This window comes from Beijerinckia indica subsp. indica ATCC 9039, assembly GCF_000019845.1.
GTDB classification, from domain to species: Bacteria; Pseudomonadota; Alphaproteobacteria; order Rhizobiales; family Beijerinckiaceae; genus Beijerinckia; species Beijerinckia indica.
This window is the reverse complement of sequence record NC_010581.1, coordinates 3,282,256-3,338,408: the sequence shown is the minus strand read 5'-3', so window position 1 is coordinate 3,338,408 and position 56,153 is coordinate 3,282,256. Positions and strand designations below refer to the sequence as shown.

Below are 56,153 nucleotides of genomic sequence, written 5' to 3'. Positions count from 1 at the left end.
CGCATAGACGAGGCTTTGCACATTCTGCCAGGTCTCGGTGCCGAGCCAGGCGATGATGCGGTCGGTCGAGGTTGCAGCCATGAGAGCCAGGCCACAAAGTGCGATAAAGCCGAGCGTCAGATAGGGGCGGGCTGTGATCTCGTTGAAGATCTTGCCGACATCGCCCTGCTGGTCGATGAGATAAAGCACGAAATGCAAGGCGGCATAGGCAAAGACCGAAACGCCGAGGATGCGTCGCACGGCACTGAGGCGCATCGAACCCATGGCTTGCGACAAGGGTGTGATCGCCAGACTGAGCACGAGAAAGCGGATCGACCACAGGCCGGATTCGTGCAGAGCCACGGTCAGTGGACGCGAACCGAGGTGATCGTTGAAGGTGGAAGCGAGAAGCCAGAGGGCTGGCATACATACACCGGCGAAGACGAGAGCCTTCAGCGGCGCGAAATGTCCGCGCCGATCCATCCAGGGCACGGGGACAAAAGCGCTGGATGTAATCATTCCCGCTCCTCGATCCATTTGGAAAAGAATCTGTTGCTGCGAGTCCGATCGGCTATCGGCTCGCGCCAAGAAATGTGGCTCATGTCTTTCTACGTGAGACGCAGCCCTTTTGTTACGAGACTCCACTCGACAATCACGCTGGGGCGGTCTCGCCTGTCCCCGCCTGCGGAGCGCGGCCTTTGGTGCGTCTTGCCGAGAGACGCTGATGCAGTTGATCGAGCATGAGATAGATGACCGGCGTCGTATAGAGAGTCAGAAGCTGGGAGACGATGAGGCCGCCGGCGATGGTGATGCCGAGCGGTCGCCGCATCTCGGACCCTGGGCCCGAGGCGATGATGAGAGGAATGGCGCCGAGAAAGGCCGCCATTGTGGTCATCAGGATCGGCCGGAACCGTTCGGCGCAGGCTTCCCGGATCGAGGCGACTGAATCGAGCCCATGTTTGCGTTCGCCCTCGAGCGCGAAATCGACGAGCATGATGCCGTTCTTCTTGACGATGCCGATCAGGAGAATGATGCCGATGAAGGCGATCACCGAAAGTTCCGTATGTGTCCAGTTCAGGGCGAGCAGCGCGCCGAGTCCCGCCGATGGCAGGGTCGAGATGATGGTCAAGGGATGCGCCAGGCTCTCGTAGAGAACGCCGAGGACGATATACACGGCGACGAAAGCCGCGATGACAAGCAACCCTTGAGCCTTGCCGGTTGCGGCCAAGGCCTTGGCGTCACCAGCAAATTCCGCATGCACTGTATCGGGCAGATGCAGTTCGGCCACTGCCGCAAGAATGGCATCATTGGCCGTTTGCAGGGTCGTGCCTGCCGCAAGATTATAGGTGACCGTCACCGCCGGGAATTGCCCTTGATGATTGGTGACGAGGGGGGCAAGCCCCTTGCTGACACGACTCACGGCGAGCAAAGGCACCTGGCTTCCCCCCGCGCCTGGGACATAGATTGAGGCGAGATCATTGGGGGAACTGGCCTGCGCCGGCGGCACCGCGAGGATGATGCGATATTGATTGCGGGGCGAGTAGAGAACCGAGATCTGCCGCTGCGCGAAGGCATTGTTCAAAATATTATCGACGTTCTGGATCGAGACTCCGAGCCTTGCGGCGGCAAGCCGATCCACCGCGACATTCAATTGCAGACCGTTCGGCTCGCGATCGGTCGAAACGTCGACGAGACCCGGGACCCCCTGCAATTTCTTGACAACCTGAGGCACGTATCGGCTGAGCTCTTCGTTATCTGGGTCCCAAAGGGTGAATTGGTAGGTGGATTTGCCGGTCCTGCCGCCCATGCGTATGTCCTGGACCGGCATGAGGAAGGTGGAAATGCCGGCGACCTTGGCCAAATTGCCGCGCAGCCTGTCGATGATCTGGTTTGAATTGACGCCACGCCGTTCCTCGAAAGGTTTCAGGCTGAAGAACAGGCGGCCCGTATTGAGGCCGCCATTGTTGCCGGGACCGCCCGAGCCGCCGACTGAGGAGGCGACTGCCGCAATCGCCGGATCGGCCTGGATCACGGCGGCCACCTGCTGTTGCAGGCGGCTCATGGCCTGGAAGGAAATATCGGTCGCGGCTTCGGTCGTGCCCTGAATCAGGCCCGTATCATCCTGCGGGAAAAAGCCTTTCGGTGTGTTGATGTAAAGCATGACGGTGGCGGTGATCGTCGCGACCATGACGACGAGCGTCAAAACGCGATGGTGCAGCACCTTGTCGAGACTCGCGACATAAGCGGCAGTCAAACGGCTGAAGAAGGATTCGAAGGCGTGGTCCAGCCAATTATGCTTGCGCTCCTGAGGGGGGCGCAGGAGATAGGCACAGATCATCGGCGTCAAGGTCAGCGAGACGACGGTCGAGATCAGAATGGTAAAGGCGAGCGTCAACGAGAATTCGCGGAAGAAACGGCCGACGAGGCCGCCCATCAGCAAAAGGGGGATGAAGGCGGCCATCAGCGAAATGGAAATCGAAATCACCGTGAAACCGATTTCCTTGGAACCTGTCAGTGCCGCCTGCATGGGGCTCATGCCGGCGTGAAGATTGCGCTCGATATTCTCGATCATGACGATGGCGTCGTCGACGACGAAACCAACCGCGACGGCCAGTGCCATCAGGGAGAGATTGTCGATCGAAAAATGCGCCAGCCACATCAAGGCGCAGGTGCCGGAAAGTGCCAGCGGCACGGTCACGCCAGCGGCGAGGGTGGCCTCCCAGCGGCGCAGGAAGATGAAGACCACGAGCATGACCAGACCGATCGTGATCAGCATGGTCATCTGCATGTCCGCGACGCTCGCCCGGATCGTGACCGTCCGATCGTTCAGGACGGAAATCTTGATATCGGCGGGAATCCAGCGCGCAATATTGGGGAGCGCGGCCATGACGCGGTCAACCGTGTCGATGACATTGGCATCGGCTTGTTTGGTGATGACCATGATCACCGCCGGTTTGCCATTGAGCCAGGCGGCTGACAATGTATTGCGGACGCCGGTCTCGATCTTCGCCACGGACGAGAGCAGGGCCGTGTTGCCGTTGGTATTCTGGACCACGAGATTGCCGTAGTCCTCGGGCTTGCGCAATTGTGTATTGGTGCCGATCGACTGTGCTTTGGTGTTGCCGTCCAAAGTGCCGGTCGGGCTCAGAGCATTGGCATTGACGATCGCGGTACGGATATTTTCCGTGCTCAAGCCCATGGCCGAGAGCTGGGTCGGATTGATGGTGACGCGGATCGCCGGCTGGTCGGCGCCGGTGACGACGACCTGTGACACTCCTTCGATCTGCGAGATACGCTGGGCGACGATCGTATCGGTCTGATCATAGATTGTGCTGGCTGGGATCGTGTCAGAGGTGAGGGCCAGGATGAGGATTGGTGCCGCCGCTGGATTGAACTTGCGGAAGCTCGGCAAATTCGGCAGATCACTCGGCAGATCGGTTTGGGCTGCGTTGAGAGCGGCCTGCACGTCACGCGCGGCCCCGTCGATATTCCGGCTGAGATCAAACTGGGCAACGATATTGGTTGATCCGAGCGCGCTGACCGACGTCAATTCGGTCAGGCCTGCAATTTCACCGAGCCGCCGTTCGATCGGCGCCGCGACGCTTTCCGCCATGATGACGGGATCAGCGCCAGGCCGGCTCGCGTTGATGTTGATCGTCGGCATTTCGACATTTGGCAGGCTCGCGACCGGCAATTGCGTATAGCCGAGCAGGCCCACGAGGAACAAACCGATCGAGAGCAGGATCGTGCCGATGGGGCGGCGGATGAAGGGCTCTGAAGGGTTCATCGCTCCGCTTCCCTACTCTGCGGCCTTGCTGTGCTGCGGCGCCTCAAAAGGAGCGACCAGGCTTGCGTCAAGCGATTGCTGTTTGTGCCGCCCCGTGAGGAAAAGCCGAATGCGTTCCATGGTGAGATAGATCACGGGCGTCGAATAAATAGTGATCAATTGGCTGAACAACAAACCGCCGATGATTGAAATGCCAAGCGGATTGCGCAGTTCAGAACCGGTGCCGGTGCTGAGTGCCAGGGGCAGGGCACCAAACAGAGCGGCGAGCGTCGTCATCATGATCGGACGAAAACGCAGCAGCGAGGCCTTGACGATGGAATCATAGGGACTGAGTCCCTCCACCCTTTCGGCCTCCAGCGCAAAATCGATCATCATGATCGCATTCTTTTTAACGATACCCATGAGCAGGATGATGCCGATCAGCCCGATCAGCGACAGATCCATGTGGAAGATCATCATGGCGACGAGCGCGCCGACGCCAGCCGACGGAAGGGTCGACATGATGGTGATCGGATGGATCGCGCTCTCATAGAGAACGCCGAGGACGATATAGATCGTCACCGCCGCGGCAAGGATGAGCCAGGGCTCGCCCGCGAGCGAGCTTTGGAATTCGGCGGCATCGCCCGTATAGGTCGCGCTGATCGAATCCGGCATGCCGATGGCGCTCCGGGCCGCCTCGACGACCGCGACCGCATCGCTGAGCGAGGCGTCACGCGTCAGGTTGAAGCTGACCGTCACGGCGGGAAATTGCGCGATATGACTGATCGACAAAGGCGCGGTCTTCCGCTCGAGGCTGGCAAAGGTGCTGAGCGGCACCTGGTTCGTGGTGGAAAAGCCTGAGGCTGTCGTGACTGTGCCGGTTGCGTTCGATGAGGCGTTCGTATTCGTATTCGAGGCGCCAGCCAGAACATAGAGCCTGTCGAGCACGCGCGGATCGTTCTGATATTGTGGCTTTGCCTCGATGATCACGCGATATTGGTTGGCCTGGGCGTAAATGGTCGAAACTTGTCTCTGACCGAAGGCGTCATAGAGCGTGTCATTGACATTTTGCATCGACACGCCGAGGCGTCCTGCCTTTTCGCGATTGACATTGACGAAGACCTGCAAGCCGCCTTCCTGGGCCTCGGAGCCGACCTCGCGCAGGATCGGGCTCTCGCGCAATTTCTGCACGAGCTTGTCGGTCCATTGCATGACGTCCGTCAGACTGGTGCCGGTGAGCGTATATTGATATTGCGCGCGGCTCGCCTGGGTGGTGATCTGGATGTCCTGCACATTCTGGAAATAGAGGACCGCATCGGAGTTTTGCGCAAATTTCGTGCGCAGCCTGTCGATGATTTCTGCCGCATTGGCGCGACCCGACTCGCGGGGGCGCAAGACGATGGTCAGATGGCCGGCATTGGGGGTCGCGTTGAGAATGCTGACGCCGGTGACGGAGACGACATCGGCGACATCGGGATCGGCGCGGATCGTCTCGACGATTTTGGATTGCAAGCGTCCCATTTCATCGAAGGAGACGGTCGGCGAGGCCTCGACGATAGCCGTGATGAGACCGGTATCCTCGGCGGGCAGGAAGCCTTTCGGGATAACGATATAGAGCCAGATGGTGGCGGCCATGATCACAGTGCTGAGGATCAGCATCAGGGTCTGGTGGCGCAGCACGACCAGCAGGCTTTTATGATAGCCACCGAGCACCCAATCGGTGAAGCGGTCGATCCGTCCCGTGAGGCCGGAGGCGGCATGGCCCGTTTCACCGATCTTCGCGGCGCGCAGGAGGTGGCCGCACATCATTGGTGTCAGGGTCAGGGAAACCAGTGCCGAGACGACGACGGCGACCGTCAGGGTCAGCGCGAATTCGCGGAACATGCGTCCGACGATGCCGGTCATGAACAGAAGCGGGATAAAGACCGCGATGAGGGAAATGGTCAGCGAAACGACGGTAAAACCGATTTCCTTAGCGCCTTTCAGCGCGGCGGCGAGGGGCGTCTCGCCATCCTCGATATAGCGGTGGATATTCTCGATCATCACGATGGCATCGTCGATGACGAAGCCGGTCCCGATGGTCAGGGCCATCAGCGAAAGATTGTCGAGGCTGAAGCCCGAGAGCCACATGACCGCGAATGTCGCGATGAGCGACAACGGCAGAGCGACGCCGGCCACGATCGTCGCCCTGACGGTGCGCAGGAAGAACAAAACCACGATCACGACGAGGACGATGGAAACCACCAGAGTGAATTGCACATCGGCGATCGAAGCGCGGATCGTCTCGGTGCCATCATGCACGATCGTCATGGAGACGCCGGAGGGCAGGATCTGCTGCAGCCGGGTGAGCTCGGCTTTGACCCTCGCGACCGTCTCGACGATATTGGCGCCAGGCTGGCGCTGCACGTCGATGACCACCGCGGGCTTGCCCTGATGCCAGCCGGCGACCTTGTCGTTTTCCAGGCCCTCGACGACATCGGCGACATCGGTGACGAAAACCGGCGCATTATTATGATAGGTGACGACGACTTCCTTATAGGTGTCAGCCGAGGTCAATTGATCGTTCGAGGCGAGTGTATAGGATTGCTGCGGCCCATCGAGCGAACCCTTGGCGCCAGCGACATTGGAATTACTGATCGCGGTGCGCAGATCCTCAAGGCCGAGACCATAATTGGCGAGCCGGGCGAAATCCGCCTGTATGCGGATCGCCGGGCGCATATTTCCTTGAATGCCGACATGGCCGACGCCGGTCAATTGGCTGAGCCTTTGCGCGATCAGCGTATCGCCGAGATCGGCGAGCTGACGGATCGACACCGTGTCGGAGGTCAACGCCAGGGTCACGATGGCGCTGGCGGCGGGATTGACCTTGGAATAGACCGGTGGATAGGGCAGGTTTTTCGGCAGGGTCGAATTGGCCGCGTTGATCGCCGCCTGGACATCCTGCGCGGCACCGTCAATGTCGCGGTCGAGGACGAATTGCAGGGTGATCTGCGACAGGCCGAAGCCGCTCGATGAACTCATCCGCTGCAGTGAGGGAATCTGGCCGAGCTGACGCTCGAGCGGCGCGGTCACCAGCATGGCCATTGTATCGGGATCGGCGCCCGGCAATTGGGTGGTGACCTGGATCGTCGGAAAATCGACCTGGGGCAAAGCCGATACGGGAAGAAAGAGATAGCCGAGGAGACCTGTCAGCAGGGCTGCTACGGCGAGGAGAGATGTCGCGACCGGCCTTTCGATGAAGAGGGCGGATATGTTCATTGGGTCGCGCTCTTGGGTTTGCCCTGTATCGCTGTTGGGGCTGTGCTCGCCGCTGTTTCTTCCGGCGCGCTGCCCGCGATGGCAGAACTAGCGGAAGGACTGGTGGACTCTCCAGAGACACGGGGGATACTGCTTCTCCCCTGATGCCCGCGCGGCGGCATGGCGGTGATTTGATGCAGGGCGGGGTCGGACGCGCTGATGGATGGATCCTCGGCTGCATTGACCTGGGCACCGTTGGTCAGCCGCGCGAAACCCGACGTCACGACGTGGTCGCCCGCTGCAAGTCCGGCTGTCACCACTGCTTGTTGATCATCCTGCTGTCCCACGGTGATGGGGCGGACCACGGCTTTATCGTCCTGAAGCAGATAGACGAAGGACCCAGTCGGTCCGCGTTGCAGCGCGGAGGCCGGCACAACGAGGGCTTGTTTCAGGGTTTCGACACGCAGCCTCACATTGATGAAGGCGCCGGGCCAGATTTGCAGATCCTTATTGGGGAAGCGTGCCTTGAGTTGCACCGTACCGGTCGTTTGATCGATGGTATTATTGACGACTGAAAGCACGCCGGTATCGATGACGCTCGTGCCGCTATTGTCGAGCGCTTCCACCAGGAGATCACCCGCCCCATGAGCAATGGCGGTGTTGATCCGCTCCAATTGCTGCTGCGGGACCGTGAAGATGATGGCGATCGGCTGAATCTGCGCGACCGTGACGATGCCGCTCGTATCCGAGGCATGGACGAGATTACCGGCATCGACGTTGCGCAGGCCGGTGCGTCCATCGATCGGCGAACGGATGTCGGTATAGTTCAAGGTGGTCCGGGCGCTGGCGATGGCCGCGGTGTCATATTGTACCAGGGCTTCATTTTGGGCCACCGTGGCGCGCTGCGTATCGAGTTGTTGCTTCGTCACGGCATTTGTGGTGGCCAGTCCCTGATAACGTTGTAGATCGAGCTTGGCATTGGCAAGTGTCGCTTCGTCCTGTCCCTTCTTGGCGACCACCTGATCATATTGCGCCTGATAAAGAGAGGGATCGATCTTCGCCAGCATGTCGCCGGCCTTGACCATTTGCCCTTCGTTGAAGAAGAGCTTGAGCATGACGCCATCGACCTGCGAACGGACAAGAACGGAATTCCAGGCACGGCCGGAGCCAACGCCGTCGATATAGACAGGCACGTCGCGTGTCAGGACCGGAGCGCTCAGGACGGGAATGCCGGTGCCGCTGCCATTGGCTCGACGAGAATGGCGTGAGGAGGATTGCTGTGTGCTATCGGGCGTGGCTTGCTGCTGAGTAAACCGATTGGTGACGACCGGCGAAAGCAAGACCAGGGCGCCGACGATGGCGGCCAACCAGAAAAGGCTACGCAAGAATTTTTTCATGGTTTCGCTCCCACCGTCTCGCGTGGCTCCGCCTGAGCGGTTTTCGTCTCATGCTCCGCCGCCTTCTTCTCCATTCCTCGGCCGTCGCGTTGACTGTTTTGGGCCGGCGCCTGGCTCTGCGGCCACCCTCCGCCCAAGGCTTGATAAAGGGCAACGCCGGCCTGTAAGAGAGCGAGACGAGTCTGGGATAAGGTATCCCGGGTCGTGAACAAGGTTTGTTGCGCTTGCAGCACGGTCGTATAATCAACGGTGCCGGCACGAAGCTGATCTTCCGCGAGATCAAGAGCGCGCTGCGAGGCCGCCAGGGATTCGCCGAGCAAAACTTCCTGGCGGCGAAGGTTGCGAATGCTGATCAAGGCCTTTTCCACATCGGTAAAGGCGGAAACGATGGACTTGCGATAATCCGCCAGCAATTCCTCCTGCCGCGCTTTCGCCTGATCGTAATCGCCTTGCAATAGACCTGCGTCGAAGATGGGTTGGGTGAGGCCCGCTGCCAAGGAATAGAGGCCAGCGGAAGGCTGGAACAGCGTTTTGAGCGCGAGACTCTGGAAGCCGCCCTCCCCAGTGAGCTGGATCTGCGGGAAAAAGGCGGCGCGCGCGGCGACCACGCTGGCATGAGCCGAGGCGAGCTGGGCCTCGGCCGCCTGCACGTCGGGACGCTGCGTGAGCACTTCCGAGGGCAGCCCCGGCGCGATCTTCGGCATGGTCACGTCGTGCAGACTATTGCCTTTGATGACGATGCTTTCGGGGACCCGGCCGACGAGCAGACCAAGCGCGACGAGATTCTGGTCGCCGGTCAATTGCAGCGGCGGGATCGCTGCGCGAATATTGGCGACCAGGGCTTCCTGCTGCGCCAGATTGAGCGCGTTGGCCGTGCCGAATTTCACCCGATCCTGGATGAGCTTCAAGATTCTTGATGCGGCCTTCAGATTGTCGTTTTGATTATTGATACGATCGCGCGCGCCGAGGACTGCGAGATAAGTCGTTCCCGTCGTGCCATACGCGGTCAGCGCGACGACATCGCGTTCCCAGCGGTTGTAATTGGAGGTTTCCTCGGCGGCCTGCAATTTCGCCCGGTTCATGCCCCACAGATCGAGAATGTAGCTTGCCTGCAGATTGGTGACGATGACGGTGCGCGCCGTATTCGAGGCGTTTGAAGTGACCGAGTTGACATTCGTATTGTTAAGATTAGCGAATTTCGAGCGCGTCACGGTATCGTTGGCGGTCATCGTCGGCAGCAGCGCCGTCCCGGCAATATGCGCTGCCGCATCCGCCTGCACGATCCGGGCGATCGCGGCGGCCACATCGAAATTGCCGGTCGGCACTTCGCTCATGAAGCCATTCAACTCCGAGGAACGAAAGTCACGCCACCATTCATCCGGTGGCAGATTTTTGCGCTCGCCCGGCCCATCTTGGCGATAGGTCGCGGGTATGCCCATCATGAGGTCGGGCATCTCCGAGGACGGGACGCAGCCGGACAAAATGATGGCGGACTGGATAAGGGCAAAGAGGCTGCAGCCCGATGGCCGCCGAAGGGCGACCTTGCATGCCGGGGAGACGCGAAGCTCCATCCGGCGCCATGCTATGGACATTCCCTCTATGCTCCCCAGTCAAAAGTGGCGCGACCATGCCGCGTTTGCGAAAGCTAGACAAATATCTATTTTTTAATGTTCTGGGCAGTGGCTAGAGCGGTGCGCTGTAAAATAGCGAGAGGCGCCGCTGTTAGGGGACGCCCGTCTGACAAGTGATTGATGAGTTTTTTTGAAGAAGCGTCTCATCAAAACAAATTGTTGACGTTAAAATCATCCTTCTGGGGTCGGCCCTGACCGATTAATTCTCTGATAAAACAATCATGTCTTTTGAAATGAGCGCACGCATTCGATGCGGCTTCGCACGCTGTGCCTTGGTCTGTCCTTTTGAATTCAACTATTCCTTTGGTAAACTGAAACACGATTCTAAGTCGAATGTATAGAACGTACGTTTTAGCAATATATCAATAAGTATAGGTGGGAGGCCTTGCATGATCAAGCTCCAAATCAATGGGCGGGAATGGTCCTATGACGGCGACCCGACGATCCCCTTGCTCTGGGTGCTGCGTGATGAATTGGGCCTGACCGGCACGAAATTCGGTTGTGGCGCGGGATTATGCGGTTCTTGCACCGTTCACATTGATGGTGAGGCGCAACGCGCCTGCACTCTGCAAGTGAGCGATGCGCAAGGTCACGAGGTCGTGACGATCGAAGGGCTCGATCCGCAGGGTAACCACCCCGTTCAAAGGGCCTGGCGCCAGCTCAATGTCCCGCAATGCGGTTATTGCCAAGCCGGTCAGATCATGCAGGCAGCGGCCTTTCTCGCCAAGACGCCGAATCCGACCCAAGAAGACATCCATGGCGCGATGTCCGGCAATATCTGCCGCTGTGGCTGTTATCAGCGCATTGAAGCGGCGGTCCACCTTGCCAGCACGGGGGTCTGATATGGGCTTTGTCGATAAAACTCTCGCCGATAAAAACTCCCCCCGTGGCGAGCAGCACGATCTCGGCCGCCGCGACTTTTTGCGGAGCATTTTGGCTGCTGGCGGTTTCGTTCTAGCGGCAAAAGTCCTGCCCGAACCCGCCTCCGCTGCCGTGCTGAAGACGGGCGCGGATGCCATGCCGCATGGCACGGTCAATGATCCTCATGTGTTCATTACCATTGATAGCTCCGGCAAGGTCACGATCATTGCCGCACGCGCCGAAATGGGAACGGGCGCGGCGCGCACCAGCCTGCCGATGATCATTGCCGACGAATTGGAGGCTGACTGGAACCGGGTCACTATCCAACAGGGCTATGGTGACGAAGCCCATTTCGGCAATCAGGATACTGATGGCTCGCGCAGTGTTCGGCATTTCCTGACGCCGATGCGCCAGGTGGGCGCCGCCATGCGCGCCATGCTGGTGGCCGCAGCCGCCAAGCGCTGGAACGTGCCGGTGAGCGAGGTCCGCGCGGAGAATCATCAAGTCCTGCATGTGTCGTCGTCACGCCGCCTGTCCTATGGCGACCTGGCCGATGATCTTGCCAAAATTCCGGTGCCGCCGGCGGAAAGCCTGACGCTCAAGACACAAGCCGAATTCCGCTATATCGGCAAAGGCCAGATCGGCATGGTCGATCTGCATAATATCACCACCGGCCACGCCTCTTATGGCATTGATACGCGCCTGCCGGGGATGAAATATGCCGTCATTACCCGGCCCCCTGTCGTCGGCGGTAAGCTTGTCTCCTTCGATGCGACGGAAACCCTGAAAGTGCCGGGTGTCGAAAAGGTTTTGGAAGTCCAGGGCTGGCCCTGGCCCTCAAAATTCCAACCGCTCGGCGGCGTCGCCGTGATCGCCCGCAATACCGGCTCGGCGATCAAGGGGCGCGAAGCCTTGAAAGTGACCTGGGACGACGGTCCAAACGCCTCTTACGATTCCGAACTCTATCAGAAGGAATTGACCGCCACGGCGCAAAAGCCTGGGCTTGTCGTGCGCAATGACGGCGATGTGGAGGCGGCTTTTAAAAGCGCCGCGAAAGTAGTCTCGGCCGATTATTATCTGCCGCATCTTGCCCATGTCACGATGGAGCCGCCCTGTGCCACGGCACTTGTCGCCAATGGCAAATGCGAGGTCTGGGCGCCGGTGCAGAGCCCCGGCAACACATTCGAGGAACTGGTGAAGACGTTAGGCCTGCCTCCGGAAGCGGTGAAGGTCAATGTCACGCTGCTCGGCGGTGGTTTTGGTCGTAAATCGAAATGCGATTATGCCTTGGAAGCGGCCTTGCTCTCGCGTGATCTCGGAGTGCCGGTCAAGGTTGTTTGGACGCGCGAGGATGATGTCCAGCACGATTTCTATCATACGGTCTCGGCTGAACATCTCGAAGCGGCGGTCGATGCGCAAGGCAAGGTCACGGCCTGGCGCCATCGCAGCGTCGCGCCTTCCATTGGCTCGACGTTCGGCCCTGGGCAAAAGCATGAAATTCCGATCGAACTTGGCATGGGCTTCACCGATCTGCCCTATGCCATTCCGAATATCCGTTGCGAGAATGGCGAGGCGGCGGCGCATACGCGGATCGGCTGGTTCCGCTCGGTTTCGAACATTCCGCATGGTTTCGCGGTGCAAAGCTTTACCGCCGAACTCGCCCATGCGCTCGGCCGCGATCCCAAGGACTTCTTGCTCGAACTGATCGGGCCGGCGCGGATCGTCGACCCGCGGGCGACAGCACAAGGGTTCTGGGATTATGGTGAGCCCTTCGAATCCTATCCGATTGACACCGGGCGCCTGCGTCATGTCGTCGAACTCGTGGCCGAAAAGGCTGGATGGGGACGCCCATTGCCAAAGGGCCACGGCCTTGGCATTGCCGTCCATCGCAGTTTCGTCAGTTATATTGCGACGGTGGTGGAAGTCGCGGTGGATGAGAAAGGCAATTTCACCGTGCCGCGTGTCGATACGGCTGTTGATTGCGGGGCTTTCGTCAATCCCGAGCGCATCCGCTCGCAGACGGAAGGCGCGGCTGTCATGGGCCTAAGCCTTGCCAAATATGGCGCTTTGACCTTCAAAAACGGCCGTGCGGAACAGGCCAATTTCGACGATTTCCGCGTGGTGCGAATCGACGAAGCGCCGGGCGTGACCCATACGCATATCGTTGACAAGGGATTCGATGTGCCGCCCGGTGGCGTCGGCGAACCGGGCGTGCCGCCCTTCGCGCCGGCTCTTTGCAATGCGATTTTTGCCGCGACCGGCAAACGCCTGCGCCAGATGCCGATCGGCGATCAATTGGCGATTTGAGCCGGTTTGATTGAGGAAGGAACCAAGGGTCGCTTTTTTGCAACCTTTAGTATATAGGATAAGGCGCCGGAGTCCGGCACCTTATCCTTATTCCTTGTTCTTTTCGTTGCTTGACATAGATCCATAAAATAACGAGGTTCCTCATTCCCGCCAAAAATCAGGTCCCATGCGAAGCTATCTCGATTTTGAAAAGCCGGTCGCCGAACTTGAAGCCAAGATCGACGAATTGCGCACCCTCAACGCGCAAGAGGATACGCCGGCTATTGGTGAGGAGCTCACAAAACTAGAGGCTAAGGCGCAAAAGGCTTTAGGCGATCTCTACGCAAGTCTGACACCCTGGCAGAAAACGCAGGTCGCGCGCCATCCGCAGAGGCCGCATTTCGTCGATTTCGTGCAGGGTTTCATCGACGATTTCACGCCGCTCTCGGGTGATCGCAAATTTGGCGACGATGCCGCGATCATCGGCGGTTTTGGCTGGTTCGAAGGACAATCGATCTGCGTGATCGGCCAGGAAAAAGGCGCCGATACCGAGAGCCGAATCAAGCATAATTTCGGTCTCGCCCGGCCGGAAGGCTATCGCAAGGCTGTCCGCCTGATGGAGCTCGCCGATCGTTTCGGCGTGCCGGTCCTCTCGTTGGTCGATACGGCTGGGGCTTTTCCGGGTGTTGATGCGGAAGAGCGCGGGCAAGCCGAGGCCATTGCGCGCGGAACCGATGCCTGTCTCTCGCTCGGCGTCCCCAATATAGCCGTCATTCTTGGGGAAGGTGGCTCGGGAGGCGCGATCGCCATTGCCGCCTGCAATACCGTCTTGATGCTGGAAAATGCCATTTATACGGTCGCTTCGCCCGAAGCCTCCGCCTCGATCCTCTGGCGTGACGCTACGCGCGCGCAAGACGCGGCAATGAGCATGAAGATCACTGCCCAGGATCTGCTTAAATTCGGCATTATTGATAAGATCGTGCCGGAACCGCTGGGCGGCGCGCATCGCGACAGTTCGACCACTATCGTCGCGGTCAAGGAAGCCGTTGTCGAAGCCCTTGGCGCATTGCGGGATCTCTCCCCCAGCGAAGTGCGCCGGGTTCGGCGGGAGAAGTTCCTCGGCATGGGCCGCAAATTATAAGTGCCGCTGAAGCTTGTTTAAGGTAACGTCTTTCTAAGAATGGAAGGGATAAGATTGCCGCCCTCGGATGGTCGTTCGATGCGTGTGGGCCGAAGCTGAAAACCAGCCCCCAAAGCATCGGCCAACATCGGAGCAAGGCGTCTTCCCGACAGCCGTTCGGGCCGCATGGAAGGCCGGTCAATGAGTGTATCGCCGATGCGTTTCAAAGCCGATTTCCTGTCCTGTTTCAATCTCTTCGCCAAATCTGTCCCGCCTTTCCCGCGCAAGGATGAGAGGCGGGCGAAGCTGCCAGTTTCGCTTCTGTCCCTTTCCTTGATCGGCCTTTCGGCTTCCTTGCTCGCCGGGTGTGATGAGGTCATGAGCCCGCCGGGACTGTCGAACGCGAGAGCCCATGCCCCCCTTTCACACAAAACTCTGACGCTCATGTCAGAACATGGCACGACCAGCGCGTCGCCTGTGCTGATTCGTACCTATAAGAAGGAAGCAGAGCTCGAAATCTGGAAAATGGGCGCGGATGGGCGTTACAAGCATCTCAAAACCTATCCGATGTGCCGCTGGTCGGGGCAACTCGGACCGAAGATGCGGGAGGGTGATCGCCAGGTGCCGGAAGGGTTCTATGCGATCACGCCGGCGCAGATGCATCCCAATTCGCATTATTATCTGTCCTTTGACGTAGGCTATCCCAATACGTTTGATCGCGCCTGGGGACGCAGCGGCGGCTCGATCATGGTGCATGGCGTATGTTCCTCGGCCGGCTGTTTCTCGATGACCGATGAGCAGATCGAGGAAATCTATGCCATCGTCCGGGAAGGCTTCGCCGGCGGTCAGCGCGCCATTCAGATGCAGTCCTATCCCTTCCGCATGACGGCGGAAAACCTGGCGAAATACAGGCTCGATCCGAATATCGCCTTCTGGCGGCAGCTGAAGGAAGGCGCCGATCATTTCGACCTCACCCGGCAGGAGGTGATCGTCGGCGTCTGCGACCGGCATTATATCTTCAATGCCTTGCCCGCTGGGGGATCTTTCGATCCGACAGGAGCGTGCCCGCCCGTGCACCGCAATGCCGAGGAAGCTGCCGAGGTTGCCGCCCGCACGAAACGGGATGAGGAGAAAATCGCGGAATTTGCCGCGCGCGGTGTCAAGCCGGTGCATACGGTCTACGCCGACGGCGGACAGCATCCGAGTTTCTCCACGCGGCAGGGTGAAGTCAGCCGGCCCGAGGCCCTGGCGCAGGCGCCGGTGGATTATGACATGGACGAGGGGAAACCGAATCCCAAGAACAAGAAGGATAAGTTCCAGCCTGCTGTCGCGGCCCCTGTGACCGGGCCGGCCGTTCCCACGCAAGCCATGGCGTCGGCCCAGCCGCAACCGGCAACGGCGGGAGGCTCAACCTCAGGTCCAGCTTCTCCTGCGGTGTCTGCGGGTTCCCAGGCTCCAGCTCAAGCTGCGCAGGCAACGGCGCCAACGCAGCAAGCCGAGGCAACGGGCAGTTCCTTCTTCAATATGGGACGTTTCTTCAACTGGAAATCAGCGGACAAGCCGACTGATACGCCTGCGGATACGGCGGTTGGCAGTATCCAGCCCGCGGTCGCGCCGGCGTCGCCCGTCAATGCCAAGGTCGAGCCACCAGCCGCCCCGGCTAAAACCGCGACCACGCAGCATCCGGCTCAGGCCGTGGTGCCTGCGCCGCGTCACAAGCCCGCGCCGGTTGCGCCGTCCCCCGCCGCCGAGGCTGTCAAGCCAAAGCCCGAAGAGAAGACGGTGAAGGCCGCTTCACCCGTCGCTCAGGCGACGGCAGAACTTGCGACCGTGGCGACTGTGACAGCGCACTAAATGGCCTGATGGGCTGACCCTTATAAACAAACAAAAGCGCGGCTCGAAGATCGAGCCGCGCTTTTGTTTTGAGAAGGACGCAAGAGTCGGTCGTGACTCTTGCTCTTATCCCAGATGCAATTCCTTGAAGAAATCATTGCCCTTGTCATCGATGACAATGAAAGCGGGGAAATTCTCGACCTCGATCTTCCAGATCGCTTCCATGCCGAGCTCCGGATATTCGAGGACCTCGACCTTTTTGATGCAATCCTTGGCGAGCCTTGCCGCTGGGCCGCCGATCGAGCCGAGATAGAAGCCGTGATGCTTGGCGCAGGCCTCGCGCACCTGGGCTGAGCGATTGCCCTTGGCGAGCATGACCATGGAGCCGCCCGCCGCCTGGAATTGATCGACATAGGAATCCATGCGACCGGCCGTGGTCGGCCCAAACGAGCCCGAGGCATAGCCTTCCGGTGTCTTGGCGGGACCCGCGTAATAGACCGGATGGTTCTTGAAATAATCCGGCATGGGCTCGCCGCGCTCCAGCCTTTCGCGGATCTTCGCATGGGCGAGATCGCGCGCGACGATCATCGGGCCGGTGAGAGATAGCCGCGTCTTGATCGGATATTTTGACAAAGTCGCGAGAATCTCGCTCATCGGCTTGGTCAGGTCGATATTGACGACCTCGCCGCCGAGCTTGGCTTCATCGACATGCGGCAGATATTTCGCCGGATCATGTTCCAGTTCTTCCAGGAACACGCCCTCGCGGGTGATCTTGCCGAGCGCCTGGCGATCGGCCGAGCAGGAGACACCAATACCGATCGGCAGCGAGGCGCCATGGCGCGGCAGACGGATGACGCGCACGTCATGGCAGAAATATTTGCCGCCGAATTGCGCGCCGACGCCGAGTTGCTGTGTCAGTTTGAAGATTTCCGCTTCCATGGCGAGATCGCGGAAGGCGTGGCCATCTTCGCCGCCCTCGATGGGCAGGCCGTCGAGATAATGGGTCGAAGCGAGTTTGACGGTCTTCAGATTATATTCCGCCGATGTCCCGCCGATGACGATGGCGAGATGATAGGGAGGGCAGGCGGCCGTGCCGAGTGTCAGGATCTTTTCGTGCAGGAAGGCGATAAGCCGATCATGCGTGAGAAGAGAGGGGGTCGCCTGGAACAGGAAGGTTTTATTGGCTGAACCGCCGCCTTTGGCGACGAACAGGAATTTGTAGGCGTCCTCACCCTCGGCATAGATTTCGATCTGCGCCGGGAGATTGTTCTTGGTGTTCTTTTCCTCGAACATGGAGATCGGCGCGAGCTGCGAATAACGCAGGTTCTTGCGCTCATAGGCGTCCTTGATCCCCTCGGCCAGCGCGCTTTCGTCCTCGCCATCGGTAAAGACGAGACGGCCTTTCTTGCCCATGACGATCGCGGTGCCCGTATCCTGGCACATGGGCAATATGCCGCCCGCGGCGATATTGGCGTTTTTCAAAAGATCATAGGCGACGAATTTATCGTTGGACGTCGCCTCGGGATCGTCGAGGATTTTGGTCAGTTGGGCGAGATGGGCAGGCCGGAGCAGATGGTTGATATCGGCCATTGCCTGATCGGCCAGGGTGCGGAGCGCCTCACGATCGACCATAAGAATTTCGTGATTGCCCAGTTTTTCGAGGCGGACACCATTCTGTGTCAGCTTGCGATAGGGCGTCGTATCCTTGGCGAGAGTGAAAAGCGGTTTGTAATGCAAGGTCATAAGCACAGCCTCCGGCCAGATTTCGGGGGGTTTTAAGCTCTTCTGCCCAGCTTTCCAATGCCACTTAACGCATACCCTTTGTCATTTGCCCTTACGACTTGCCCTTGTCACTCGCCCTTGTCACTTGGATGGCTGACCGGGAACATGTTCCGGTCCTTTCGAATTCGCAAGAAACAGTCAGATCGTGGAGCGTGGCATGCATTTTCCCTTTCCCCATCTCCTGGCTGATATTGGTGGAACCAATGTCCGTTTCGCCATAGTTGATCGGCCGGGCGGCGAATTACGGACGGGATTTGCCGGCAAGACGGGGGCTTTCTTCAATTTTGAGGCAGCCTTGGCCGTGGCTTTGGAGGATTTTGCCGTTCAACCACGCTCGCTTATCGCCTGCGCCGCCGGGCCGGTCCAGAACCGGTGTGTTCAGATGACCAATGCCCATTGGAGGATCGATGGGGCGGCGGTCGCGCCTCTCTTCGGCTTGGAGCAGGGGTTGCTCCTGAATGATTTCGAGGCGCAGGCCTATAGTCTGGCGGTTTTACGCCCAGACCTCATCCATCCGATCGGCGCGCAAGGAGAGAAGCTAGCAGGTGCTCAGGTGATCCTGGGACCGGGGACCGGGCTGGGCGTTGCGGCTTTGGTGATGGTCAAGGATGCTTATTATGCCTTGGTAAGCGAGGCGGGACATGTGGATTTCGGGCCGGCGAGCGACGAGGAAGCCGCGCTCTGGCCGTACATCGATCGGGAACCACTTGGGCGCATCAGCGCGGAAAGCCTTCTTTCTGGGCCTGGTCTCTTGCGTTTGCATCGGGCGCGGCTCACCATGGTGAAACATCCACCGGAGAAGGCGATACAGGATGTCGGGGTGCTGATCGAACAGGCTCATAAGAATGAGGTGGGAGAAGAAGCTGCGACGGTCCGCCTTTTCCTATCGCTGCTGGCGCGCTTCAGCAGCGATATGGCGGTGACTTTCGTCTCGCGGGGAGGAGTGACTTTCGCGGGTGGAATCTTGCCACGATTGATCGATTTTCTCGATGTCGCGACATTCAGGACCCATTTCGAGAACAAGCCCCCGCATAAAGCCTGGGTCAGTCAGATTCCCACGCGCCTGATCATGGACGAGGCGGCTTTGTTTCAGGGATTGGCGGCGATTGGGGCGAAGCCAGAACTCTATCTGATCAATTATGCAAAACGCGCCTGGTGCTGATTGCCTCTATGGCGGCGCGTTTTTGCGTCGCCGCGATCAGGCGGCGCGCGAGGTCTCTTCCTCCGTGAGGACGGAATAGAGCGCTGATCCGTCCCGGGCGGCGCGCAATTTTTCGATGACGCCGGGACCGCGAAAAAGGCGCGCAAGGCGCGCCAAAGCCTTGAGATGATCGGCGCCGGCCGATTCCGGCGTGATCAACAGGCAGATCAGATCGACCGGCACGCCATCGATCGCATCGAAATCGATCGGCCGAACGAGGCGGGCGAAAACGCCGAAAATCGTGGGGGCCTTATCCAATTTGGCATGCGGAATGGCGACGCCAGAGCCAATCCCCGTTGATCCAAGCCGTTCGCGTTGCAGGACGACATCGAAAATCTCACGCGCATCGAGACCGGAAATCTGGGCCGCTCGGTTGCTGAGATCAAGCAGCGCCTGTTTTTTTGTATTGGCCTTCAACGAGGGGATAACCGCCTCGGCGGCGATCAATTCAGTCAGGAGCATTGTGGAGCAATCCAAGCTGCGCTTGAGGGAGATAGGCATGTTGGAATCGAGGATCAAGGCGGATGGTTCGTCAAAGTTCGCTTTTGATTCCAATCGCTGCCAGCCTCTCCAGCCTAAAAGCAAAAAGCGGACATCGCTTTTTGGGTAATTTTGTGCGTTATCAAAGATCTGGAGCATTGGACGCGAATTGGTTCGACTGTCCAAGGCTCGAGAATGGAAAAGGGCAACCGGCGACGCCGCAATCGTCCCGGCCAAGGCTTTTCATCTTCAAACAAACGAGTGAAGCAAAATCATGTCCAGCGCAATGCGCCCGCCCAGTCCCCGGCGCAGGATTGGCGCGGGACGGCGGTGCCATGAATAAGGCCCCGGTGTTCCTCCTGAATTTTTTTTCAATATGTGCAAGCCGTAGAAAGATGACGGTGGAAAGTCAATGCAACGAAAGCCACCTTGCATCGGCCACGGCACGCCATATACCAAAGGTCGTGATGAACGACCTTTGGTTCCTTTCTTGAATTTTCGCTATCACTTTGAAAAAGCGAAAATTCAAGAGTGGTCCAACGGTCATTTACTATGACCGTTGCGGTTATGGCAGCGAACAGGATGCGGCGAAACCGATTGCTGGGAATTTCACATCTTTGTCAGCCGGCCGCGACATCCTGGATGTGGAAAACTCTTTCTATCGATCTGATATTATCGCTTTTCCGCCCGAGTGACATTGCAAGGCTCTTGTCTGCCTTGACCTATAGATAGTCATTATCCGCGTCGTCTTCCTCATCATCGACATCAATGCCTTGCTTGCCGTCGATGATGGCTTTGAACTGGTCTTCCAGATCGAGGCAGCGGTCGTAATAGGCTTCGTCCTCGTCTTCCGTGACGGTCTTGATCGTCTCGGGCGCGGCCACGAGTGTCGCGACATAGGTGTCACAGGCAACATTGCTCGTCAATTCCGGGACGTCCTCGATGATCGCCATGCGCCAGGTCTTGGTCTTGAGATCGAGAAGGCTGAGAACGGCGCTTTGCCCATCGCTCATGATTTCGGCGTGATAGCCATGCGCGGCGGCGAGATCCTTGCCGGTGGCCCCCTTGTAGATCTGAGTCATGGGTCGAAAAGTCCTTGTGATCCAGTTTTCGTGTTTTTTAAATTGCAAAATCCGGCCCGACTGGAAGGCCGAGGTTCAGTTGCTTGGTTTCCGCCAGCCGGCAGAAATCATCGATGGTCAGGCGCTCCAATTCACTGACAAAGGCTTTGCCGGCCTCTTCCACAAGAGGGCCGACCACATGTTCGACGAGCCCGCAAGGCTGAATAAGGCCGTTTTCGGAATCCTGTTCGTTCAGGATGGCGCGCAGAATATCGGCGGCGGTGATACGGCGGCGTTCGCGTGCCAGTTCATAGCCGCCGCGTGGACCCCGCACACCTTTGAGAATATTGGCCCTCACCAAGGCTTGGAGCAGGGTTTCAAGATGACGTGGCGGCAATTGCAGGCGGCTCGCAAGCGCCTTGGCGGCGACCGGCAGGGGCCGCGCATGCAAAGCGATATCGGTGACAGCGGCGAGTGCCAGGAGATTGCGGCGCGACAACAGGATCATTGGTGTGATCCATGCCCCGTCGAGCCGAAACCGTCCTCACCACGCTCGGTGTCGCTCAATGTATGCGTCTCGATCAATTCGGCCTGCACACAGGGCGCGACGACGAGCTGGGCAATGCGCGTGCCTCTGACGATCTCGAAAGGCTCATCCCCCATATTGATCAGAATGACGCCGATCTCGCCGCGATAATCAGCGTCGATCGTGCCCGGCGTATTCAGAACCGTCACTCCATGTTTGCGCGCGAGCCCTGAACGCGGGCGGACCTGGGCTTCATAGCCCTCCGGAATTTCGAGACAGAAGCCGGTCGGCAAGAGATGGCGTCCGCCGGGCTCCAGGACCAATGTGGTGCCATGCGGCAAAGCGGCGGCGAGATCGAGCCCCGCCGCGCCCGCCGTCTGATAGGCGGGCAACGCGAGACCTTCCGCATGCGCCAGGCGTTTGACGAGAATACGGGGAGGCCGGGGAGGCGGCATTGTCATTCGGCTTGTTCCGCGAGCAGATTGGCGCAGGTGGCGATCAGGCGGCGCGCCACATCTTCCTTGCGCAAGGGAGGCCAGCTTTCCTCGCCGGAGTGGGACAATAAGGTCACCTGATTGAAATCGCCGCCCATGACGTCCGACCCTCGGCCGACATGATTAGCGACGATCATGTCGCACTGTTTGCGCTCCAATTTTGAGCGTGCATGGTCAAGCAGGGCCTGAGTCTCGGCGGCAAAGCCAATCACCAGTTTTGGCCTGTGCGGGCCCGTTTTGGCGATGGTCGCCAGAATGTCGGGATTCTCGACCAGGGTCAAGGAAGGGGGCGCACCGCCATTCTTTTTGATTTTTTCGTCTGCATCGATGAGGGGACGCCAATCGGCGACGGCGGCCGCGCCGATGAAAAGATCCGCCGGTAGAGCCTCGGTGACGGCCGCCAGCATGTCGCGCGCCGTCTCGACATGCCGGGTTGTGACGCCTGGCGGGTCGGCAATCGCGACGGGACCACTCACGAGCACAACATCGGCACCTGCCGCCGCCGCTGCGGCGGCGATCGCATGGCCCTGTTTGCCGGACGAGCGATTGGCGAGATAGCGCACGGGATCGAGCGGCTCATGCGTTGGCCCCGAGGTCACGATGACTTTTTGACCGGCAAGCAGGGTGGAGGCTGGTGTCTCCGCCAGGGCGTCCTCGATAGCTTTGAGAAGGTCCTGCGGTTCGCTCATGCGGCCGGGGCCATATTCACCACAGGCCATGTCGCCTTCCTCCGGTCCGACACGGAGGATCCCATCGGCGAGGAGCGTCGCCATATTGCGCTGCATTGCCGGATGCAGCCACATGCGCACATTCATCGCGGGCGCGACGAGCACCCGTTTATCGGTCGCGAGCAGCAAGGTCGTGGCGAGATCATCGGCAAGCCCCTGCGCCATTCTGGCGAGAAGATCGGCGGTCGCTGGTGCGACGACGACGAGATCGGCATCACGCGAGAGAGCAATATGGCTCATCTTGGCTTCTTCGTCCGGCGAAAACAGGGTTTCGGGAACGCTCGCGCCGGAGAGGCTCGCAAAGGACAAAGGAGTGACGAATTGTCTGGCCGCGTCGGTCATAACGACGCGCACGAAATGGCCTCGGCGGCGCAAAAGACGCACGAGTTCGAGCGTCTTATAGGCCGCGATCCCGCCGCCGACGACGAGGAGAATGCGTTGACTTGAAGACGCTTCCATTCCGTTTCTTGCCCAGTTTCTTGCCCGTCTCCCGATTGTTCAGGAATAAGGGCCTTGTGGGAACCTGAAAAGACCATCGCGTTTGTATTATACCAAAGGTCGTAAAGAACGACCTTTGGTTCCTTTCTTGAATTTTCGCTATCGCTTTTTCAAAGCGATAGCGAAAATTCAAGAGCGGTCCAACGGTCATCTATTATGACCGTTGGTATTAAAGATAGAGTCCGCGATATCAAAGCGGGTATTGCCGGCAGGATCGAGAATCACAGATTCTCGATCCGTCACTTTTCAAACCGTATCCACTTGAGCAGATTATGATCCGGTAACATGGCGGGAATATCAGACTGACAAGTTTCAACTCAATGATGCGGGCGTAGACCTTCAAGGCTCGCTGATCGGTGATAAGGCCGCGACTATGATTGGAGCCCTCTTCAGCATCATCACTTTATCGTTTCTTGCATTGCTCCATGCCTATTGGGCGGCTGGCGGGCGTTTTGGCAAAGAGGCCGCCATTCCGGAACAAGACGGGAAACCCGTGTTCCAACCGAGGCCATTGGGCACGCTGGCCGTATCCCTGGCCTTGGCGCTTGCCGCCCTTCTCATCTCAATACAGGCAGGCTTCCTTTTGCCCGGGCGTTTGGGGTCCCTGCCAAAAATCGCGACAGGTTTGCTTGCTCTTGTTTTCGCGGCGCGGGCCATTGGTGATTTTCGGTATGTCGGCTTTTTCAAGCGCATCATCGGGACGCGCTTTGCGCGGCGCGACACATGGATCTATTCGCCGCTCTGCGGTCTTCTGGCGATGGCCATCGCCGATATCACCTTTTCAGCATAAATCAATTTTTTCAATAGTTTGTTGCATTTTCCGCTGAAACGGCTGGGGCTTGGGCCTCAGGAAAGGCGCCACAGAATCGCGAGAACCGCAAGAGCGAGAATCCACAGAGCGATATGGCTCGATCGTGAGCCACGGGAGGTTGCTTTGGCGATGGAATGCCAGGACGCTTCCGATAAATCGATGCCGCTTCCGGTCACGGTTTCGAGATTGGTGAGAAGCGCCTCGGTGCGTTGCAGGAAGGCCGGCAAATCACTGGCGAAACGACTGAATTGGGCGAGCGCGCGGCCGGCGTCCTGGATTTTGCCAAGTGGGCCTAGATTATCCTCGATCCAGCGGCGCACGACGGGCTCGGAGGTCGACCACATATCGAGCTTGGGATCGAGCTTACGCGCCACGCCTTCGACGACGACCATGGTTTTTTGCAGCATCACCAATTCGGTGCGGGTCTTCATCTCGAACAGGGCGGTCACCTCAAACAGCAAGGTCAGCAGCCTCGCCATGGAGATCTGATCGGCCGTGCGGGAATGGATTGGCTCGCCAATGGCGCGGATCGCCTGGGCGAAATCCTCGATGCGATAGGTGCGAGGGACATAGCCCGCCTCGAAATGCACCTCGGCGACGCGGCGGTAATCGCGCGTGATGAAGCCATAGATGATTTCCGCCAGAAAACGCCGTTCATTGAAATTGAGGCGGCCCATAATCCCGAAATCGACGGCGACAAGGCGCTGCTGGTCATCGATGAACAAATTGCCTTGATGCATATCGGCATGGAACAGGCCATCGCGCATGGCCTGGCGCAGGAAGGATTGGATCACCACGCGGCCGAGATCGGGAAGATCATAACCGCGCGCGGCGAGCGCCTCGACATCGGAAAGAGGGATGCCAGAGATCCATTCGAGGGTCAGCACATCCTTGGTGGTGCGGTCCCAATCGACGACGGGCACGCGGAAATCCAGGTCTTTGGCGGTATTTTCGGCAAATTCCGAGGCGGCCGATGCCTCCAGTCGGAAATCCATTTCCATCTTGACCGCCCGCGCCATCGTGTCGACGACCTCGACGAGTTTCAGGCGCCGCATGTCTGAGATGAAGCGTTCGGCGAGCCGGGCGACGGAGACCATGTCGCTGAGATCGCGTTTGAAACGCCGCTCGACGCCTGGCCGCATGATTTTGACCGCGACGTCGCGTTCGCCTGTGGCGTCCCGGACGACAGCGCGATGGACCTGCGCGATCGAGGCGGCGGCGAGTGGCTCGCCGAAATCCACGAAGATCTTATCGATCGGCTGGCCAAAGGCAGCCTCGATGGTCGCCACCGCGATCTCACGCGGGAAGGGCATCATCCGGTCTTGTAAATGTTCGAGCTCCCGCACGACGACGGGGCCGACGACATCAGGCCGTGTCGCCAGAAACTGACCCAATTTCACGTAGGAAGGACCGAGCCGGCTGAAGGCTTGCGAGAGATTGCCGCCGGGTTTGACGCCCTTGCGGGCAATTAGCTTGGACAGAGCGAGCGGCAAGCGCGCGGGCGGTGGCAGCAGCACTGGGTCGACCGCGATGAAGACGCCCTCGCGAGCCAGCACGAATCCGGCGCGCGCGAGACGCAAGAATGACCCGGGAGAAAAACTCACCATTGCACCTGCGGTTTGTCCTGGGATGGAGGGTTTACACCATCACATCTATCCGAAAAGCGGGCATCCTTTCCGGATAAATTTGATGCCTTTTCAGAACTCTAGAGTTTCCAGCCGCTGTGAATGGCGACGATCCCGCCTGACAGGCGGGTAAAGGAGGGACGTGCGAATCCCGCCTCTGCGATCATATCGGCAAACAGTTCCGCATCGGGAAAACGGCGGATCGATTCAACCAGATAGCGATAGGACTCGGCATCGCCCGTCACGAATTGGCCGATGAGGGGAATGGCCCGGAAGGAATAGGTTTCATAGAGCCGGTCGAGCCCCGGAATATCGACATGCGAAAATTCAAGGCAGAGAAAATGGCCGCCGCGTTTCAGCACCCGAAAGGCTTCGGAAAGCGCCTGGGGAATACGCGGCACATTGCGGATACCGAAGGCGATCGTATAGGCATCGAATGTATTGGACGGAAAGGGCAGGTCCTCGGCATTGGCCTCGACGAAGGTGAGCCTGTCTGCAAGACCGCGCTTTTTGGCGCGTTCCCGGCCGACCTCCAGCATGTCACCATTGATGTCGAGCACCGTGACCTCGGTTTTGGGCGTGCCGGCGCGCGCGACGCGGAAGGCAATATCGCCGGTGCCGCCAGCCACGTCGAGATGCCGGAAAGGGCCTGTGCGTGAAGGCCGGACCTGCGCGGTGAATTGATCCTTCCAGAGCCGGTGCATCCCCGCCGACATGAGATCATTCATGAGATCGTAGCGGGAGGCGACTTTGTGGAACACCGCATCGACCCGCGCCTGCTTTTCCTGCAACGGGACGCGGGTGAAGCCGAAATCGGTTTCTTCACCATCCTCGCGCACCGTGGAACGCGGCCTTGTCATGCGGATCTCCTGGTTTGAGGGCCATCTAGTATCCACCCTCATTGAAGCGCGACTCGTCGCGATTCAATGAGGACAAGTGGATACGGTTTAAAAAGGGGCGTACCGAGAATTTGCGATTCTCGATACTAGGTCCGAATCGGGCCGGATATCGGTTAAGGGATAGAACGCATTTCACTTTCGGCAAAGCGCTCTTGCGCGCTAAACGGTTTCTTGAGCGTCTGTGACGACCATATTGGCCGCCTTGCCTTCTTCTTCCGGGCTTGTGATATGGTCCGAGCGGGAGATGATCGAGGTGGGATAGGGTATGCAGGAACAGGCGGCGCGAGAACAGACGGGACTTGAACCGTCGTCGCCAGCAGCGCTCGTGACGGGCGCCGCCAAGCGGCTCGGACGGCGGATTGCCGAGCGTCTTGCGGCGGCGGGCTACCGGCTGGCTCTCCATTGCAGCGAGGCGTCGCGGCCGCAGGCGGAGGAACTTGCTTCCGCCATCCGCCGGGACGGTGGAACGGCTGAGGTTTTTGCCTTTGATCTCGCCGATCTCACGGCCGTTTCCGGGGCCATGAAGGCAATTGTCCAAAAACTCGGGCCGATGGCTCTCCTCGTCAATAATGCGGCGCTTTTCGAGCGGGATGATGCGGCGCATTTCTCTCCCGCGCTCTGGGAGCGGCATTTCGCGGTTAATTTGCGCGCACCGATCATTCTGGCCAGCGATTTCGTGGCGCAAGTGCCGCAAGACAATGAGGCGGTGATCGTCAATATTGTCGACCAGCGCGTCTGGCATCTGTCGCCGCAATTCTTTTCCTATACTTTAAGCAAATCGGCCTTGTGGACAGCGACCTTGACCATGGCCCAGGCTTTCGCGCCCCGCCGCATCCGCGTCAATGCGGTGGGCCCGGGCCCGGTGCTGCCCAATCACCAGCAGGGACTGGAGGGCTTTGAACAAGAGGTGGCCGGCCTGCCGCTTGGGCGCGCCGTCACGCCAGACGAAATTGCCGAAGCGGTGCTTTATCTCGCGCAGGCGCGCAATGTCACCGGACAGATGATTGCCGTCGATGCAGGTCAGCATATCGCCTGGCAAACGCCGGATATTATCGGTTGAGAACGCCGCGCGAAAATCGGCTCAAGCGTTGCTGTTGACAGAAGGGGTGAAGGTTAGAAGATTATATCGGTCACCCACCTCTTCGTTTAAAAAAGCATCGGACATATCGGCATGAGAGAACCAAAACTTCGATGTGATCCCGCCTTCGGGACGTCCGCTCATGACCAGACCGGTTGGCGCCGGGGCCGAAAGAGTCTCGCCCTCATGCTGTGTCTTGCCGGCGGACTCGCTGCGGCTCACGCGGAAGGGACCGCCGATGCGAAGCCCGAAGGGGCTTTTGTCCCGCCGCATCCGATTCCCGGCGAAGTCATGAAAAATTGGCCCGTCTATCCGGAATCCGCCAAAATGGCCAATCAGCAGGGCGTGGTCATGCTGAGCGTCAAAATCTCGGCGCAGGGCGATCCCGATGATGTTCGTGTGAAGAAAAGCAGCAATTTTCCGATTCTGGACCGTTCTGCCGTCGAGGCCGTCCGGCGCTGGCATTTCGTCGCCGCCAAGCGCGATAATGTCCCGGTCGAGACGGAGGTGACGCTGCCGATCAATTTCTCCTTGAAGGAGGGCGAACAGCCTGCGGGGGCCAAATCCGCACCCAATCCCACCCCGAAACCTGCCCCCAAGACGGCTGCTGCCAAAACGGTGAAACCGGCTGCTCCCAAACCCGCCGGGTCTCATTCCGCACCTGCGGCTTCAAAATCAGGTGCGGTGACGGATCATGCGCCCGTGGCGGATAATGGTTCCGCTGGATCCGCGCCGCGATAAAAGGGCTAAGCCTGTTTCCCTTATTTCCGCCGCGTCGGCGGGCGACGGGAGAAAGTGCTTTTCGTAGGCTTTGCGCCGCCTTGCACCGTCTCGGTCTTTTCACCCTGGTCCCTGGTTCTATCGATCGATTTATCCAGGATTTTGGCGGGTGGGCCTTTGCGCGAGAGGGATTTTTTCACTGCACTCTTTGGGGCATTGGCTTGCTTTTGAGGCGCGGCTTTCGTCGCGACCTTCTTGGGGACCGGTTTTGTCGTCGTTCGTTTGACTGGAGGTTTGTCCACCTGGACGGGTGTTAATGTTTTGCGCGGCGAAGTCGGTCTTCTGGCCGTGGAACGTGCAATGGCGGGACCCCGGCGAGACTGGAGCTTCCGGGTTGGCGCGGTGAGAAAATCCACCACTGCTTTCGTGAACGGCGCATTCGCCTCGATATGGGAAATATGCGCCGCCTCGAGCAGAAGCGTTTGGGCGGCCTCGATCGCCTCAGCGATCGCCAAGCCCTCAGTGGGTGGGGTCGAGGGATCGTCCTGCCCCATGATCACCAGAACCGACTGCTCGACCGCGCGAATCGCTTCATGGAGATCCATGTCGCGTATGGCGGCGCAGCAGGCGATATAACCCTCGGGTGTCGTCCGCAAAAGAGTTTGCCGGATGGGCTCGATCAAAGCGGGATTGGCGGTGCGGAACGCCGATGTGAACCAGCGTTCGAGGACCGCCTCGGCAATGGCTTTCATGCCATGGATGCGTACGGTCGCGATCCGTTGATTCCAGACATTCGGATCATTGGACCGCGCTGTCGTATTGGCGAGCACCGCCCGTTCAATACGCTCGGGTGCATGGGCCAGCAGCCATTGGCCCACCATGCCGCCCATGGATTGACCGAGCCAATGAACCTGGTCGAGACCTAAGGCATCCATAAGGCCTAGAGCATCGCGGCCAAGATCGGCGATGGAATATGGCCCGGCCACCACGCTGCTGCCACCATGGCCCCGCGCATCATAACGAACGATCCGGAAATGGGGGAGCAGAGCCTCGATCAAAGCGTTCCAGATCCCGAGATCCGCACCGAGGGGATGCGCCAGCATTAAAACGGGAAGCGCTTCCTGGCCTTCGACCTGCACATGAAAGGATCGGCCAGCAACAAGGATCTGCGTCATGTGGCTTCTTTCCCCGTTATCTTGGCCTTCACTTTATGATCCGAATCGGGGCCGAGACTCCGCGTTTTATGGCGCATCGCGGGCTCTCGATAAAGGGGTGAGCAGGCCGATCGCGCGACCGATTGTGCTTCTTTGACATTCATCGCTGTGAGGCCCAATGGCAGTGACGAGTATTCACTGAAATGCGTTCATCCCGAACTTGTGTCCGCCGGCTCTTCGGACAACATGAAGGGAGAGAGGTGCGGGTTGGTGGACGGAAATGATGATGAGAGACGACGATCTCCTCCTGCTGGCGCAAATGTGGCGGGAAAGCGGGCGCTCCGTCGCCTTGGCGACGGTAGTCGAAACCTGGGGATCAGCACCTCGGCCGAGCGGCAGTCATCTGGTCATCGACAGCGAAGGCCATTTTGAAGGATCGGTGTCCGGCGGTTGCGTTGAGGCCGAGATCATTACCGAGGCCATGGATGTTTTGGAGGATGGCCGCGCGCGTCTCCTGGAATTTGGTGTCGCCGATGAAACGGCGTGGCGCTCTGGCCTCTCTTGTGGCGGCAAGATCCGGGTTTTCGTCGAGAGGATAGATTGATGCGTTTGGCTTTGCTGGCGGAACTGAACGCGGCGCGCCGGGCACGCCGTCCCGTTCTGGTCATTACGGATCTTGGTTCTGGACATCAAAGATTGATCTATGCTGACGAAATCCATGCCAGTGCTTCGGAGGAAGACGCTCTGGATGTTTCCTTGAAAGCGGCCATCGAGACGCGCTTGCAACTCGGTCAAAGCGGTGCTTTGGACCACAATGGCCATTCCCTCTTCATAGAGGTGCATCGGCCGCCGACGCGGTTGATCGTGATCGGCGCGGGCCATATCGCTCAGGCCCTGGTTCCATTGGCTCGTTTGACGGGTTTTGATGTACTCATCATCGATCCACGTACGGCCTTTGCCACGCCGGAACGCTTTCCCGATGTGAGGATTGTTTCGGAATGGCCGCAGGTCGCCCTGCAAGAACAAACGCTCGATGCGCACACGGCTATGGCTGTTCTCAGCCATGATCCGCGTATCGACGATCCGGCCTTGATCGAAGCGCTGAGAGCCGACTGTTTCTATATCGGCGCGCTTGGTTCGCGTAAGACGCATGACAAGCGCCAGGACCGATTGCGCGCTGAGGGTTTTGATGAGGCGGACCTCGCGCGTATTCATGCGCCGATCGGTCTCGATATCGGAGCAGTGAGCCCTGTGGAAATTGCCATTTCCATCATGGCTGAGATCATTGCGTCCCTCAAACAGAAGCCCGCGCGCCAACCGGAAGCAAAGGGCGCGGTCGCGGAAGCGGCGGTATGAGCCCAGTGAAATGAAATGATCCTCGGATGAATGAAAAAAAGAAGGTCGTCGCCGTCATATTGGCGGCAGGCCAGGGTCACCGTTTCGCCGCGACAGGTGGAGGCAATAAGCTGCTTGCCGAATTCAAGGGCAAGGCCCTTGTTCGCCATGTCACCGAGGCTGCTTTGTCTTCCTCAGCCTGTCCCGTCATGGTCGTGACGGGCCATGAGCGTGAGGCTATCGAACGGATTTTGGGCGATCTGCCTGTCTCCTTCGTCCATAATCCCGATTATGGGGAAGGCCTCTCGACGTCCTTGCGGTGTGCGCTCGCAGCCTTGCCGCAAGAAGCGGTCGGCATGATCGTGCTCTTGGGCGACATGCCGCTCGTCACGAGCACTCTCGTCACGGATCTCGTGATGCGATTCGAGGAAAGCTCATACGAATCCGCGGCGGTTTTTCCCAGCTATCGCGGCAGACGCGGCAATCCGGTGCTCTTGGGGCATAAATTATTCAAGGCCATTGCGGGTCTCGCGGGGGATCAGGGTGCGCGGCGTCTGATCGAGAGCGGGAGTCAGGATGTGCTTGAATGGCCAGTCGAGAATGCTGGCATCCTCGTCGATGTCGATACGGAAGACAGCCTTAAATCAATCGTATAGAGTTTAGGATCAAGATCCTGAACGGGATGCCGCAGCACAGGACCCGCGCCAGCAATGAGGCGCGGGCTCGAAAGGGGATTAAAACGGCAAGGTTTTTGATTGGTCTGATTCCCACCTGCGATGATGAAAGGCGCAGAACGGGAATTATGCCATGACATGGCTGTAGCGTCTCCTAGACGAAACATCGCCGCTTGGCAAGCTTGGTTTTGCTGAAATGGAGGTCGAATATGGCGGATCGGCTCAAGAATGAAGACGTCGTGACATTCGAGGAAAGGCTGAGGCAGCTCGGCGGCTATGGCTTGGCCACAGCGGAAATTCTCTACCGTCTGCCGGATTACCCCATGCTGCTCCAAACTTATATCTGGCAAGATTATGATATTGCCCCAGAATTTCCCACTCTGCTGAAATTCCTGAATTTCTGGCAAAATAGACTGGATGGCGCCCTCTATAGCGTGACGGTGGGGCATTCAAAATTGCTTAAGCCGGCGGAAATCCGGGCTGTGGGCGGCGAGTTTCTGCTGAATTGAAATTGCGCCAATGCATCGGATCGATCCCCGAAAGGTTCCGTTTCTGGCTCGCGCTCTTTTGACGGTTGAGGAGCGCCATGAGGTCAACGGGCGGAACAGCCGGGGAGAAGAGAAACCCTTGTAATTCATCGCATCCGAGGCGCTGGAGCAGGGCATTCTGCTCCTTGGTCTCAACCCCTTCGGCCGTCACAATGAGGCCGCAGGTCACGCCGGCCCGCACGATGGCCTGGAGCATCAAACGGTCCTCGAGGCTGGTCAGTGAGGAGGCGATGAAGGAGCGGTCAATCTTGAGCTTGTCGAAAGGAAAATCCCGCAACGTATCAAAGCTGGCGTGACCGGAACCGAAATCGTCGAGCGCCAGTCTGATCCCGCGCTGGCGCAATTGCGCCAGCAGCCGGAGCGTCGCTGCATCATAATGCAGGGGATGATTTTCCGTGACCTCGAGAACCAGACGCGAGGGATCGAAACCGGTTTCAGCGACAATGCGGTCGAGGGAGGCAAGAAAGCCTTTGTGCCGCAATTGGAGGGGCGAAACATTGACGCAGAGATCGAGGAACGGCCATTGACGCGCCTCATCACAGGCGCGCCGCAGCACCCATTCCCCCAGGGGAATGATCAAGTCACAGGCTTCGGTCAAGGCAATCGCGCGATCGGGTGCGATCTCGCCATAGTCGCGATGGGTCCAGCGAAAGAGGGCTTCGACGCTGACGATTTCTCCGGTCTCGACGGCAAAAATTGGCTGATAATGCAAGACAAAACCCCCGGTCTGAAGGGTCTTCCGCAGATCCTCGGCCAAAGTTCTGTCATCGATCATGCGTTTGCTTTCATCGCGCATTAGGGGCGACTTCGGCTCTCGACGCGGGTCATCGAGAAGAGCCGATCCGCCGAGAGCCGATAGATCAAGCAAACTATTGCAGAAGCCTTATCCGAGGCTGGTCAGATCAATTGCAGGCTTTTCAGGCTGGCGTGGCCCTGTTTCCCGATGATCAGATGATCATGCACGCTAATTTGCATGGCTTTCCCCAGCGCGACGATTTGCTGCGTGATCTGCACATCCTCCTTGGACGGCGTGGGGTCGCCTGAAGGGTGATTATGCACGAGGATGATCGCGCAAGCGCCGAGTTCGAGCGCGCGACGGATGATCTCGCGGGGATAGACGGGCGCATGATCGACAGTGCCGATGCCCTGCACCTCATCGGCGATCAGACCATTCTTGCGGTCGAGAAATAGAATGCGGAACTCTTCGCGATCGAGGAAGCCCATGGCGATGCGGCAATAGTCGATGACGGCCGAAAAGCTCGACAGGCTCTGGCGGCTCTCGATTGTGGATTTCGCCAGCCGTCTTGCCGCGGCCTCTACGATCTTGAATTCGGTGATCGCTGCTTCGCCGAGACCGTCGATCTCCATCAATCGCTCGGGCCGGGCCGCGATGACTTCGGCGAAGGAGCCGAAGCGCGCGAGCAGATTTTTGGCGATGGGTTTGACATCACGCCGGGGCATGGCGCGAAACAGCAAAAGTTCCAGCAATTCATAATCTGCCAAGGACTCGCCGCCGCTTTTGCGAAAACGCTCGCGCAGACGCTCCCTATGGCCGTGATAATGCGGGCGCGGCTCGGATTGATCCTCAGTCGGCGCGCTAGTCGAGTCAGGGCCTTTGGTCATGCGCCGCTGGGTGGAAAGGGTGGATGATGCAGGCCCTTCGGCGAAAGAGTGAAAATTTCGCAGCCGGTTTCGGTGACGCCAATAGAATGTTCGAATTGCGCGGAGAGGGATCGGTCGCGGGTGACGGCGGTCCATCCATCGGCGAGGATTTTCACATGTGGCCGGCCGAGATTGATCATCGGCTCGATGGTGAAAAACATGCCGGCTTTCAAGACGATTCCCTCGCCAGGCCGACCATAATGGAGAATGTTCGGCTCGTCGTGGAACAGGCGGCCAAGGCCGTGACCGCAGAAATCGCGTACCACCGAACAGCGCTCGGCCTCGGCGAATTCCTGAATCGCTGCGCCGATATCGCCGGTGGTGGCACCCGGGCGCACGACATTGATGCCGCGCATCAGCGCTTCGTAAGTGGTCTCGACCAGCCGTTGGGCGCGGCGTGAAACCTCACCGACATAATACATTCGGCTCGAATCGCCATGCCAGCCGTCTTTGATGAAGGTGACATCAATATTGATGATATCGCCTTCGCGCAGGCCCTTGTGATCCGGAATGCCGTGGCAAACAACATGGTTGATGGAGGTGCAGACCGATTTGCGATAACCGCGATAATCGAGCGGTGCCGGATAGGCGTCATTCGCCATGGCGAAATCGAAGACGAATTTATCGATGGCGTCCGTGGTCATGCCGGGATGCACGAAATCAGTCATGCTATCGAGCGCCTCCGCCGCGAGGCGTCCGGCCTTGCGCATGCCCTCGAAAGCCTCGGCCCCATGCAATTTGATATGGCCGGTCTTGCGGCCTGCTCCTTCCACGGCATCAATGAAAGTCATAGCGGATCTGGTCCCGATAAAACGATACCGTCCATCGATCATCGGAAATGAGCGATGGACCACTCTTGGATTTTCGCTAACCCTATGAAAAAGCGAAAACTCAAGAAAGGAGCCAAAGGTCGCTCTGTACGGCCTTTGGGATGAGAAGGCCCAAAGGGCGCCGCTCGAAAAGCGCGAGAGAGCGGCCGGGCCGAGATGCCGATTTATTTAAACCTTTAAGGGGGCGACGCAAGGGAATCCGCTTGCCGTGTTTTTAGCTCGCGCGAGGGAATTTTCTAAATTGTAAGCTTTTTTGAACTGAAAAATCATGGACATCCTCGGATCGAGGCTCCAAAAATAAGATCAGAACGATAAAATCGGGAAAATTCGATCCATTCTCGTGGTTTCGATCTGAAAAAGCAAAGCCAAGATTTGGGGGAGGCTTGGAACCTTGCGATCCGGTATGTCCAATTCCAAATTCCACGACAATGATCTTTCCCATTTCGGCCGCTATGCGCCGCGGGGGGCTGTCGCGCGTCTGCTGGATCTGACCCGGAATGCCTCGGGCAGTTGGGCTGGTCGGAAAGGGGCCTTTTTTCTGCGTTCCATGGCCATGAAGGCGATGAAGAAGGGGCGCCCGCTCGACGTCGAGGCCTTGGGCGCACGAATGCGGCTCTACCCTTCTCATAATCATTGTGAAAGCCGCCTATTGTTCACGCCGCAATATTTCGATTTGCCTGAGCGGGAAATTTTGCGTGCAAGAATGCCGGAAGATGTCGTTTTCATCGATGTCGGCGCGAATATTGGGGGATATAGCCTGTTTGCCGCCGCTTCCGCGGGGCTGAAGGCGCGCATCCTCGCCATTGAGCCTCGCCCCGATATTTTCGAGCGACTCGTCTATAATATCGATCAGAATTCCTTTGCGACCATCAAGGCCTTGGCCTGCGCCATTGCAGATCGCGATGGGGATATGCTGTTGTTCGTCGATTCCCCTGAACCAGTGGAAACGACCTCGCGCATCGGCTCGGTGAGCCGGCGGGAACAACAGATCACTGTCCCGGTCAAAAGTCTTGCCAATTTGGTTACGGAAGAAGGGTTGCGGCGGATCGATGTCTTGAAACTTGATGTCGAGGGGGCGGAAAACCTGATTCTCGAACCCTTTTTTCGGGACATGCCGGAAAGTCTCTGGCCACGGTTTCTATTTATTGAATTTGCGTTCGAACCCATGCCGGGGGATTCCTTCAGCCTCGTCGCCGGGCAAGGCTATCGGCCTTTGCTGAAATCGCATCAGAAAGTGATCTACGAGCGAAGCTGAAGCATCAAACCCAAAGCTTTAGAGCATCAGACCCAAAAGTGGCTCCCACTTTTGGGACCAATCTGATGCGTTTGCAGAAAGATAGAGCATCGGATAGGGGTCAATTGAAAGTCCGATGCTCTCATTGCGGTTTTGGTTGTGTGAGCCTCTCTTGAGACTTGCCTGAAATCCTTGTGGCTTTAAGAAGGAGCGGCGATCGGCCCGCGCCTTTGTTTTGGTCTATCGCCCTTCATTTTAGAACGAGCCAAGATCGGGACCGGGGTCGCCGCCTAGCCTGATCTCCTATCAGGGAATGATGATGAGCCAATCCGATCCGCGCCAGGAGAATGTGAATCGCCATGACAAGGTGCTGATTGTCGATTTCGGCTCGCAGGTCACGCAATTGATCGCGCGGCGGGTCCGGGAGGCAGGGGTCTATTGCGAAATCGCGCCATTCCAATCGGCTGAGCGTGCCTTCGAGACCCTGGCGCCTAAGGCCGTGATCCTCTCCGGCGGTCCAGCTTCCGTGCTCGATCAAGGCTCCCCCCGTGTGCCGGATGTGATTTTCAGCTCGAAAGTGCCGGTGCTTGGCATTTGCTATGGCGAGCAGGTGATGGCACTGCAACTGGGCGGCAAGGTAGCCGCGGGCAAGACGCGTGAATTCGGCCGGGCGGATGTCGAAATTCTGGCCGAGAGTGCCTTGTTCGACAATGTCTGGGAAAAAGGCCAGAGCTATCCCGTCTGGATGAGCCATGGCGATGCTGTCATTGATCTGCCGCCAGGCTTTGTGCGGGCCGCAACCTCACGCCAGGAAGCCGTAGCCGTAATGGCCGACGAGGCGCGCCATTATTATGGCGTGCAGTTCCATCTTGAAGTCGTGCATACGCCGCAAGGTGCGCGGTTGATCGAGAATTTCGTGCATAAAGTGGCGGGTCTCAGCCGAGACTGGACCATGCGCGCCTTCCGGCAGGAGGCCATCGCTGCTATCCAGGCCAAAGTGGGCACGGGCCGTGTCCTCTGCGGTCTCTCCGGAGGAGTCGATTCCGCCGTCGCGGCTTTGCTGATCCATGAGGCAATAGGCGATCGCCTGACTTGTGTGTTCGTCGATCATGGTTTGTTACGCCATGGCGAGGCGGAGGAAATTGTCAGCCTGTTCCGTGGCCATTACAATATCCCTCTGATTCATGCGCAGGCGCAGGATCTGTTTCTCGATGCGCTTGCGGGGGTCAGTGATCCCGAAGAAAAGCGGCGCATCATCGGGCGTCTGTTCATCGAAACATTCGAGGCCGAAGCGAAGACCATTGCCTCCGATGGCAAGGGAGTTCCGGAATTTCTCGGCCAGGGAACATTGTATCCGGATGTGATCGAAAGTGTATCCTTCACGGGTGGTCCTTCCGTCACCATTAAATCCCATCATAATGTCGGCGGCCTCCCCGAGCGGATGAATATGAAGCTCGTCGAGCCCTTGCGGGAATTGTTCAAGGACGAAGTCCGCGAATTAGGCCGCGAACTCGGTCTGCCGGAAGCCTTCGTTAGCCGACATCCTTTCCCTGGTCCCGGCCTCGCGATCCGTTGTCCGGGAGGCGTCACAAGGGAGAAACTCGCCATCTTGCGGCAGGCCGATGCGATCTATCTCGATGAGATCAGAAAAGCGGGTCTCTATGACAAGATCTGGCAAGCTTTCGCTGTCTTGTTGCCGGTGCAGACGGTTGGTGTGATGGGGGATGGCCGCACTTACGAGTTTGTATGCGCCCTGCGTGCGGTGACATCGGTCGATGGCATGACTGCGGATTTCTATAGCTTTGAAATGGATTTTCTCGGTCGAGCGGCGACCAGGATTATCAATGAAGTGCAAGGAATTAATCGCGTTGTCTATGATGTAACGTCGAAACCGCCAGGCACGATCGAGTGGGAATGATTTTGGCCTATCCGGGCGTATCCAAAACTACGCTACGGCGCGATATTCGGCATCTGTTGATACCTATCGGTGGGCAAAGATCGCGGCCGTCGGCCCCGTTGACGGTCCTCGCCCATATTGATCCCGGTGAAATTTGAAAGTACCGTCAGGGCAGATGAGGCTCCTGACGGTACTTTTTTACGCTAAGCTTCTGATAATACGCAGACTTTTCCGACGAGAGCCCCCCAAAACCGCGTGACGGTACTTTTTTGGAGGTGGCGTAACATGTTGACGGACGCAGCGATCAAAGCGCTGAAACCCAGAGAAAAAATGTACAAGGTAGCGGACCGCGACGGCATGTATGTGCGCGTCGCGCCGTCCGGTGCTCTATCGTTCAGGCTGGACTATCGGCTCAATGGACGACGCGAGACGGTCTACCTCGGCAAATACGGGCGAGATGGAATCTCGCTGGCGCGAGCCCGGGAGCTGTGCCTGGACGCGAGGGGAGCGATCAGCGAGGGCAGGTCGCCGGCCATTGAGAAGCAGCGCGAGAAGCGTCGTATCAAGGAGGCGAAAAGCTTCGGCGAGTTCGGCGAAAAATGGCTGGTGAACGCGCCGATGGCCGACAGCACCCGAGCGATGCTCGTTCCATCTTTGAACGAGAGCTATTACCGGTTTGGCGCAACCGCTTGCTGACGGAGATTACGCCGGACGACCTTCGCGCCCAATGCGGAAAGATTGTCGAACGCGGCGCGCCGGCGACAGCGATCCATGTCCGGGGCATCCTGAAGCAGATTTACGGCTTCGCGATCTTGCACGGCGAGAAGGTGCCCAATCCGGCCGATGACGTCGGACCAGCATCGATCGCGACGTTCACGCCAAAGGATCGAGCTCTGTCGCCAGCCGAAATTCGAGTGATGCTGAAAGAGTTGGAAAAGGTCGCCACGCTGCTGACGATCCGCCTGGGGATGCGACTCTTCCTACTGACGATGGTGCGCAAGAGCGAGTAGTTGCAGGACGCGGTATGGGATGAGGTTGACTTCGAAAACGCCGTTTGGACAATTCCTAAGGAGCGAATGAAGCGGTCGAAAGCACACAACGTCTATCTGTGCCGCCAAACTCTCGACATCATGATTGCGCTCAAGACCTGCGCCGGCAACTCCCAGTATCTGTTGCCTTCGCGCTACGACGCCGATGCTCCAATGTCTCGAGCGACGTTCAACCGTGTCACCTATTCGGTTGTGGAGCAGGCCAAACAAGATGGGCTGCCGCTCGAACCATTCACGGTCCACGACCTGCGGCGGACAGGGTCGACCCTGTTGAACGAGTTGGGTTTCAATCGGGATTGGCTCGAAAAATGCTTGGCGCACGAGGATGGGCGATCGTCCCGCAGCGTCTACAACAAGGCGGAATACGAGGTTCAGCGACGGCATATGATGCAGGAGTGGGCGGATACTGTGGACGCATGGGTTGACGGTCGGAGGCATGCTCCCACGCTCTTGCCAGCAGCTATACCTTTGATGGAGCTTGATCCCGCCCTTTGATTGGACGGGTTTTGCGCTTGGTGACATCGGGGTGTTGCGCACGACGGATCGGTGCAGTCCGTCGTGCGATCAACCAAGCCTTGACCTCGGCCAGATCCCACACGATGCATCGCGGAGACAACGCAAACCGGCGTGGGAACTCGCCTCTTTGCTCCATCTCGTAAATGGTGCTGTCCGCGAGCGGAACCATCTCACGCAATTGTTGCCGCCGAATGGTTCTCCGTAGGACCGGTCCAGATTTTATTGAGTCCACCTCGTATCTCCCATTGATCTCTTGATTAAGAGATAGCCGATAGATACCAATGATTGGAAGATGCGCGACACGGCGATGCGGCAATATCGTGGTCTAGCGTGCAGATCGGATGGTTGGTGTTTTCGGCAACCGCCACTGCGAAGAATATTGGCTAGCGTCGATGGGCGGAAATTCGGATTTAATTCGGGTCGCCGGGACCAACGTAACCAGGTGTCGAGGCCCTGAATGCTCTCAGCACCCCGCCAGAGTTTCATGCGGAGTTTAACGCTTCTGTTCGCCGCCCAGCGGATCGGTGCCCCAATGCCGATGGCAGAATAGTTGGGATGCTCGGTAAGGCAACTCAGTCATCTTTCTCTATTTTTATCGACAGCTTGGAAGCAGGCACTGCGGTGGGAAACAGCGTGCACGATCTGGTGCCATCCGCACATTTCTAATGGAACCTCTTTGACAACCCCGCCAGCGTCAGTTATGGATTGATCGATCAATAATGGCGCTGCTTCAAACCAAATGGCCAGACCTCGGGAATTCGATCGCGATGCCGCCCTGGACCGAGCTATTGGTGTGTTCTGGGGCAAGGGCTATGCCGCTACCTCCACCGAAGAACTCGTGGAGGCGATGGGGATCGGGCGCCAAAGCCTTTACAACGCCTTCGGGGACAAGCGGCATCTCTTTCTCGAAGCGCTTGGAGTCTATCACCGTCGGACCATCGCCGCACACTTACAGCGCTTGAGCGAACCCGTCTCCCCTGTGGAGGGCATTCTCAATCTGTTGATCGGTCTCATCCCGGACGATGACAACCAGCGCTCAATGGGATGCATGGGCATCGGCACGGTTAGCGAATTTGGCGCCTCCGACCCCGATATCTGCGCTCTCGGCGCAAGGGCACTGCCGCCCCTGACGACCCGCCTTGCTGCGCGGATCCGGGAAGGCCAGGCGCTCGGGGAGCTGGACCCGCATCTCGACCCCGATGAGGCTGCGGGCTTCGTTCACCTCCAGATGACCGGAATCCAGCTCGGCGCTCGGGGCGGTGTTGACGCGGATGCGCTTCGGGCAATGGTGCGGTTCGCCGTCGATCGGCTTCGGGCAAGCTAGGAAATCACATCGCCATGAACAATCGCGCTCAATTATGGACTTATCGATCAATAATATGGAGTATTCAATGAGCGTGACTGAAAAAACAGCCCTAGTGTTCGGCGGATCGCGCGGCATCGGAGCCGGGGCTGCGCTGCGGCTGGCGGAGGATGGATTCGCCGTCGCCTTGACCTATGTTTCCCGCCCGGACAGTGCGGCCGAGGTGGTCGCGCAAATCGAGGCGAAGGGCGGCGCCGCGCTGGCGATCGAGGCCGATAGTGCCGACGCCCAGGCCATCTCCTCCGCCGTGGCCAAGGCTGTCGAGGCCTTCGGGACGATCGATGTCGTGGTCGTCAACGCCGGCATCATGCGGGTCGGCACGATCGATGTGTTCAGAATCGAGGATCTCGACCAGATGCTCGCTGTAAACATCCGCGGTGTTTTCCTGGCGATCCAGGCTGCCGTCTCGCACATGCGCGAGGGGGGGCGCATCATCACGATCGGCAGCAACACGGCGGTGCGGTCGAGCCACCCCGGAACGACCGTCTATGCGATGACCAAGGCGGCAGTCGCGACGATGGTTAAAGGCATTGCGATCGATCTGGCGCCGCGCAGGATCACCGTGAACAACATCCAGCCGGGGCCGACGGAAACCGACCTGACCGCTGCGATGATTGGCCGACTGGCGGAAGCGGCCCCGTTGAAGCGGGTCGGGCAACCCTCCGAAATCGCCGCCCTCGTCTCCTACCTTGCGGGAGATGAGGCGGGGTACATGACGGGCTCAAGCCTCACGATCGATGGCGGCTTCGCCCTGTGAATCGAGCGATCGCCCTCGACCATTACGCCCCGGTCGGCGGCATCGGCGGGCGCGCCAAGGCGCATGTCGATCGGGGAGGCTGACCCATACTTCAGGGCCCCGAGGCAGAGCTGGAGGATTTCCGGGCGGTGATGGCCCGGCGCTTCCGGTTGCCGATGCCGGGCGCCCTGTTCGCCGACCTCGGCGCAAGCGAGCCCATCAAGATCACGCGCATCGTCTCGCCGCCGGTGCACACGGAAGAACTGCCGCCCGCGGCGGCGTTCGTGATCCATGTCCATTTACTACGCGCGCGCCCTGAAGAAGGAGCGTGGCCGCGAACATCTGCTGAAACAGGAACTGGGAATGGACAAGGTGGTGCATTACGTGGTCAGCCGATTTCCGGTGATCGGCGCCGACCCAGCGGTGATCAACTACAATCAGATCGATCGCCTTCGTTTCGCCGGTCAGGCGGGCGCGTGACGAATCCTGCGGATATTCGCGATCTGCTCCTGCAGTTGACAGGCCCCGACCTGACGCAGACGCTTGCGCGGATCGAAAGGGCGATGCGCGGAGTGGAGGCGAGGGATTGCGCAAGCTTTCTCGAAGGCGCTGGCGTGGGTCGGGAGGCGTTGGCAGCGGAGGCCGAGATGAAGCGTCTGGCCGGGCAGATCAATGTCACCATTCATGCGCTCGGCTACCTGACGCCGAGAGCATTCGCATCGACCTTCACCGCAACGGGCGATCGGCTGCGCAACCCCGACCAGCTCCGCCGATCCACCGTTGATCACCCGGCGCATCAGCGCCACACTCACCCGAGGTCTCTGGCCTCAGCTGGATGAGAGACGGGGCTCACAGCAATTCCACTCCTCCGTTCCCCAATATCCTCTTTTTTATACTCTAATATCTCCAAAAACGGGGACAGGAAAGGTGGGGGACGGGAACTTGCGGATGTAGCAGGACTGGCCTGCCCAACAGGATTTTGTGATGGCCGCGAACAAAGAAAAATACGCTATCTGGTGATCCGGTTCACCCGTCACGGGGACGGCGAATGAACCGGATCTCCTGACCCATGAAATCAGTTCTGGTTCTTCTCGTAAGGGCCGTTTTGCATCGCGCGGATGTCGGCTGATTCATTGATGGAAACGCCCACGACATTTCCGGTTTCGTCGTCGATCAACGCACCGGCGCCTTCGAACAATCCATAGCCGTTCAACTGCACGGGAACCTGAGTTTGCAGCGTCGGATACTCCATGAAATCCCGCGCGCCGAACGGCTTGACGGTGAAGCGCCGCGACCCCTCGATCTCGATCGGGAATTCATAGGTCCAGCCCCAACTGACCCAGTTGCCGATGTTGGGAGATTTCACATAGCCATTCTGCCGCACGATCACCTTGTCCTTCAGGCGATGAACGCCTCCGTCGGCATCCTGATAGACCGCCTCCTGATGCCCGTTGTAGAAATTGTAGATGTGTACGCTGGCGCCACTCTGGAACCGGAATGAGGACCATTCCCAGAACAGCGTTGCAAAATCTCCCCACTGGCGATCGATCCAGGCGCGGCCGCTTACGCTGCGTTTCGCCGGCGCGCCTGCCTCGGACGGCAGGGTCAGCGTTCCAGTGAGATGCGCGCGCGGCAGCGAATAATAGAAGCTGAAGTCATCTTCGGCGCCCTGCTGGATGAAGCCTTCAATGCCGTGCTTCTCTCCCGCATGGTCCTGATGCCACAGCACGGTGTCGAGGCCGGTGATGGCAGCTTCCAGCGAGACGCCCTCGGAGGTGTTATGCGAAAGCTTCATCGCGTCCTGGCCAAAGCTCCAGGATACGTTCGTGCCATCGCCCGCATCAACCCGAACGCAGTTGCTGGAAGGGTCGAACAGGCTGTCGGTCGGCGTGAATGGCACCCTCATTGAAGGCCAGACCCGTTCACTGGCGTAGTGGCTGAACAGGGATGCGATGCTCAGCACCGTCGTCCCCTCGGGTGCGGTCCTGCCGGTGACATTGCGCTGATAGGCTTCGCCCTGGAAGGCGCTCAGGCACAGGAAGTAGAAGTAGGCGTTGCCAAGGTCGTCATGCAGATAGGTCGTCATGTACCACCATTCGAACGTCTTGGCGCTCATGGCCGCATGGGGGGCCCATTCCTCGCGGGTTGTCCCGATCCTGGGATTGCGAACATCGAAAGAACGGAGGAAATCACAACTTGTCATTTAGGTTCCTTTCATTTGATTGCGTGACGCTGGGCCGCGCCGCGCCGCCGGGATTTTATGTCCAGGTCCTGGAAGCCACAGCGCGAATGGCCCGTTCGGCACCTAAAATCGCCCGGAGCGGCCAACCATTGTTCAATGAGGCCGCATAAGGCACTCACATAGGGCAGTGAGGCGCTCTTGGTCAGTGCCGATGACGAGCGCGTCGAAATTGAGATTGCGATCATTCATGCCGTGGATTCCCTGTGCTGGACGTCGGTACGCGTGGATCAGACCGAGCACCGCCGCTCGCACGTCGTGCCGGCCGCCCTGTCGGAAGTTCAGCCCCGAACAACCGGATTCGAGCCGACGTGCTTTCAGGGCGTCAGCAAAATTAGGCAGTTTTGGAAAGCGCCTTGCTGAGCTTTTGCTCGGCATCTGGAGACAGCGATGTCTTGAGAACGAGGCCCTTCAGCCCCGCCAGCTCGGCAAGAACCTTTTCCGGCTGGGCCTTGCGCACGAGGACGAACAGCGCCGAACTCTGGGCAGGGATCGTCGATGCGAGCGATCTGATGAAGTCGTCGTTGATCCCATAGTCGGCCAGCGAGCCCGACAAGGCGCCGGTTCCTGCACCGACCAGGCCGCCGATGGTGAAGCCCGCGAGCGGATTGAGCAGCAGCAGTCCAACCAGTCCGCCCCACAGGGCCCCGGAAATCAGACCGGAGGAGGCGCCGAAAGCGGTCAGATCGAGGCTTTGCTTCAGATGAAGCTTGCCGTTCTCGTCACGTATGGCTACGACAGCGTCTTCAAGGTCGACGAGATACTCGTTCTGAAGCTTGGCAAGCTTGAGCAGAACGTCGTCCGCCGCGTCCTGGGTATCGAAACCGACGACGATGAGGTCCGGCATTGCATAGTCCTTTCGGGTGACCGGCATGCGTGTGACATGGGCGGAGAAATTCAGGCTTCCAATGGATGTGCGGGTGCGAGCGCGCTGCGGAATGGACCGGCACGGCGACCTAGCGGACTGGCTCGCCTCAGGGCTTTCGGGCGGCTAAGAGCCTGCGAAGCGCACCGAGGATGCTGACGCCGAGCGTCAGACTGCCTCCGAGGTTCTCAAAGCGATGACCGGCGGTGTTGACCAACTGGACCACGCCCTGCGTCTCAGCCGTGATCGTCTCAAGCGCGGCCGCCTCCATTTCCGCCAGTGCTTCGAGTTCAGGGGAATGCGGTTCGCGCAACGTGTAGGCCAGCAGAACGAACGCCATTGCAAGGTAGAGTGCCGCCACGGCTAGCGCCGCGTTGAGGTCGCCGAACGGAGCCCTGAGCGCAAGGAACAGCGCATAGGTGGCCAGCCCAGCAGTAACGGTGAAGGCGGCGACTGCGAGTGCCCCGGCGATGGCGCGCCGGATCAGCTGCCGAAGAAGAACCTGACGACGCAGCAACGCCACGCGACCATACAGTTTCGTGGAATTGAGAGTGGGCATTGTTGACCTTTCTGGCGGTCGGGAAGACGGCTAGCGGAGTTGGCGGCCGATGACGACGCCGGCTGCGAGCCCCAGCCCGAGCGCCGCGAGCGCCGTCAGACGCGGGAACCGGTCGAGTTCATCGGCGAACTCGTCGAGGGTCTCGTTCACCGCTTTCAGAAAAGCGTCGACGTCGAGCCCCTCATGAGGGATGTCCCGGCTTGGACGTGGCGGCACAGGTCCCTGCTCCACGCCCACATCAGCGGCCGGCGCCTTGCGAGCATGAGCATCAATTTGCGCACGCAAGATCTGGATTTCGCTCATCAGGCTCATAGCCTTCTCCTTTGAAACGTTTGCCGGAGGCGAAAAACGGGGGGCTGTAATTTCCCGCCTTCCTCGATTCAGAATTGTCGAAAGGCCGAAGCGCCTCGATCAGAACAGCTTCGAGAACGCGTCCTTGATCCGCTGAATCGTACGGTCATGCACGACCTTGGCTTCAGCCACGCCGCTCTTCACGGCTTCCCAGGACTCGTCGCCGGCATCTTTGGCATCACCGATCCGAGCCTGGAATTTCTCCGCCTCGTCGGACAAGCGTTTGATTGCAGCGTCGAGTTCTCCACGCGCGGTCTCGACGGCGTCGGCCGCCCGGTCGCGAATCCTCTGCAGCGTTGCTTCCCACGACCGACGCTGGGTCTGTGCTCGTGCGACCACGAGCCCGCGCACAGCTTCCGCCTGATCTTTCGCGCCGCTCAAGTAGGACTGGAGCGCGGATTCGACCTCGATCCACTCAACCTCGAGTGCCCCCTGAACCTTTTCGACGCCTTCCTTCGCGTCTGCCGCCTCTGCACGAAGTCCATCATAGATTTTCTGGATCTTGCCGCGCGAGGTCCGTAGACGGGCGAGTGCGGCATCCGCTTCCTTGCGGGCCTCTTCCTTCAGCCCTTCGGCGGCTTTCTCGACCTCGGACACGATCGTATCCGCATCGTCGAGGCGCTGCTTCGCCCAGGCAATGGTTTCATGCGCATAGGATTGATTGCTCATCGTATGATTCCGTCTTTGCCTGACGAGAAGATTGTCGAGGCGCCTGAAGCTGGGCTCTTACTCCTTCTCCCGCGCCTCAGTGGGAAAATCGGACAGCAAGAAAGTCGCTGCGGCAGAGATCGCGGACCATAGCCTCGACCTGCTCGATGCAGCCGGGCTGGATGCTCTCCCAGCCCATGCCTCGCAGCATGATACCGCGCAGAAACCTGAAGCTGATGATTGCGGTCACGATCGCGTTGATCCGTAACCTGAGCGCCTCGTCAGCGGGATCTCTTCCCGTGAAGTCGCTTGCAGCCTGTACGAGATGCTTCAGCATGGGAGCGATGGCTCGCTCGTGGATCAGCGCGAAGGCTTCGTCGTTGTCATAGGCGCAGCGCGCGACGAAAGACGTCCACGAATGGGGCTCGGCATCTTCCATAATGATGTGCGTGAGCTCAGTGAGCGCTTCCTCGAAGTGAGCAGCCTTTTCGGACGGCTTCGCTGCATCCAGAAGCGCGAGCGCCTCTTCGAAGCGGCCGGCCGCATGGTCGGCGATCATGCCTGCCGCAGCTAGGTAGAGCTCCTTCTTGCCCCCGAAATGATAGGGAATAGCCGACAGCGTCGTTTTCGCAGCCGTTGCCAGCGCGCGGGTGCTGGCCCCCTCGTAGCCGACAGCGCCGATCACTTCGATCGCGGCTTCGATCAGCTGCGAGCGCGTCTTTGCGCTACGCGCTTCGTGTCCGCTCGATGTCGCTTTGGACTCCGTCATGGGCCGACTCCTTTCGTCGGAAAAGCATATAGATCATTCGAACGAACTTTTCAACTGACATGGATCAGGCGCCGCCCTACGCTCGAGACTCAATTGGTCTGCCTTGGAAAAACTGGTCCAATTCTGAAGAGAGTCCTTTTGGGTATAGGAATTGGAGAAACGTATGGGACGTCAGCGATTTACGCCGGAGCAGGTCATCGCGAAGCTGCGAGAGGTGGACGTGGTGGTCGGTCGGGGCTCGACGGCGGTCGAGGCTTGTCGCCAGATTGGGATTTCGGAGCAGACGCTGTATCGTTGGCGCAAGGAATATGGCGGTCTGAAGGTCGACCAGGCGCGTCGGATGAAGGATCTGGAGCGCGAGAATGCGCGGCTGAAGAAGCTGGTTGCCGATCTCGCGCTGGACAAGGCGATCCTGCAAGAGGCGTCGAAGCTGACTTTTTGAGTCCCTCCCGTCGCCGTGAGGCGATCGAACAGGTCCGCCGTGTATTGCCGGTATCAGACGACGGACCTGTCAGGTGCTCGGCCAGCACCGTTCGACGCAGCGTCACCGACTAGTTCGCTGCAGCCTTGCCCTGTCTTGCCAGATAGACGATCTGGGCGGTCAAGCCGACTACGAGAAAAGCCAACAGCCCTGCCTGAGCGCCGAGAAGCAGCGGCGATTTCAAGTCGGTCACCAAGGGGTGGCCGTCCGGAACACGGCGCAGGATTTCGGTAACGGTCGGCAGCATCAAAAGAAACGCACTCAGGCTCAGACAGATGGTTTCAATGTATCTGGCTACGCGCACCGAACCCAGAATGCGCTCAATCCCATAACCTGCAAGCAGGAGCAGAATTGTCACGGCGCCGATGCCGTAGCTGACCGACTGATGTGCAACGAGGAACACCGTTGCAGCGCCGACAAGCATGGAAATAAAATAGACGGCGCCCAGCGGGGACCGGGGAACGATTCGACCATGCCGACCTAACATGTAAAGAGCCACGGGAATGGCTGGCAGGCTACCGATCGTATGGATCCAGCCAAGCGGAGAAATTCCGAACATATAAGTTGCCTTTCTCATCTGAAGGGGTGGGAGGGTCGAGCAAGCAGACTGCCGCTGACAAATCTGTGAGTGTAGCAATTAAACCTACTAGTTGGTAGGCTGCGAGGTCGTGCATCACCTTCCTGAGAAGCTCCAATTTTAGGTGGCGATGCGCTCCAGTAAGGGGTGGGTTATTGCACCAAAAGTCGTGGCGTCGCCGTAGGCGCGCGCTGAAAGCATCGCGCCATGCACAGTTGCCATGAACATTTCGGCGTTGCTCCTGGCGGTCCCGGTCAACGAGAAGCGGCCTTGTGCGGCGCCACGCTCGAAGACGGAGGTAAGCCAGTCCGAAAGCCTCCGAAAATGCGCGCGCACTTCAAAAGCGACTGCTTCGGGAAGAACCTGGATCTCACTGGCGAGCAAGGCGCAGACGCAGAAGGGGTGGGACCCGTCAGCGATACAGCCCTGCCAATAGCCGACATAAGCGCGAAGCTGTCCAAGTGGATCGGCGGCGTTTCGTTCCAGCTCAACGATCCCGGCTTCAGCCTCCTCCCGGTACTGTGCAACCAGCGTGCGGACGAGATCTGATTTGCTGGGAAAGTGGTGGTGAATGCTCGCCTTGCGAATGCCGACCACACTGGAAATATCAGCGTAGCTGAAACTATTGTAACCACCCTTGATAATGAGGGCGCGCGCGCAGCGAAGTATGTCATCAGCCTTGGTCGATAGATTGCTCATGTCGCATGTCTACCAACTAGTAGGAAGAATGTCAATGCGAAACAATCTAGCCTACTGTTCCGTTCTTGTCGTGAGCGCTGAAACGATTGCTATAAGGTGTTATGCGCAACGCTGAAATGGGCGCTGACGGTACTTTCGGCAGCGTTTACGCTCCGCATATCAGATGCCGAGGCGCGCATTGCTGACCAAGAGTGAGCCATTTCATGGCTGAAGGATGAGGTAAATCCGATGTTCCGGAATCTTCCATCCAGCGATGGGTCGTTTGCGGTTTAGGATCAGCTTAATCTGTCGGCTCAGTTGCTCCACTTCTAATTGCCGCCGCTCACAAGTCGGCGTTCCGCTTTCGCCCCATGCGATCCTTCCCGATCAAAGGAATGATCTCCGCCTCTCGAAGAGTGACGGAAGCGGATCTGGCAGTCGGCTTGGATCTGCTCGGCGCGATCTTATCCTCGTGAATCGGCATCATCACCCCGGTTGAAGCCCCTGGTGCACACGCAAATGTTTGCCGGAATAAGTTCGAGGGTGAAGACAGGCGGCGGGCGCAAAGGAGAGATCAGGCGTCTAGTCTGGGCCGAACAAGCCACTGAGACAGGCCGGTGTAAGACTCGGATATGTCGAGGCTTCGGCAGAACGGGAAAAGCTGGTAAAATAAGGCCTTGTGTTGGTGGAGCTGAGGGGAATCGAACCCCTGACCTCTGCAGTGCGATTGCAGCGCTCTCCCATCTGAGCTACAGCCCCTTCCGCGTGGGGTTCTACGCGACTGTTGCGCCCTGTGCAAGCCGCAGTTTGAGGATTTCTGCGCTCTTGTCGCCAGGAAACGGCCCGCTTAAATGGGACCCGTCCTCCTCGCCGGGGCCATTTTGTTCGGGATGAAGAAAAATGGCCTGTTACTTTTGACTTTCAGCATTTTGTCGGAAAATCTGTGCATCCTTTCGCAAAAGGCTTCAGGAATCTCACATGCGCGCGCTTCTCGATGTTCTTTTACTGGTTCTGCATCTTTACAGCTATGTCATTATTATCGTTGCCATAATGTCTTGGCTCATCGCTTTTAACGTCATCAATATGTATAATGATCTCGTCCGCTCGGTCTGGAACGCGCTGAATGCCCTGACCGAGCCGCTTTTGCGCCCGATCCGTTCCATCCTGCCTGATCTAGGAGGGATCGACATTTCCCCCGTCATTCTGTTGCTGCTGCTGTTCCTCGTCGAGGATATTATCCAGCGCTATGTCTATCCATTCGTCTTTTAAAGAATCTCCACTTGGTTCCGAAGTCGCTCGAGGGGCCGGGGCATAATGTCGCTCAACCGAAGTTGATCTTGACGTCATCACGGTGAAGTGTGGAGCGTCGCGGCCCGGCATCTGTTATCTAAAATGCCTCAAGGAAATTTCGCTCAATCGAGGCATTTGCCGGAAACCGGACAGGTTGGTTTATGGAGCTTGTCAAATACGCTCTTAAGTTCCGTATTTCTTTCTATGTCCTGGCGATTCTGATGACGCTCGGCGGCATTGGCGCTTCGATCGTCATGCCGAAGGACGTCTTGCCCACCGTCGATATTCCGGTGGTCGTGATTGTCTGGACTTATACCGGTCTCGATACGACCGATATGACCCAGCGTATCACGACTTATAGTGAATATTCGCTTTCCAATAATGTTAATAATATCAAGCGGATGGAAAGTCAGACTCTGCAGGGTGTGGCTATCGAGAAGCTTTATTTCGACCAAAGCGTGAGCATTGATCTTGCTATTGCGCAGGTCGTGTCGGCGATGAACTCCATCCGTGCGGTCATGCCGCCGGGTGTGCAGCCGCCGGTCATCATGCGCTTTTCGGCTTCCTCTGTTCCGGTCATTCAGCTTGCTCTCTCCTCGGAGAAGGAGACGCAGTCGCAGCTTTATGATTATGCCATGTATCGCATCCGGCAAACCTTGACGCAGGTGCCGGGCTCGACTCTGCCTGGTCCCTATGGTGGTGCACCGCGGCAGATCATGGTCGATCTCGATTTGCAGGCCTTGCAGGCCAATGGCTTGACGCCCCTCGACGTCGCCAATGCTGTGGGTACGCAAAGTCTTGTCGTGCCTTCGGGCCTTTCGAAGATCGGTGATTCTCAATATCCGATCCGCCTGAATTCGACGCCCGAAGCCGTGACAACCCTGAACGAAATGCCGATCAAGGTCGTCAAGGGGACGCCGATTCTCCTGCGTGATGTGGCCTACGTGCGGGATGGTGCGCCGCCGCAATTGAATATTGTGCGTGCGGATGGGCAGCGCTCCATTCTGACCACGATCCTCAAGAATGGTGCGGCGTCCACACTTTCCGTCGTCGATAATGTGAAGCGTTTCCTGCCGGATATCCGCGCCGCCGCGCCGCCGGACATGCATATCACGCCTTTGTTTGATCAGTCGGTCTTTGTCTCCGAAGCCATCAAGGACGTGATCCGGGAAGCGCTGACCGCGGCCGCTCTCACGGGACTGACGATCCTTCTGTTCCTTGGATCCTGGCGCTCGACCCTGATCGTGCTGGTTTCGATTCCCTTGTCGATCCTGACATCTCTGTCGATCCTGGCAATGCTCGGGCAAACGATCAACATCATGACCCTTGGCGGCCTTGCCCTGGCGGTTGGCATTCTCGTCGATGATGCGACGGTGGCGATCGAGAATACCTATCGCTTGATGGAAGAAGGGGAAGGCTTCAGGGAAGCCGTTGTCGGCGGCGCGGCGGGGATTGCCAAGCCGGCCTTGATTTCGACCTTGGCCATTTGCTCGGCCTTCGTCTCCGTGTTGTTCCTGACCGATACGCCCAAATATCTGTTCACACCGCAAGCTCTCGCCGTCGTCTTCGCGATGCTGACGTCCTATGTCCTGTCGCGAACACTCGTGCCGATCCTCATCGATGTTCTGGTCAAGAAGGAATATGATGAGCGTTTCGCGGGTCACCACGGTGGCCATTCCAATGAGGCTGTTGCCGACCCCACGGGCAAGGCAGGCTTTTTCACGCGGTTTCATGCCGGGTTCGAACGGGGCTTTGCCAAATTTCATCGCGGCTATCTCGGCCTGTTACATGGCGTCATCACGCATCGCGTCGTGACTCTCGGGGCCGTGCTCGCGGTCTTCGCGGGGTCCGCCGTTTTGTTCACTTTCGTGGGGCAGGATTATTTTCCGCAAATCGATGCGGGGGCCATGACCTTGCACGTCCGCACGCGTTCCGGCATGCGCATCGAGGCGACGGAACAGGTCTTTGCCTCTATCGAAGACACGATACGAGAGGTTATTCCCGCCAAGGAATTGGGCATTATCGTCGATAATATCGGCTTGCCGGCACTGAACTATAATTTCGCTTTCGGTGATGGGTCCTTCGTGGCCTATAACGATGGCCAGATGCTGATTTCCCTCGCCGAGGAACATGAATCGACCCTGGATTATATGAAGAAGCTCCGGCCGATTCTGCGGGAGCGTTTTCCGGATGTGATCTTCTATTTCCAGCCGGCCGATATCATCACCCAGATCCTTGATTTCGGCACGATCACTTCGGTCGACGTCCAGGTCCTGGGACGGCATGAGGAAAAGGATCTCGAAGTCGCCAAAAATATCGAGCGCCGTTTGCGGGCCGTGCGTGGCGCCGTCGATGTTCATATTCAGCAGATCACCGACGCGCCGGAATTCTATGGGACGATCAATCGCCAGATGGCGCAGGAAATCGGCCTGTCGACCCAGCAGCTTGCCAATTCGCTGAATATTTCGCTCGGCGGCAGTTTCCAAGTGACGCCGAATTTCTGGGCTGATCCCAAGAATGGCATTGCCTATCAGCTTTGGGTGCAGACGCCGGAATATCGCAATGCGTCTTTTGCCGCCGTGCAGAATACGCCGCTCTTCGCCAATGGCGCCAATAATAGTCCGGGCGTTGTCACCTTGCTGCAGAATGTCACGACTTTGCAACGTCAGACCGAGCAGACAGTCGTGAACCATGTGAATACGCAGCCGAAATACGATGTCTTCGCCAGTGTTCAGGATCGTGATCTCGGTTCGGTGCGGAGCGAGATCGACAAGATCATCGCGGACGAGCAGAAAAACCTGCAGCCGCCGGACAGGATTCAAATCCTTGGACAAATTCAGGATATGGACAATGCCTTCCACAATATCGAGCTGGGTCTTGGGATTGCATTGATCGCCGTTTATCTCTTGATGGCCATCAACTATCAGAGTTGGGGTGATCCGTTCGTCGTGCTGGCCGCTTTGCCGCTGGCCTTCTGCGGCATTATCATGAGCCTGTTCATTACGCAGACGACATTTTCCATTCCGTCCCTGTTTGGCGCCATTATGAGTGTCGGTGTGGCCAGCGCCAATTCGATTTTGCTCGTGACTTTCGCGAAGGAATATCGAGAGGAAACGGGTTGCGGCGCGGTGGAAGCCGCGCTCAAGGCCGGGGAAACGAGGTTGAGGCCGGTGTTGATGACAGCGGGAGCCATGTTCATTGGTTTGTTGCCCATGGCCATTGGCGTGGGCGCGGGCAGTGAGCAAAACGCGGCTCTGGCGCGAGCCGTGCTCGGCGGCGTCGCCGTGGCGACATGCTCCACTTTGCTCTTCGTGCCCTTTCTTTATTCGGTCCTGCGCAACGGGAAGGTCGAACCGGTCAAGGATTATCTATGAGCGAGGCATTCTCTAAGGTTGAAGACGCGCCGCGCAAGACGGGCGCTGCTGGGCATGAGGATTACCCTATGCCGTCGAAAAAGATCTTCGTCGTGGTTCTTCTGCTGGTTGGCGGCGCTCTGGCCTATGGCGCCTATGGCCATTGGCGGCGCAGCGTCGAAGCGGCTGAGACCCAGGAGAAGACGATCAATTTCGTGCCGAAGGTCCGGGTCCAGGACGTCAAGCTGCTTGATGAGCCAGTCCGATTGAAATTGCCCGGGCAGACCGTCGCCTTCAATACGGCGTCTCTTTATGCCCGCGCCACCGGCTACATTGCCGAACGGCATGTGGACATCGGCAGCCGCGTCAAAAAAGGTGATTTGCTCGTACGCATCGCTTCTCCCGATCTCGATCGGCAGCTTGATCAAGCCGAGGCGCAATTGAAGCAGGTCGAGGCGGCTCTGGCGCAGGCGCAGGCACAGGTCGATCAGGCCGAGGCCAATGTGCGTCTCGCCAATGTGACGTATTCCCGTGCGGACGCTTTGACCAAGCGCGGTTATGAAACATTGCAGACCCGGGACAATCAGCAGGCCAATGTCTCGGTGCAGCAGGCGACATTGGAGACCGCACATGCGGGGGTCAAATTGGCTCAAGCCAATGTGCAGGCGCAAAAGGCGACGGTTGATCGATTGCGGACACTGACCGCCTTTGAACAGGTGGTGGCCCCATTCGATGGCGTCATCACGGCGCGCAACGTCGAGGTTGGGGATCTTGTCAATGCCGATAATGGCAATGGCACGCCGATGTTCTCCATCAACCATGACGACGTTTTGCGCGTGGCGGTCAATGTTCCGCAGAGCTCGGCGATTGGGGTGACGGAAGGGCTGACCGCCGAGGTTCAAGTGCCGCAAATGCCGCAGCGTGTATTCACCGGCAAGGTGGCGCGCAGTTCGGTGGCGTTGACTGCGTCCTCACGCACACTCTCGACGGAAATCGATGTCATCAATAAGGATGGTGCTTTGCGTCCAGGCCTTTTTGTCGATGTGACCTTCGCTGTCCCGCGTACCCATCCCAATGTCGTCGTGCCCTCCGAAGCTCTCATCTTCAATCAGCATGGTTTGCATGTGGCCGTGCTGGGTCCTGATAATCGGATTGTTCTACGCCCTGTGACGATCTATCGGGATTTTGGGCAAACTGTTGAATTAAATGATGGTTTGGAAGGTCACGAGAAAATCGTGTTGAGTCCGCCGGCGATTCTCGCTGATGGGAGCAAGGTGGATGTCGTGCCGAATGAGAACGAAAAACAGGCATCTGCCACTCCGTGATTAAGGAATGGGTCGAGGCAACAACTCGCCCGGCTACGAGCAGACTGTTTGAGTATATGCGCTGTCATAGAGGGGTATGGAAAGATGAAACATTATCTTTCCATGCCCCTTTCAAATAATGTATTGCCGATGCCTATCAATCTGCGCTGATCGCATTCATGGACTCGGGGGCGAGTGTCCGCATGGCTTCTTGCGGGATGATGGCGCCGGGATAGCAAATGACCAAAGCCGCGAGTCTATGGCCGGCGCGGGCGGCTTCTAGAGGGCTCTGACCTTGCAAACGCGAGGCGAGATAACCGGCGTTGAAGGAATCGCCTGCTGCTGTTGTGTCAATCGGTTTGATCCCTGGTTCGGCTGGAACGTCGTAGGTCTGAGAGCTGGTGACGACGAGACAGCCCTGAGGTCCCGATTTGATGACGATTTCCTCGATGCCGAAGCTTTGCAGCCGAGTAATGCAGGCTTGCGGATCACGATCGCCGAAGAGCAGCTTTTCATCATCGAAGGTCGGCAGTGCGAGATCGACATGAGGGAGAATGGTTTCGAAAGCCTGGAGCGCGGTCTCTCTGTTTGGCCAGCCGCGCGGACGATAATTCCCATCGAAGGCGATATGGCCGCCGGCCTTGCGGATTTGCGTCAGGAGCTCGATGAGGCGCTGTCGTCCCGAAACATCGTAAAGAGAAAGCGTGATGCCAGAGAGATAGAACCAATCATATTGCGCCAGCGCGGCGAAATCTTCGTTCGTGATGAAGTTGAAAAAATCCCGTGCGGGTGCTTGGTCACGCCAATAAAGAAAACTGCGTTCTCCTTTGTCATCGACCTGGATCATGTAAAGACCTGGCAAGCGGCCAGGAATTCGTTTCACCGCGCTGACGCCGAGCCCTTCATTGCGCCACAATGTGATCATGGCGTCGCTCAGGCGGTCATCGCCCAGTGCCGTGAGATAATCGGTATGAATGCCGAGCCGCGCCAAATAGACGGCGGTATTCAAAGTATCGCCACCGAAGCTTTGAGTGAATAGGCCGGGCCCCCGTTCCAGCAATTCCACCATACATTCGCCGAGTGAAGCAATTTTCATATCAGCCTCGCCATCAGCTTGACGGAGTCAATGACTGTCACGCGGAACACCATAAGTCGATGCGACCCGCTGATATTTGACAGCGGGCTTCAGCACCATGCCTTGTGCAAGCTGGTCGACTATTCCTCTTTGAATTTCCTGCCAGGGTGTTTGCGACGGCGGATATTTGTATCCGCCATGTGCCTGGAAATCGGCGCGGCGCTGTGCGAGTTCTTCATCCGAGATGAGAATATCCGCGCGTCCTTTAAGAAGATCAATGCGGACGCGGTCGCCCGTTCGTAGCAAGGCGAGGCCACCGCCCGCCGCCGCTTCTGGCGAGGCATTCAGGATGGAAGGGGAACCGGATGTGCCCGACTGCCGCCCATCGCCAATGCAGGGCAGGGACGTGATGTTGCGTTGCAAGAGATAGGAAGGCGCCCGCATATTTACGACTTCCGCCGAGCCAGGAAAACCGATCGCACCCGTCCCCCGGATGAAGAGCAGGCAATGTTCATCGATATTGAGGGAAGGATCGTCGATACGCTGATGATAATCCTCAGGTCCGTCGAAGACGACGGCGCGGCCTTCGAAGGCATCGGGATCTTGCGGATTGGACAAATAGCGCGTGCGGAATTCATCCGAAATGACGCAGGTTTTCATGATGGCGGAGTCGAAAAGATTGCCGCGGACTACCTTGAATCCAGCGGCGGGCACCAAAGCCGTTTCAAAGGTGCGGATCACATCGGCGTCAAGAGCTGCCCGTTCGTGGCAATTATCACCCATCGTGCGACCATTGACCGTCAGCGCATTTTCGTGGATCAAGCCATGACGCATCAATTCATGAACGACGGCGGGGACGCCGCCGGCGCGATGAAAATCCTCGCCGAGATATGTCCCCGCCGGCTGAAGATTGACGATCAGGGGAACTTGCCCACCGACACGCTCCCAATCAT

At 58.5% G+C, this 56,153-nt stretch carries 51 protein-coding genes, 1 tRNA gene and 2 pseudogenes (2 of these 54 only partly in view); 24 read left to right on the top strand and 30 right to left on the bottom strand.

Annotated elements, in window-relative coordinates; translation table 11 throughout:
* The 5 genes from BIND_RS14755 to BIND_RS14735 form a co-directional block, all read right to left on the bottom strand.
* Positions 1-498, bottom strand: partial view of a protein-methionine-sulfoxide reductase heme-binding subunit MsrQ gene (locus BIND_RS14755; protein ID WP_012385844.1) — the 5' portion only. 360 nt of this gene lie to the left of the window's left edge; 498 of the gene's 858 nt are visible here — the first part of the coding sequence; it begins with the start codon at positions 496-498; the stop codon falls past the left edge of the window.
* 133 nt (positions 499-631) lie between these two features.
* Positions 632-3,766, bottom strand: coding sequence for an efflux RND transporter permease subunit (locus BIND_RS14750; protein ID WP_012385843.1), 3,135 nt, complete (start codon positions 3,764-3,766; stop codon positions 632-634).
* Positions 3,767-3,778: 12 nt separating this feature from the next.
* Complete coding sequence (locus BIND_RS14745) at positions 3,779-7,003, bottom strand: efflux RND transporter permease subunit (RefSeq protein ID WP_012385842.1); 3,225 nt, start codon at positions 7,001-7,003, stop codon at positions 3,779-3,781.
* Entirely contained in the window at positions 7,000-8,379 is a 1,380-nt protein-coding gene (locus tag BIND_RS14740; protein WP_012385841.1) for an efflux RND transporter periplasmic adaptor subunit, read from the bottom strand. Before BIND_RS14740 ends, BIND_RS14745 begins: the two co-directional genes overlap by 4 nt.
* Positions 8,376-9,821: an efflux transporter outer membrane subunit gene (locus BIND_RS14735; protein ID WP_244395900.1), complete on the bottom strand. Its 1,446-nt coding sequence runs from the start codon at positions 9,819-9,821 to the stop codon at positions 8,376-8,378. The genes BIND_RS14740 and BIND_RS14735 overlap by 4 nt, the downstream gene beginning before the upstream one ends.
* Before the next feature lie 578 nt (positions 9,822-10,399).
* Between BIND_RS14735 and BIND_RS14730 the strand changes: the two genes are divergently transcribed.
* The 4 genes from BIND_RS14730 to BIND_RS20240 all read left to right on the top strand — a co-directional run bounded on the left by BIND_RS14730 (position 10,400) and on the right by BIND_RS20240 (position 16,131).
* Entirely contained in the window at positions 10,400-10,852 is a 453-nt protein-coding gene (locus tag BIND_RS14730) for a (2Fe-2S)-binding protein (RefSeq protein ID WP_012385839.1), read from the top strand.
* A gap of 1 nt (position 10,853) precedes the next feature.
* Positions 10,854-13,178, top strand: coding sequence for a xanthine dehydrogenase family protein molybdopterin-binding subunit (locus BIND_RS14725; RefSeq protein WP_012385838.1), 2,325 nt, complete (start codon positions 10,854-10,856; stop codon positions 13,176-13,178).
* Between the two features lie 166 nt (positions 13,179-13,344).
* Complete coding sequence (locus tag BIND_RS14720; protein ID WP_012385837.1) at positions 13,345-14,298, top strand: acetyl-CoA carboxylase carboxyltransferase subunit alpha; 954 nt, start codon at positions 13,345-13,347, stop codon at positions 14,296-14,298.
* A gap of 180 nt (positions 14,299-14,478) precedes the next feature.
* Positions 14,479-16,131 carry a L,D-transpeptidase family protein gene (locus tag BIND_RS20240; protein ID WP_244395899.1) on the top strand — a complete coding sequence of 551 codons (1,653 nt, stop codon included), beginning with the start codon at positions 14,479-14,481 and terminating at the stop codon, positions 16,129-16,131.
* A gap of 105 nt (positions 16,132-16,236) precedes the next feature.
* On the opposite strand, the gene BIND_RS14710 is transcribed toward BIND_RS20240, so the two are convergent.
* Positions 16,237-17,853 (bottom strand): fumarate hydratase, encoded by a 1,617-nt coding sequence (locus tag BIND_RS14710; protein ID WP_012385835.1) that lies wholly within the window; start codon positions 17,851-17,853, stop codon positions 16,237-16,239.
* A 196-nt stretch (positions 17,854-18,049) separates the two neighbouring features.
* On the opposite strand from BIND_RS14710, the gene BIND_RS14705 reads away from it, so the two are divergent.
* Positions 18,050-19,054: a glucokinase gene (locus BIND_RS14705; protein ID WP_012385834.1), complete on the top strand. Its 1,005-nt coding sequence runs from the start codon at positions 18,050-18,052 to the stop codon at positions 19,052-19,054.
* A gap of 36 nt (positions 19,055-19,090) precedes the next feature.
* Here the strand turns inward: BIND_RS14705 and BIND_RS14700 are convergent, their stop codons facing one another.
* Positions 19,091-19,555 carry a PTS sugar transporter subunit IIA gene (locus tag BIND_RS14700; RefSeq protein WP_012385833.1) on the bottom strand — a complete coding sequence of 155 codons (465 nt, stop codon included), beginning with the start codon at positions 19,553-19,555 and terminating at the stop codon, positions 19,091-19,093.
* Between the two features lie 62 nt (positions 19,556-19,617).
* Between BIND_RS14700 and BIND_RS21395 the strand changes: the two genes are divergently transcribed.
* Positions 19,618-20,067: a hypothetical protein gene (locus BIND_RS21395; RefSeq protein WP_148210658.1), complete on the top strand. Its 450-nt coding sequence runs from the start codon at positions 19,618-19,620 to the stop codon at positions 20,065-20,067.
* Positions 20,068-20,295: 228 nt separating this feature from the next.
* Here the strand turns inward: BIND_RS21395 and BIND_RS14690 are convergent, their stop codons facing one another.
* From BIND_RS14690 to coaBC, 4 genes are read right to left on the bottom strand one after another with little or no spacing between them, the layout of a single operon-like run.
* A complete protein-coding gene (locus BIND_RS14690) occupies positions 20,296-20,655 on the bottom strand; it encodes a hypothetical protein (RefSeq protein WP_012385832.1) in 360 nt (119 codons plus the stop codon).
* Positions 20,656-20,692: 37 nt separating this feature from the next.
* Positions 20,693-21,142 (bottom strand): RrF2 family transcriptional regulator, encoded by a 450-nt coding sequence (locus BIND_RS14685; RefSeq protein ID WP_012385831.1) that lies wholly within the window; start codon positions 21,140-21,142, stop codon positions 20,693-20,695.
* Positions 21,139-21,621 (bottom strand): dUTP diphosphatase, encoded by a 483-nt coding sequence (gene dut, locus BIND_RS14680; protein WP_012385830.1) that lies wholly within the window; start codon positions 21,619-21,621, stop codon positions 21,139-21,141. Before dut ends, BIND_RS14685 begins: the two co-directional genes overlap by 4 nt.
* On the bottom strand, positions 21,618-22,841 hold the full coding sequence (gene coaBC / locus BIND_RS14675) for a bifunctional phosphopantothenoylcysteine decarboxylase/phosphopantothenate--cysteine ligase CoaBC (protein ID WP_012385829.1): 1,224 nt from the start codon (positions 22,839-22,841) through the stop codon (positions 21,618-21,620). Before coaBC ends, dut begins: the two co-directional genes overlap by 4 nt.
* A gap of 412 nt (positions 22,842-23,253) precedes the next feature.
* Here coaBC and BIND_RS14670 point away from each other — a divergent pair, with 412 nt between their 5' ends.
* Entirely contained in the window at positions 23,254-23,670 is a 417-nt protein-coding gene (locus BIND_RS14670; RefSeq protein ID WP_012385828.1) for a DUF3995 domain-containing protein, read from the top strand.
* A 56-nt stretch (positions 23,671-23,726) separates the two neighbouring features.
* Here the strand turns inward: BIND_RS14670 and ubiB are convergent, their stop codons facing one another.
* Entirely contained in the window at positions 23,727-25,298 is a 1,572-nt protein-coding gene (gene ubiB / locus BIND_RS14665; protein ID WP_012385827.1) for a 2-polyprenylphenol 6-hydroxylase, read from the bottom strand.
* Positions 25,299-25,396: 98 nt separating this feature from the next.
* Positions 25,397-26,176: a bifunctional demethylmenaquinone methyltransferase/2-methoxy-6-polyprenyl-1,4-benzoquinol methylase UbiE gene (gene ubiE / locus BIND_RS14660; protein ID WP_012385826.1), complete on the bottom strand. Its 780-nt coding sequence runs from the start codon at positions 26,174-26,176 to the stop codon at positions 25,397-25,399.
* 304 nt (positions 26,177-26,480) lie between these two features.
* Between ubiE and BIND_RS14655 the strand changes: the two genes are divergently transcribed.
* A complete protein-coding gene (locus BIND_RS14655) occupies positions 26,481-27,275 on the top strand; it encodes an SDR family oxidoreductase (protein WP_012385825.1) in 795 nt (264 codons plus the stop codon).
* A gap of 204 nt (positions 27,276-27,479) precedes the next feature.
* Positions 27,480-28,034, top strand: coding sequence for an energy transducer TonB (locus BIND_RS20235; protein WP_050764033.1), 555 nt, complete (start codon positions 27,480-27,482; stop codon positions 28,032-28,034).
* A 20-nt stretch (positions 28,035-28,054) separates the two neighbouring features.
* On the opposite strand, the gene pcaD is transcribed toward BIND_RS20235, so the two are convergent.
* Positions 28,055-29,188, bottom strand: a complete 1,134-nt coding sequence (gene pcaD, locus BIND_RS14645) for a 3-oxoadipate enol-lactonase (protein ID WP_012385823.1) — start codon at positions 29,186-29,188, stop codon at positions 28,055-28,057.
* Positions 29,189-29,447: 259 nt separating this feature from the next.
* On the opposite strand from pcaD, the gene BIND_RS14640 reads away from it, so the two are divergent.
* From BIND_RS14640 to BIND_RS14625, 4 genes are all read left to right on the top strand, one after another.
* Positions 29,448-29,771: an XdhC family protein gene (locus tag BIND_RS14640; protein WP_041778127.1), complete on the top strand. Its 324-nt coding sequence runs from the start codon at positions 29,448-29,450 to the stop codon at positions 29,769-29,771.
* Positions 29,771-30,523 (top strand): XdhC family protein, encoded by a 753-nt coding sequence (locus BIND_RS14635; protein ID WP_012385821.1) that lies wholly within the window; start codon positions 29,771-29,773, stop codon positions 30,521-30,523. The genes BIND_RS14640 and BIND_RS14635 overlap by 1 nt, the downstream gene beginning before the upstream one ends.
* Before the next feature lie 26 nt (positions 30,524-30,549).
* Positions 30,550-31,158: a nucleotidyltransferase family protein gene (locus BIND_RS14630; protein WP_012385820.1), complete on the top strand. Its 609-nt coding sequence runs from the start codon at positions 30,550-30,552 to the stop codon at positions 31,156-31,158.
* Between the two features lie 227 nt (positions 31,159-31,385).
* Positions 31,386-31,685: an usg protein gene (locus BIND_RS14625; RefSeq protein WP_012385819.1), complete on the top strand. Its 300-nt coding sequence runs from the start codon at positions 31,386-31,388 to the stop codon at positions 31,683-31,685.
* Here the strand turns inward: BIND_RS14625 and BIND_RS14620 are convergent.
* The 3 genes from BIND_RS14620 to map all read right to left on the bottom strand — a co-directional run bounded on the left by BIND_RS14620 (position 31,636) and on the right by map (position 34,177).
* Positions 31,636-32,499 carry an EAL domain-containing protein gene (locus BIND_RS14620; RefSeq protein ID WP_158304394.1) on the bottom strand — a complete coding sequence of 288 codons (864 nt, stop codon included), beginning with the start codon at positions 32,497-32,499 and terminating at the stop codon, positions 31,636-31,638. The genes BIND_RS14625 and BIND_RS14620 overlap by 50 nt on opposite strands.
* A gap of 122 nt (positions 32,500-32,621) precedes the next feature.
* Positions 32,622-33,347 (bottom strand): RadC family protein, encoded by a 726-nt coding sequence (gene radC / locus BIND_RS14615; RefSeq protein WP_012385817.1) that lies wholly within the window; start codon positions 33,345-33,347, stop codon positions 32,622-32,624.
* On the bottom strand, positions 33,344-34,177 hold the full coding sequence (map, locus tag BIND_RS14610) for a type I methionyl aminopeptidase (protein WP_012385816.1): 834 nt from the start codon (positions 34,175-34,177) through the stop codon (positions 33,344-33,346). Before map ends, radC begins: the two co-directional genes overlap by 4 nt.
* Before the next feature lie 442 nt (positions 34,178-34,619).
* Here map and BIND_RS14605 point away from each other — a divergent pair, with 442 nt between their 5' ends.
* The 3 genes and pseudogenes from BIND_RS14605 (at position 34,620) to BIND_RS14595 (ending at position 38,891) form a co-directional block, all read left to right on the top strand.
* Positions 34,620-35,471, top strand: coding sequence for an FkbM family methyltransferase (locus BIND_RS14605; RefSeq protein ID WP_041778126.1), 852 nt, complete (start codon positions 34,620-34,622; stop codon positions 35,469-35,471).
* Positions 35,472-35,766: 295 nt separating this feature from the next.
* On the top strand, positions 35,767-37,368 hold the full coding sequence (gene guaA / locus BIND_RS14600; protein WP_012385814.1) for a glutamine-hydrolyzing GMP synthase: 1,602 nt from the start codon (positions 35,767-35,769) through the stop codon (positions 37,366-37,368).
* 264 nt (positions 37,369-37,632) lie between these two features.
* Positions 37,633-38,891 (top strand): annotated as a pseudogene (locus tag BIND_RS14595) (tyrosine-type recombinase/integrase).
* On the opposite strand, the gene BIND_RS20775 reads toward BIND_RS14595, so the two are convergent.
* Positions 38,857-39,081 carry a helix-turn-helix transcriptional regulator gene (locus tag BIND_RS20775; RefSeq protein ID WP_148210791.1) on the bottom strand — a complete coding sequence of 75 codons (225 nt, stop codon included), beginning with the start codon at positions 39,079-39,081 and terminating at the stop codon, positions 38,857-38,859. The pseudogene BIND_RS14595 and the gene BIND_RS20775 sit on opposite strands and share 35 nt — an antisense overlap.
* Before the next feature lie 570 nt (positions 39,082-39,651).
* Here BIND_RS20775 and BIND_RS14590 point away from each other — a divergent pair.
* Together BIND_RS14590 and BIND_RS14585 are read left to right on the top strand one after the other, a co-directional pair.
* Positions 39,652-40,236, top strand: a complete 585-nt coding sequence (locus BIND_RS14590) for a TetR/AcrR family transcriptional regulator (RefSeq protein ID WP_012385812.1) — start codon at positions 39,652-39,654, stop codon at positions 40,234-40,236.
* Positions 40,237-40,303: 67 nt separating this feature from the next.
* A complete protein-coding gene (locus BIND_RS14585) occupies positions 40,304-41,032 on the top strand; it encodes an SDR family oxidoreductase (protein WP_012385811.1) in 729 nt (242 codons plus the stop codon).
* Here the strand turns inward: BIND_RS14585 and BIND_RS21390 are convergent.
* Entirely contained in the window at positions 40,960-41,310 is a 351-nt protein-coding gene (locus BIND_RS21390) for a hypothetical protein (protein ID WP_148210656.1), read from the bottom strand. The two genes, BIND_RS14585 and BIND_RS21390, sit on opposite strands and share 73 nt — an antisense overlap.
* On the opposite strand from BIND_RS21390, the gene BIND_RS14580 reads away from it, so the two are divergent.
* Both BIND_RS14580 and BIND_RS22360 read left to right on the top strand, forming a co-directional pair.
* Entirely contained in the window at positions 41,303-41,491 is a 189-nt protein-coding gene (locus BIND_RS14580) for a hypothetical protein (RefSeq protein WP_012385810.1), read from the top strand. The genes BIND_RS21390 and BIND_RS14580 overlap by 8 nt on opposite strands.
* Positions 41,488-41,850 (top strand): hypothetical protein, encoded by a 363-nt coding sequence (locus BIND_RS22360; protein ID WP_012385809.1) that lies wholly within the window; start codon positions 41,488-41,490, stop codon positions 41,848-41,850. The genes BIND_RS14580 and BIND_RS22360 overlap by 4 nt, the downstream gene beginning before the upstream one ends.
* 236 nt (positions 41,851-42,086) lie before the next feature.
* On the opposite strand, the gene BIND_RS14570 is transcribed toward BIND_RS22360, so the two are convergent.
* The 6 genes from BIND_RS14570 to BIND_RS14545 form a co-directional block, all read right to left on the bottom strand.
* Positions 42,087-43,214, bottom strand: a complete 1,128-nt coding sequence (locus tag BIND_RS14570; RefSeq protein WP_012385808.1) for a lipocalin-like domain-containing protein — start codon at positions 43,212-43,214, stop codon at positions 42,087-42,089.
* A gap of 370 nt (positions 43,215-43,584) precedes the next feature.
* Positions 43,585-44,097 (bottom strand): DUF1269 domain-containing protein, encoded by a 513-nt coding sequence (locus tag BIND_RS14565; RefSeq protein ID WP_012385807.1) that lies wholly within the window; start codon positions 44,095-44,097, stop codon positions 43,585-43,587.
* Positions 44,098-44,224: 127 nt separating this feature from the next.
* Positions 44,225-44,674 (bottom strand): hypothetical protein, encoded by a 450-nt coding sequence (locus tag BIND_RS14560; protein ID WP_012385806.1) that lies wholly within the window; start codon positions 44,672-44,674, stop codon positions 44,225-44,227.
* Positions 44,675-44,704: 30 nt separating this feature from the next.
* Entirely contained in the window at positions 44,705-44,986 is a 282-nt protein-coding gene (locus BIND_RS14555; RefSeq protein ID WP_012385805.1) for a hypothetical protein, read from the bottom strand.
* A gap of 99 nt (positions 44,987-45,085) precedes the next feature.
* Positions 45,086-45,694, bottom strand: coding sequence for a hypothetical protein (locus BIND_RS14550; protein ID WP_012385804.1), 609 nt, complete (start codon positions 45,692-45,694; stop codon positions 45,086-45,088).
* A 76-nt stretch (positions 45,695-45,770) separates the two neighbouring features.
* Positions 45,771-46,442 (bottom strand): CerR family C-terminal domain-containing protein, encoded by a 672-nt coding sequence (locus BIND_RS14545; protein ID WP_012385803.1) that lies wholly within the window; start codon positions 46,440-46,442, stop codon positions 45,771-45,773.
* 163 nt (positions 46,443-46,605) lie between these two features.
* Here BIND_RS14545 and BIND_RS14540 point away from each other — a divergent pair.
* Positions 46,606-46,987: pseudogene (locus BIND_RS14540) on the top strand (transposase); the annotation flags it as partial.
* Between the two features lie 6 nt (positions 46,988-46,993).
* On the opposite strand, the gene BIND_RS14535 reads toward BIND_RS14540, so the two are convergent.
* The 3 genes from BIND_RS14535 to BIND_RS14525 all read right to left on the bottom strand — a co-directional run bounded on the left by BIND_RS14535 (position 46,994) and on the right by BIND_RS14525 (position 48,937).
* Positions 46,994-47,482, bottom strand: a complete 489-nt coding sequence (locus BIND_RS14535) for a hypothetical protein (RefSeq protein WP_012385801.1) — start codon at positions 47,480-47,482, stop codon at positions 46,994-46,996.
* A 138-nt stretch (positions 47,483-47,620) separates the two neighbouring features.
* On the bottom strand, positions 47,621-48,199 hold the full coding sequence (locus BIND_RS14530; protein WP_012385800.1) for a TetR/AcrR family transcriptional regulator: 579 nt from the start codon (positions 48,197-48,199) through the stop codon (positions 47,621-47,623).
* Positions 48,200-48,861: 662 nt separating this feature from the next.
* Positions 48,862-48,937: transfer RNA gene (locus BIND_RS14525), tRNA-Ala, on the bottom strand.
* Positions 48,938-49,156: 219 nt separating this feature from the next.
* Between BIND_RS14525 and BIND_RS14520 the strand changes: the two genes are divergently transcribed.
* The 3 genes from BIND_RS14520 to BIND_RS14510 all read left to right on the top strand — a co-directional run bounded on the left by BIND_RS14520 (position 49,157) and on the right by BIND_RS14510 (position 54,146).
* Positions 49,157-49,447, top strand: a complete 291-nt coding sequence (locus BIND_RS14520; protein WP_012385799.1) for a YggT family protein — start codon at positions 49,157-49,159, stop codon at positions 49,445-49,447.
* 182 nt (positions 49,448-49,629) lie between these two features.
* Positions 49,630-52,842, top strand: coding sequence for an efflux RND transporter permease subunit (locus tag BIND_RS14515; RefSeq protein WP_012385798.1), 3,213 nt, complete (start codon positions 49,630-49,632; stop codon positions 52,840-52,842).
* Positions 52,839-54,146, top strand: coding sequence for an efflux RND transporter periplasmic adaptor subunit (locus BIND_RS14510; RefSeq protein WP_012385797.1), 1,308 nt, complete (start codon positions 52,839-52,841; stop codon positions 54,144-54,146). The genes BIND_RS14515 and BIND_RS14510 overlap by 4 nt, the downstream gene beginning before the upstream one ends.
* A gap of 136 nt (positions 54,147-54,282) precedes the next feature.
* Here BIND_RS14510 and BIND_RS14505 read toward each other — a convergent pair whose 3' ends face one another.
* The gene (locus BIND_RS14505; RefSeq protein ID WP_012385796.1) at positions 54,283-55,221 is read right to left on the bottom strand and encodes a sugar kinase; all 939 of its coding nucleotides are present in this window, start codon (positions 55,219-55,221) and stop codon (positions 54,283-54,285) included.
* Between the two features lie 27 nt (positions 55,222-55,248).
* On the bottom strand, positions 55,249-56,153 hold the 3' portion of the coding sequence (locus BIND_RS14500) for an IlvD/Edd family dehydratase (protein ID WP_012385795.1). Its footprint extends 895 nt past the window's final position; the window shows 905 of its 1,800 coding nt (coding positions 896-1,800); its start codon lies off the right edge, out of view — the gene reads right to left on this strand; the stop codon is at positions 55,249-55,251.

What these genes read in the sequence shown, in the direction of transcription:
- BIND_RS14750 (WP_012385843.1), bottom strand. Translation starts at nt 3,766, where the DNA reads ATGAACCCTTCAGAGCCCTTCATCCGCCGCCCCATCGGCACGATCCTG.
- BIND_RS14745 (WP_012385842.1), bottom strand. Translation starts at nt 7,003, where the DNA reads ATGAACATATCCGCCCTCTTCATCGAAAGGCCGGTCGCGACATCTCTC.
- BIND_RS14740 (WP_012385841.1), bottom strand. Translation starts at nt 8,379, where the DNA reads ATGAAAAAATTCTTGCGTAGCCTTTTCTGGTTGGCCGCCATCGTCGGC.
- BIND_RS14735 (WP_244395900.1), bottom strand. Translation starts at nt 9,821, where the DNA reads ATGATGGGCATACCCGCGACCTATCGCCAAGATGGGCCGGGCGAGCGC.
- BIND_RS14730 (WP_012385839.1), top strand. Translation starts at nt 10,400, where the DNA reads ATGATCAAGCTCCAAATCAATGGGCGGGAATGGTCCTATGACGGCGAC.
- BIND_RS14725 (WP_012385838.1), top strand. Translation starts at nt 10,854, where the DNA reads ATGGGCTTTGTCGATAAAACTCTCGCCGATAAAAACTCCCCCCGTGGC.
- BIND_RS14720 (WP_012385837.1), top strand. Translation starts at nt 13,345, where the DNA reads ATGCGAAGCTATCTCGATTTTGAAAAGCCGGTCGCCGAACTTGAAGCC.
- BIND_RS20240 (WP_244395899.1), top strand. Translation starts at nt 14,479, where the DNA reads ATGAGTGTATCGCCGATGCGTTTCAAAGCCGATTTCCTGTCCTGTTTC.
- BIND_RS14710 (WP_012385835.1), bottom strand. Translation starts at nt 17,853, where the DNA reads ATGACCTTGCATTACAAACCGCTTTTCACTCTCGCCAAGGATACGACG.
- BIND_RS14705 (WP_012385834.1), top strand. Translation starts at nt 18,050, where the DNA reads ATGCATTTTCCCTTTCCCCATCTCCTGGCTGATATTGGTGGAACCAAT.
- BIND_RS14700 (WP_012385833.1), bottom strand. Translation starts at nt 19,555, where the DNA reads ATGCTCCTGACTGAATTGATCGCCGCCGAGGCGGTTATCCCCTCGTTG.
- BIND_RS21395 (WP_148210658.1), top strand. Translation starts at nt 19,618, where the DNA reads ATGGTTCGTCAAAGTTCGCTTTTGATTCCAATCGCTGCCAGCCTCTCC.
- BIND_RS14690 (WP_012385832.1), bottom strand. Translation starts at nt 20,655, where the DNA reads ATGACTCAGATCTACAAGGGGGCCACCGGCAAGGATCTCGCCGCCGCG.
- BIND_RS14685 (WP_012385831.1), bottom strand. Translation starts at nt 21,142, where the DNA reads ATGATCCTGTTGTCGCGCCGCAATCTCCTGGCACTCGCCGCTGTCACC.
- dut (WP_012385830.1), bottom strand. Translation starts at nt 21,621, where the DNA reads ATGACAATGCCGCCTCCCCGGCCTCCCCGTATTCTCGTCAAACGCCTG.
- coaBC (WP_012385829.1), bottom strand. Translation starts at nt 22,841, where the DNA reads ATGGAAGCGTCTTCAAGTCAACGCATTCTCCTCGTCGTCGGCGGCGGG.
- BIND_RS14670 (WP_012385828.1), top strand. Translation starts at nt 23,254, where the DNA reads ATGATTGGAGCCCTCTTCAGCATCATCACTTTATCGTTTCTTGCATTG.
- ubiB (WP_012385827.1), bottom strand. Translation starts at nt 25,298, where the DNA reads ATGGTGAGTTTTTCTCCCGGGTCATTCTTGCGTCTCGCGCGCGCCGGA.
- ubiE (WP_012385826.1), bottom strand. Translation starts at nt 26,176, where the DNA reads ATGACAAGGCCGCGTTCCACGGTGCGCGAGGATGGTGAAGAAACCGAT.
- BIND_RS14655 (WP_012385825.1), top strand. Translation starts at nt 26,481, where the DNA reads ATGCAGGAACAGGCGGCGCGAGAACAGACGGGACTTGAACCGTCGTCG.
- BIND_RS20235 (WP_050764033.1), top strand. Translation starts at nt 27,480, where the DNA reads ATGCTGTGTCTTGCCGGCGGACTCGCTGCGGCTCACGCGGAAGGGACC.
- pcaD (WP_012385823.1), bottom strand. Translation starts at nt 29,188, where the DNA reads ATGACGCAGATCCTTGTTGCTGGCCGATCCTTTCATGTGCAGGTCGAA.
- BIND_RS14640 (WP_041778127.1), top strand. Translation starts at nt 29,448, where the DNA reads ATGATGATGAGAGACGACGATCTCCTCCTGCTGGCGCAAATGTGGCGG.
- BIND_RS14635 (WP_012385821.1), top strand. Translation starts at nt 29,771, where the DNA reads ATGCGTTTGGCTTTGCTGGCGGAACTGAACGCGGCGCGCCGGGCACGC.
- BIND_RS14630 (WP_012385820.1), top strand. Translation starts at nt 30,550, where the DNA reads ATGAATGAAAAAAAGAAGGTCGTCGCCGTCATATTGGCGGCAGGCCAG.
- BIND_RS14625 (WP_012385819.1), top strand. Translation starts at nt 31,386, where the DNA reads ATGGCGGATCGGCTCAAGAATGAAGACGTCGTGACATTCGAGGAAAGG.
- BIND_RS14620 (WP_158304394.1), bottom strand. Translation starts at nt 32,499, where the DNA reads ATGATCGATGACAGAACTTTGGCCGAGGATCTGCGGAAGACCCTTCAG.
- radC (WP_012385817.1), bottom strand. Translation starts at nt 33,347, where the DNA reads ATGACCAAAGGCCCTGACTCGACTAGCGCGCCGACTGAGGATCAATCC.
- map (WP_012385816.1), bottom strand. Translation starts at nt 34,177, where the DNA reads ATGACTTTCATTGATGCCGTGGAAGGAGCAGGCCGCAAGACCGGCCAT.
- BIND_RS14605 (WP_041778126.1), top strand. Translation starts at nt 34,620, where the DNA reads ATGTCCAATTCCAAATTCCACGACAATGATCTTTCCCATTTCGGCCGC.
- guaA (WP_012385814.1), top strand. Translation starts at nt 35,767, where the DNA reads ATGATGAGCCAATCCGATCCGCGCCAGGAGAATGTGAATCGCCATGAC.
- BIND_RS20775 (WP_148210791.1), bottom strand. Translation starts at nt 39,081, where the DNA reads ATGGTTCCGCTCGCGGACAGCACCATTTACGAGATGGAGCAAAGAGGC.
- BIND_RS14590 (WP_012385812.1), top strand. Translation starts at nt 39,652, where the DNA reads ATGGCCAGACCTCGGGAATTCGATCGCGATGCCGCCCTGGACCGAGCT.
- BIND_RS14585 (WP_012385811.1), top strand. Translation starts at nt 40,304, where the DNA reads ATGAGCGTGACTGAAAAAACAGCCCTAGTGTTCGGCGGATCGCGCGGC.
- BIND_RS14580 (WP_012385810.1), top strand. Translation starts at nt 41,303, where the DNA reads ATGTCCATTTACTACGCGCGCGCCCTGAAGAAGGAGCGTGGCCGCGAA.
- BIND_RS21390 (WP_148210656.1), bottom strand. Translation starts at nt 41,310, where the DNA reads ATGGACATGGATCACGAACGCCGCCGCGGGCGGCAGTTCTTCCGTGTG.
- BIND_RS14570 (WP_012385808.1), bottom strand. Translation starts at nt 43,214, where the DNA reads ATGACAAGTTGTGATTTCCTCCGTTCTTTCGATGTTCGCAATCCCAGG.
- BIND_RS14565 (WP_012385807.1), bottom strand. Translation starts at nt 44,097, where the DNA reads ATGCCGGACCTCATCGTCGTCGGTTTCGATACCCAGGACGCGGCGGAC.
- BIND_RS14560 (WP_012385806.1), bottom strand. Translation starts at nt 44,674, where the DNA reads ATGCCCACTCTCAATTCCACGAAACTGTATGGTCGCGTGGCGTTGCTG.
- BIND_RS14555 (WP_012385805.1), bottom strand. Translation starts at nt 44,986, where the DNA reads ATGAGCCTGATGAGCGAAATCCAGATCTTGCGTGCGCAAATTGATGCT.
- BIND_RS14550 (WP_012385804.1), bottom strand. Translation starts at nt 45,694, where the DNA reads ATGAGCAATCAATCCTATGCGCATGAAACCATTGCCTGGGCGAAGCAG.
- BIND_RS14545 (WP_012385803.1), bottom strand. Translation starts at nt 46,442, where the DNA reads ATGACGGAGTCCAAAGCGACATCGAGCGGACACGAAGCGCGTAGCGCA.
- BIND_RS14535 (WP_012385801.1), bottom strand. Translation starts at nt 47,482, where the DNA reads ATGTTCGGAATTTCTCCGCTTGGCTGGATCCATACGATCGGTAGCCTG.
- BIND_RS14530 (WP_012385800.1), bottom strand. Translation starts at nt 48,199, where the DNA reads ATGAGCAATCTATCGACCAAGGCTGATGACATACTTCGCTGCGCGCGC.
- BIND_RS14520 (WP_012385799.1), top strand. Translation starts at nt 49,157, where the DNA reads ATGCGCGCGCTTCTCGATGTTCTTTTACTGGTTCTGCATCTTTACAGC.
- BIND_RS14515 (WP_012385798.1), top strand. Translation starts at nt 49,630, where the DNA reads ATGGAGCTTGTCAAATACGCTCTTAAGTTCCGTATTTCTTTCTATGTC.
- BIND_RS14510 (WP_012385797.1), top strand. Translation starts at nt 52,839, where the DNA reads ATGAGCGAGGCATTCTCTAAGGTTGAAGACGCGCCGCGCAAGACGGGC.
- BIND_RS14505 (WP_012385796.1), bottom strand. Translation starts at nt 55,221, where the DNA reads ATGAAAATTGCTTCACTCGGCGAATGTATGGTGGAATTGCTGGAACGG.